Annotated in this window: 40 protein-coding genes and 1 tRNA gene (1 of these 41 running past the window's edge); 19 read left to right on the top strand and 22 right to left on the bottom strand. The window is 62.7% G+C overall.

The window, feature by feature from the left end:
* Window positions 1-679, top strand: the 3' portion of a protein-coding gene (locus tag DIC66_RS18010; RefSeq protein ID WP_117179481.1) for an SAM-dependent methyltransferase. It extends 116 nt beyond the left edge of the window; only the last 679 of its 795 coding nucleotides appear in the window; the start codon falls outside the window, past its left edge; its stop codon occupies window positions 677-679.
* Between the two features lie 99 nt (window positions 680-778).
* On the opposite strand, the gene DIC66_RS18000 is transcribed toward DIC66_RS18010, so the two are convergent.
* Genes DIC66_RS18000 through DIC66_RS17985 form a run of 4 tightly spaced genes read right to left on the bottom strand, consistent with a single transcriptional unit; the run spans window position 779 to window position 3,927 of the window.
* On the bottom strand, window positions 779-1,801 hold the full coding sequence (locus tag DIC66_RS18000) for a S49 family peptidase (protein WP_117179480.1): 1,023 nt from the start codon (window positions 1,799-1,801) through the stop codon (window positions 779-781).
* 1 nt (window position 1,802) lies between these two features.
* Window positions 1,803-2,204 carry a Rieske (2Fe-2S) protein gene (locus DIC66_RS17995; RefSeq protein ID WP_117179479.1) on the bottom strand — a complete coding sequence of 134 codons (402 nt, stop codon included), beginning with the start codon at window positions 2,202-2,204 and terminating at the stop codon, window positions 1,803-1,805.
* Window positions 2,197-2,874 (bottom strand): HAD family hydrolase, encoded by a 678-nt coding sequence (locus DIC66_RS17990; RefSeq protein WP_117179478.1) that lies wholly within the window; start codon window positions 2,872-2,874, stop codon window positions 2,197-2,199. The genes DIC66_RS17995 and DIC66_RS17990 overlap by 8 nt, the downstream gene beginning before the upstream one ends.
* A 9-nt stretch (window positions 2,875-2,883) precedes the next feature.
* Window positions 2,884-3,927, bottom strand: coding sequence for an RluA family pseudouridine synthase (locus DIC66_RS17985; protein ID WP_233505981.1), 1,044 nt, complete (start codon window positions 3,925-3,927; stop codon window positions 2,884-2,886).
* Between the two features lie 554 nt (window positions 3,928-4,481).
* Here DIC66_RS17985 and DIC66_RS17980 point away from each other — a divergent pair.
* On the top strand, window positions 4,482-7,658 hold the full coding sequence (locus tag DIC66_RS17980) for an Rne/Rng family ribonuclease (protein WP_117179476.1): 3,177 nt from the start codon (window positions 4,482-4,484) through the stop codon (window positions 7,656-7,658).
* 63 nt (window positions 7,659-7,721) lie between these two features.
* On the top strand, window positions 7,722-8,399 hold the full coding sequence (locus tag DIC66_RS17975; protein ID WP_117179475.1) for a 2'-5' RNA ligase family protein: 678 nt from the start codon (window positions 7,722-7,724) through the stop codon (window positions 8,397-8,399).
* 25 nt (window positions 8,400-8,424) lie between these two features.
* On the opposite strand, the gene DIC66_RS17970 is transcribed toward DIC66_RS17975, so the two are convergent.
* The 5 genes from DIC66_RS17970 to hemC all read right to left on the bottom strand — a co-directional run bounded on the left by DIC66_RS17970 (window position 8,425) and on the right by hemC (window position 13,723).
* The gene (locus DIC66_RS17970; protein ID WP_233505980.1) at window positions 8,425-9,435 is read right to left on the bottom strand and encodes a GGDEF domain-containing protein; all 1,011 of its coding nucleotides are present in this window, start codon (window positions 9,433-9,435) and stop codon (window positions 8,425-8,427) included.
* A gap of 158 nt (window positions 9,436-9,593) precedes the next feature.
* Window positions 9,594-10,883, bottom strand: coding sequence for a heme biosynthesis protein HemY (locus tag DIC66_RS17965; RefSeq protein WP_117179473.1), 1,290 nt, complete (start codon window positions 10,881-10,883; stop codon window positions 9,594-9,596).
* Window position 10,884: 1 nt separating this feature from the next.
* Entirely contained in the window at window positions 10,885-11,991 is a 1,107-nt protein-coding gene (locus tag DIC66_RS17960; protein ID WP_117179472.1) for a uroporphyrinogen-III C-methyltransferase, read from the bottom strand.
* A complete protein-coding gene (locus tag DIC66_RS17955; protein ID WP_117179471.1) occupies window positions 11,988-12,794 on the bottom strand; it encodes a uroporphyrinogen-III synthase in 807 nt (268 codons plus the stop codon). The genes DIC66_RS17960 and DIC66_RS17955 overlap by 4 nt, the downstream gene beginning before the upstream one ends.
* Complete coding sequence (hemC, locus tag DIC66_RS17950; RefSeq protein WP_117179470.1) at window positions 12,794-13,723, bottom strand: hydroxymethylbilane synthase; 930 nt, start codon at window positions 13,721-13,723, stop codon at window positions 12,794-12,796. Before hemC ends, DIC66_RS17955 begins: the two co-directional genes overlap by 1 nt.
* Before the next feature lie 36 nt (window positions 13,724-13,759).
* Here hemC and ppc point away from each other — a divergent pair, with 36 nt between their 5' ends.
* A complete protein-coding gene (ppc, locus tag DIC66_RS17945; protein ID WP_420820505.1) occupies window positions 13,760-16,636 on the top strand; it encodes a phosphoenolpyruvate carboxylase in 2,877 nt (958 codons plus the stop codon).
* A gap of 157 nt (window positions 16,637-16,793) precedes the next feature.
* On the opposite strand, the gene DIC66_RS17940 is transcribed toward ppc, so the two are convergent.
* The 3 genes from DIC66_RS17940 to DIC66_RS17930 form a co-directional block, all read right to left on the bottom strand.
* Window positions 16,794-17,612 (bottom strand): class I SAM-dependent methyltransferase, encoded by an 819-nt coding sequence (locus DIC66_RS17940; RefSeq protein ID WP_117179468.1) that lies wholly within the window; start codon window positions 17,610-17,612, stop codon window positions 16,794-16,796.
* A 379-nt stretch (window positions 17,613-17,991) separates the two neighbouring features.
* A complete protein-coding gene (locus DIC66_RS17935; protein ID WP_199534793.1) occupies window positions 17,992-18,750 on the bottom strand; it encodes a LytR/AlgR family response regulator transcription factor in 759 nt (252 codons plus the stop codon).
* Window positions 18,747-19,784, bottom strand: coding sequence for a sensor histidine kinase (locus DIC66_RS17930; RefSeq protein ID WP_117179467.1), 1,038 nt, complete (start codon window positions 19,782-19,784; stop codon window positions 18,747-18,749). Before DIC66_RS17930 ends, DIC66_RS17935 begins: the two co-directional genes overlap by 4 nt.
* Before the next feature lie 54 nt (window positions 19,785-19,838).
* Here DIC66_RS17930 and argH point away from each other — a divergent pair, with 54 nt between their 5' ends.
* On the top strand, window positions 19,839-21,260 hold the full coding sequence (gene argH / locus DIC66_RS17925; protein ID WP_117179466.1) for an argininosuccinate lyase: 1,422 nt from the start codon (window positions 19,839-19,841) through the stop codon (window positions 21,258-21,260).
* 7 nt (window positions 21,261-21,267) lie between these two features.
* Here the strand turns inward: argH and DIC66_RS23650 are convergent, their stop codons facing one another.
* Window positions 21,268-22,854: a methyl-accepting chemotaxis protein gene (locus DIC66_RS23650; RefSeq protein WP_117179465.1), complete on the bottom strand. Its 1,587-nt coding sequence runs from the start codon at window positions 22,852-22,854 to the stop codon at window positions 21,268-21,270.
* Window positions 22,855-23,074: 220 nt separating this feature from the next.
* Here DIC66_RS23650 and dctP point away from each other — a divergent pair, with 220 nt between their 5' ends.
* The 5 genes from dctP (at window position 23,075) to DIC66_RS17895 (ending at window position 36,956) form a co-directional block, all read left to right on the top strand.
* Window positions 23,075-24,136, top strand: coding sequence for a TRAP transporter substrate-binding protein DctP (gene dctP / locus DIC66_RS17915; protein WP_117179464.1), 1,062 nt, complete (start codon window positions 23,075-23,077; stop codon window positions 24,134-24,136).
* Window positions 24,133-27,189: a putative bifunctional diguanylate cyclase/phosphodiesterase gene (locus tag DIC66_RS17910; RefSeq protein WP_233505979.1), complete on the top strand. Its 3,057-nt coding sequence runs from the start codon at window positions 24,133-24,135 to the stop codon at window positions 27,187-27,189. Before dctP ends, DIC66_RS17910 begins: the two co-directional genes overlap by 4 nt.
* A 21-nt stretch (window positions 27,190-27,210) precedes the next feature.
* Complete coding sequence (locus tag DIC66_RS17905; RefSeq protein ID WP_117179463.1) at window positions 27,211-33,288, top strand: alpha-2-macroglobulin family protein; 6,078 nt, start codon at window positions 27,211-27,213, stop codon at window positions 33,286-33,288.
* A gap of 131 nt (window positions 33,289-33,419) precedes the next feature.
* The gene (gene pbpC / locus DIC66_RS17900) at window positions 33,420-35,672 is read left to right on the top strand and encodes a penicillin-binding protein 1C (RefSeq protein ID WP_233505978.1); all 2,253 of its coding nucleotides are present in this window, start codon (window positions 33,420-33,422) and stop codon (window positions 35,670-35,672) included.
* 126 nt (window positions 35,673-35,798) lie between these two features.
* Window positions 35,799-36,956 carry an alpha-hydroxy acid oxidase gene (locus DIC66_RS17895; protein ID WP_117179462.1) on the top strand — a complete coding sequence of 386 codons (1,158 nt, stop codon included), beginning with the start codon at window positions 35,799-35,801 and terminating at the stop codon, window positions 36,954-36,956.
* Window positions 36,957-37,024: 68 nt separating this feature from the next.
* On the opposite strand, the gene DIC66_RS17890 is transcribed toward DIC66_RS17895, so the two are convergent.
* Window positions 37,025-37,411 (bottom strand): RidA family protein, encoded by a 387-nt coding sequence (locus DIC66_RS17890; RefSeq protein ID WP_117179461.1) that lies wholly within the window; start codon window positions 37,409-37,411, stop codon window positions 37,025-37,027.
* 146 nt (window positions 37,412-37,557) lie between these two features.
* Here DIC66_RS17890 and DIC66_RS17885 point away from each other — a divergent pair, with 146 nt between their 5' ends.
* Window positions 37,558-37,896: a type II toxin-antitoxin system HicB family antitoxin gene (locus DIC66_RS17885; protein ID WP_117179460.1), complete on the top strand. Its 339-nt coding sequence runs from the start codon at window positions 37,558-37,560 to the stop codon at window positions 37,894-37,896.
* 110 nt (window positions 37,897-38,006) lie between these two features.
* On the opposite strand, the gene DIC66_RS17880 is transcribed toward DIC66_RS17885, so the two are convergent.
* Window positions 38,007-38,615 (bottom strand): GyrI-like domain-containing protein, encoded by a 609-nt coding sequence (locus DIC66_RS17880; protein WP_117179459.1) that lies wholly within the window; start codon window positions 38,613-38,615, stop codon window positions 38,007-38,009.
* Window positions 38,616-38,765: 150 nt separating this feature from the next.
* Between DIC66_RS17880 and dinB the strand changes: the two genes are divergently transcribed.
* Window positions 38,766-39,980, top strand: a complete 1,215-nt coding sequence (dinB, locus tag DIC66_RS17875; RefSeq protein ID WP_117179511.1) for a DNA polymerase IV — start codon at window positions 38,766-38,768, stop codon at window positions 39,978-39,980.
* Here dinB and DIC66_RS17870 read toward each other — a convergent pair.
* Complete coding sequence (locus tag DIC66_RS17870) at window positions 39,977-40,855, bottom strand: LysR substrate-binding domain-containing protein (RefSeq protein ID WP_117179458.1); 879 nt, start codon at window positions 40,853-40,855, stop codon at window positions 39,977-39,979. The genes dinB and DIC66_RS17870 overlap by 4 nt on opposite strands.
* 144 nt (window positions 40,856-40,999) lie before the next feature.
* Between DIC66_RS17870 and tmpA the strand changes: the two genes are divergently transcribed.
* Both tmpA and DIC66_RS17860 read left to right on the top strand, forming a co-directional pair.
* The gene (gene tmpA / locus DIC66_RS17865; protein ID WP_199534792.1) at window positions 41,000-42,118 is read left to right on the top strand and encodes a 2-trimethylaminoethylphosphonate dioxygenase; all 1,119 of its coding nucleotides are present in this window, start codon (window positions 41,000-41,002) and stop codon (window positions 42,116-42,118) included.
* A 45-nt stretch (window positions 42,119-42,163) separates the two neighbouring features.
* Window positions 42,164-42,727 (top strand): HD domain-containing protein, encoded by a 564-nt coding sequence (locus tag DIC66_RS17860; RefSeq protein ID WP_117179507.1) that lies wholly within the window; start codon window positions 42,164-42,166, stop codon window positions 42,725-42,727.
* Here DIC66_RS17860 and DIC66_RS17855 read toward each other — a convergent pair.
* From DIC66_RS17855 to DIC66_RS17840, 4 genes are all read right to left on the bottom strand, one after another.
* Window positions 42,724-43,974, bottom strand: a complete 1,251-nt coding sequence (locus DIC66_RS17855) for a methyltransferase (RefSeq protein WP_117179457.1) — start codon at window positions 43,972-43,974, stop codon at window positions 42,724-42,726. The two genes, DIC66_RS17860 and DIC66_RS17855, sit on opposite strands and share 4 nt — an antisense overlap.
* An 18-nt stretch (window positions 43,975-43,992) precedes the next feature.
* A complete protein-coding gene (gene queF / locus DIC66_RS17850) occupies window positions 43,993-44,865 on the bottom strand; it encodes an NADPH-dependent 7-cyano-7-deazaguanine reductase QueF (protein WP_117179456.1) in 873 nt (290 codons plus the stop codon).
* 25 nt (window positions 44,866-44,890) lie between these two features.
* The gene (yaaA, locus tag DIC66_RS17845) at window positions 44,891-45,661 is read right to left on the bottom strand and encodes a peroxide stress protein YaaA (protein ID WP_117179455.1); all 771 of its coding nucleotides are present in this window, start codon (window positions 45,659-45,661) and stop codon (window positions 44,891-44,893) included.
* Between the two features lie 272 nt (window positions 45,662-45,933).
* Window positions 45,934-46,305 carry a cystatin domain-containing protein gene (locus DIC66_RS17840; RefSeq protein WP_117179454.1) on the bottom strand — a complete coding sequence of 124 codons (372 nt, stop codon included), beginning with the start codon at window positions 46,303-46,305 and terminating at the stop codon, window positions 45,934-45,936.
* A gap of 260 nt (window positions 46,306-46,565) precedes the next feature.
* Here DIC66_RS17840 and DIC66_RS17835 point away from each other — a divergent pair, with 260 nt between their 5' ends.
* Entirely contained in the window at window positions 46,566-49,481 is a 2,916-nt protein-coding gene (locus DIC66_RS17835) for a valine--tRNA ligase (protein WP_420820504.1), read from the top strand.
* 48 nt (window positions 49,482-49,529) lie between these two features.
* Here DIC66_RS17835 and DIC66_RS17830 read toward each other — a convergent pair whose 3' ends face one another.
* Together DIC66_RS17830 and cysM are read right to left on the bottom strand one after the other, a co-directional pair.
* A complete protein-coding gene (locus DIC66_RS17830) occupies window positions 49,530-49,757 on the bottom strand; it encodes a sulfurtransferase TusA family protein (RefSeq protein ID WP_117179452.1) in 228 nt (75 codons plus the stop codon).
* A gap of 53 nt (window positions 49,758-49,810) precedes the next feature.
* Window positions 49,811-50,713, bottom strand: coding sequence for a cysteine synthase CysM (cysM, locus tag DIC66_RS17825; protein WP_117179451.1), 903 nt, complete (start codon window positions 50,711-50,713; stop codon window positions 49,811-49,813).
* Window positions 50,714-50,753: 40 nt separating this feature from the next.
* Between cysM and DIC66_RS17820 the strand changes: the two genes are divergently transcribed.
* The 4 genes from DIC66_RS17820 to dsr1 all read left to right on the top strand — a co-directional run bounded on the left by DIC66_RS17820 (window position 50,754) and on the right by dsr1 (window position 56,805).
* Window positions 50,754-50,838 (top strand) — tRNA-Leu (locus DIC66_RS17820).
* 181 nt (window positions 50,839-51,019) lie between these two features.
* The gene (locus DIC66_RS17815) at window positions 51,020-52,240 is read left to right on the top strand and encodes a tyrosine-type recombinase/integrase (protein ID WP_117179506.1); all 1,221 of its coding nucleotides are present in this window, start codon (window positions 51,020-51,022) and stop codon (window positions 52,238-52,240) included.
* A 288-nt stretch (window positions 52,241-52,528) separates the two neighbouring features.
* A complete protein-coding gene (locus tag DIC66_RS23645) occupies window positions 52,529-52,861 on the top strand; it encodes a helix-turn-helix transcriptional regulator (protein ID WP_338052515.1) in 333 nt (110 codons plus the stop codon).
* A gap of 146 nt (window positions 52,862-53,007) precedes the next feature.
* The gene (gene dsr1 / locus DIC66_RS17805; RefSeq protein WP_117179450.1) at window positions 53,008-56,805 is read left to right on the top strand and encodes an anti-phage defense-associated sirtuin Dsr1; all 3,798 of its coding nucleotides are present in this window, start codon (window positions 53,008-53,010) and stop codon (window positions 56,803-56,805) included.
* Window positions 56,806-57,671 lie beyond the last annotated feature (866 nt).

Here is a 57,671-nt window from a genome sequence, read left to right as displayed (position 1 = left end):
GCCGCGCGCCACGCTGGAGATTGCCGCAGGCATCAGCCACTGGGTGTGTGAGAACGCCAAGTCCACCCGCGCCTACCTCAAGCGCATTGGCGAGACTTTTCCCTTGAGCCTGCCCATACAGTCACAGCAATTGCAGGAACTCCCGCGTGAGGTGCACAAAAAAGGTGACCACACGGGCGGCTTTGATGCGCGCTACCTGTTGCAACCGGCACTTCAGGGTCACGCCATGGGCCTCATCAGCGAGGCGGGCATGCCAGCAGTGGCGGACCCTGGCTCATCGGTGGTACGCGCCGCCCATGATCTGGGCATTGCCGTTGTGCCGCTGGTAGGTCCGGTGTCGCTGCTGCTGGCGTTGGCGGCCAGCGGCCTGAATGGGCAAAGCTTTGCCTTCGTCGGCTATGTGCCAGCCGCACCGGCAGAACGGGCACAAAAGATCCGGGAACTGGAGTCGCTGGCGCTCAAAACCGGGCAGACGCAAATCTTTATTGAGACACCCTACCGCAACACGGCGCTCCTGCAAACCCTGCTGCAAAGCCTGCAGCACAACACGCGCCTGGCCACGGCCAGCGGGCTCACGCTCAGCAACGCACAGTGCCACAGCGACGTGGTGAAAAACTGGAAGCACAAACCCTGGGCGCTGGACAACAGCACGCCCACGGTCTTTTCTATAGGACGCTAGGGCATAGCCCCCACGCTTGCCACTGCGTGTGCTGCGCTGCCCCCCGCGGGGGCTAACCCGCCTTGGGGCGGCCCGGCGGCGGGTTGACGGCGCCTACGCTCAGCGTAGGCTTGGAGCCGTCTTCAAAGCCCGCACCGAGGCTTCGCCCATGGACGCGCCAAAGCGCTTGACCAGGCGCTCGGCCACGTTCTCGCGGTGGGTGTAGTCCACCAACTCTTCGGCCTTGATGACTTCGCGCGCCACATAGTCCAGGCTGGCAAGCTGGTCGGCCAGGCCCATCTCGACCGCCTGCTGGCCGGTCCAGAACAGGCCGCTGAAGGTCTCGGGGGTTTCCTTCAGGCGCGCACCGCGTCCGGTCTTCACCGCACCAATGAACTGCTGGTGAATCTGGTCCAGCATGGTTTGGGCAAATGCGCGCTGCTGCTCGGTTTGCGGGCTGAATGGGTCCAGAAAGCCTTTGTTTTCTCCGGCCGTCATCAAACGCCGCTCCACGCCGAGCTTGTCCATCAGGCCGGTAAAGCCAAAGCCGTCCATCAGCACGCCAATACTGCCCACGATGCTGGCCTTGTCCACATAAATCTTGTCGGCGGCCACGGCAATGTAGTAGGCAGCGGAGGCGCAAGTCTCTTCCACCACGGCATACACCGGCTTGTTGTGCTTGGCTTTGAGGCGGTGGATTTCATCGTTGATGATGCCGGCCTGCACCGGGCTGCCGCCAGGCGAGTTAATCAGCAGGACCACGCCTTTGGTGCCTTCGTCTTCAAAGGCGCTGCGCATGGAGGACACCACCAGCTCGGCACTGGCTTCGCCACCGGCTGCGATCTCGCCCTTGATTTCAATGACTGCGGTGTGCGGCTTGGACACATCGGCCGGCGCGCCGCCGCGCTCCCAGCCAAACAAGACCATGGCCATGATGAAGACCAGCCAGGCAATGCGGATGCCATTGCGCCAACGGCGCGCCTGGCGCTGCTCGATCAGGGTGGCCATGGCCAGGCGCTCCAGGGTGGCGCGCTCCCAGCTGGCCGCCGTGTTGGGCATGGGGCCCTCCTTTTGCCCGGCTTGCGAAGACGGCTTTTCAAAAGGATCTTGTGGGGTGTCAGAGGGCAGTTGGGGATCAGTCATGTCAGAAGTTCACGGGTTGCATTTGATGGGCAGTATGCCAGTGCACTACACCGTCAAACTCGGAAGTCTCAATCTTGATGAGTCCGCCGCGGCAGGGGCCACCCCTGCAGGCGCCCGTCCTGGGGCTGTAGGTGGCGCCGTGGGTGGCACAGATCAGCCAGTGGCCGGTCAGATCAAAAAAGCGGTTGGGCTGGTAGTCCATTTCCATGGGCACATGGGAGCAGCGGTTCAGATAGGCGTACACCGTGTTGTCATAACGGATGGCAAAGGCCATGCAGGTCTTGCCACAATACACCACATCAAAGGGTGCGGCCTCGCCGCTGTTGACCAGCACATCCGAATTGCACAGGGCAATGGCCTGCGGCTCAAACCCGTCTTTCGGCGGAACCCAAAGTTCAGCCATGGGTCAGCAGCCATTGCTGCAGTTCTGCCACCGAATGGGCCACAAACCGCGGCTGCAGTGCCACAAACGCCGCGTGGTCATGCGCGCCGTAGCTCACGCCCACACTGGGGCAACCGGCGTTCAGGGCCATCTGCAAATCGTGGGTGGTGTCGCCAATCATCAGCAGGCGCTCGGGTGCCACACCGAATTCGGCCATCAGCTCCTGCAGCATCAGCGGGTGGGGTTTGCCGGCCGTCTCATCCGCGGTGCGGGAGGCGTTGAAGAGGCCCTGCAGTTCCTCGCGGGCCAGAGTTTCGTCCAGACCGCGGCGGCTTTTGCCTGTGGCCACGGCCAGAAAGTGCTGGCGGCTCTTGAGCGCATGCAGCAGGGGCAGCACGCCTTCAAACAGGCTGATGTCGTGCTGGTGCAGGGTGTAGTGGTGCTTGTAGCGCTCGCCCAGCAGCGGGTATTTGTCTTTGGGCACATCGGGCGCCGCATGGGCCAGGGCTGCCATCAGGCCCATGCCGATGACATAGGACGCATCGGTGTCATTGGGCACGGTGCCGCCCACATCGCGCACCGCCTCCTGGATGCAGCGGGTGATGATGGCGGTGGAGTCGAACAGCGTGCCGTCCCAGTCGAAGGCAATCAGGTCGAATTGGCGCGTGGGCGCGGCCGTCAGTCTGGACATGGGGTGGGGCTACTCGGCGGTGGGGGGCAAGGCATGCTGCAAAAAGGCAGCAAGTTCGGCCGGCAATTCTGCCTGCAATTCCATGCGCTTGCCGGTGCCGGGGTGATTGCACTGGAAGCGCCAGGCATGCAAAAACATGCGCTTGAGGCCGCCTGCACCCGCCACCCGGGCCAGCTCCTTGTTGACATCGAAATTGCCGTACTTGTCATCCCCCACGATGGGCATGCCTTCAGAGGCCAGGTGCACGCGGATCTGGTGGGTGCGCCCGGTTTTGAGTGTGACCTCCAACAGCGAAACCGGCGGCACGGCATCCGGCGCCGAGGTGCCGCGCAGCTTGACCATGGTGAGCGAGGGCATGCCGTCCGGATCGTCCCGGGCCACCACCTTGACGCGCCGCTCGCCACCTTCGGCCTGACCGTCCTTGCCCGGCAGCACATATTTATGGAGCGGTTTGCTCAAGACCTTGAGGCTCTCGGGCCACAGGCCCAGCACCATGGCCAGATAGATCTTGCCGGTTTCGCGCTCTCGGAACTGGTCCTGCAGTTTCTTGAGGGCGCTGCGCCGTTTGGCCACGATCAGGATGCCCGAGGTCTCGCGGTCCAGGCGGTGCGCCAGCTCCAGATACGGGGCGCGCGGCCTGGCCATGCGCAGCTGCTCGATCACGCCAAAACTCACGCCCGAGCCGCCATGCACGGCCACACCAGCGGGTTTGTTGATGGCCAGGAAGAAATCGTCCTCAAACAAAATGGGGAAGTCCTTGGCCGGCGCAAAGCCGCCTGTGGAGCTGGCGGCACTGCCGCCCTGCCCGCTGCTGGCCGCCTTTTCAGCCAGCGCTGCCATGGCCTGTGCCTTTTCATCCGCACGCTCGGACACGCGCACCGGCGGCAGGCGCACCAAGTCACCGGCGGCAATGCGGGTGTCGGCCGACACGCGGCCCTTGTTGATGCGCACTTCGCCGCTGCGGATGATGCGGTAGACATGGGTCTTGGGCACACCCTTGAGCTGGCGCATCAGGAAGTTGTCCAGACGCTGGCCTGCAGAATCTTCGTCCACAGTAAGTGTTTGTGATTGGGGAACGGTGGAAGTCAGATTGGCCCCTATAATGTGTTTCACTAGCGACGCGCTGTAAGTGGTTGATTTAGCTGGAGTTTAGTCCACACCCCATTTTCCGCTGCGCTGGAAGGTCGATGCCACCGCCTTGGTCAGCCTGTAAATCACCCGCCACCTGCGTGTGATGGCAGTCTGCAAAGCGGCCAAGCCGACGAATTGAAACCCTGATACGGAATACCCCAAGTTTGCCAACCCACGGTTGGCAAACGGATAAAAACGAGATGTTTGTGTTGTGGAGACTATTCAACATGTGCCTACAGAGCGTTAGCGCCCTGTCCATGGCCGTGCGTCCACCCGCAGCCCGCCTTGATTCGGTGCCGTGTGCCTCTGAACAGAGAGCACATGCACAAACTTCCCCCCTCGTTCCCATCCACGTGCCTACGCTTCGACACCTCGTGTAGTTCGAAGTTCTCCGGCAATTCCTCCTCACTTCAGTTCGTCAGCAAGGCACCGTTAGCCCATCCTGGGCATGTACAAACTGAAGAAGGACGCACTCCATGAAACGGATGCTGATCAACGCTACGCAGGCTGAAGAACGCCGCCTGGCCATTGTCGACGGACAAAAACTCCTCGACTACGAAATCGAAATCGAAGGGCGCGAACAGCGCAAGGGCAATATCTACAAGGCCGTGGTTACCCGCGTCGAGCCTTCGTTGGAAGCCTGCTTTGTGGACTACGGTGAAGACCGCCACGGCTTTCTGCCCTTCAAGGAAATCTCCAAACAGTTCTTCCAGCAAGGCGTCTCCGCCGGCAATGCCCGCATACAGGACGCCATCCGCGAAGGCCAGGAACTGCTGGTGCAGGTGGAAAAAGAAGAGCGTGGAAACAAGGGCGCGGCCCTCACCACCTTCGTCTCGCTGGCCGGCCGCTATGTGGTCTTGATGCCTAACAACCCGCGCGGCGGTGGTGTGAGCCGCCGCATCGAAGGCGAAGACCGTGCCGACCTGAAGGAAGCCCTCGACCAGCTCGAGTACCCCAATGGCATGAGCATCATTGCCCGCACCGCCGGCATTGGCCGCAGCGCGCCCGAACTGCAGTGGGACCTGAACTACCTGCTCAAACTCTGGAGCGCCATCGACGGCGCCGCCAAGGGTGGCAAGGGCGCCTACCTGATTTACCAGGAATCCAGCCTGGTGATCCGCGCCATCCGCGACTACTTCAACCACGACATCGGCGACATCCTGATCGACACCGACGACGTGTACGAGCAGGCCCAGCAGTTCATGGCACACGTCATGCCCGAGCATGCCGCCCGCGTGAAGCGCTACCGCGATGACGCGCCCCTGTTCAGCCGCTTCCAGATCGAACACCAGATCGAATCGGCCTATGCCCGCACCGTGCAACTGCCTTCGGGTGGCGCCATCGTGATCGACCACACCGAAGCATTGGTGAGCGTGGACGTGAACTCGGCCCGCGCCATCAAGGGCGGCGACATCGAAGAAACCGCCACCCGCACCAACCTGGAAGCCGCTGACGAAGTGGCCCGCCAGATGCGTCTGCGCGACTTGGGTGGCCTGATCGTGATCGACTTTATCGACATGGAAGAGTCCCGCAACCGCCGCGAAGTGGAAAACCGCTTGCGCGACGCCCTGCGCCAGGACCGTGCCCGTGTGCAGTTCGGCACCATCAGCAAATTCGGCCTGATGGAAATGAGCCGCCAGCGTCTGCGCCCCGCGCTCAGCGAAGGTGCATCCATCCCCTGCCCACGTTGCGGCGGCTCCGGCCACATCCGTGACACCGAGAGCTCGGCCCTGCAAATTCTGCGCATCATCCAGGAAGAGTCCCTCAAGGACAACACAGCCTCCGTCTTGTGCCAGGTGCCGGTGGACGTGGCCTCCTTTCTGCTCAACGAGAAGCGCACCGAGATCGCCAAGATCGAACTCAAGCAGCGCATCAACGTGCTCATGGTTCCCAACAAGAACCTGGAAACGCCCAACTACAAGCTCGAGCGTCTGAAGCACGACGACCCGCGTCTGGACAACATCGAAGCCAGCTACAAGATGGCTGACGAGATGGAAGACGCCACCAGCGTGACCCGCCGCTCGCAAGAGCCCACCAACAAGCAAGTGCCCATCATCAAGGGCGTGCTGCCGGATGCGCCCGCCCCCGTGGCAGTGCCTAAGCCCGAAGTGGCCAAGGTGGCACCGGTCGCTGCTGTTGCACCCAAGCCCGTGGTGGCGCCTGCCCCCGTGGCACCGGCCAGCACCGGCTTCTTTGGCTGGATCAAAAACCTGCTGGGTGGCGAAGCGCCCGCACCCGTGGTTGCCAAGCCGGTAGTGGCCGCACCCGCTGCCAAGACCGAAGAAAAGCGCGATGCACGCCCACCCCGCGAAGGTGGACGTGAAGGCGGACGTGGTGGCCGTGGCGGACGCGATGGTGGCCGTGATGGCAACCGCGGTCCGCGCGGTGAAGGCCGTGGCGATCGTCCCGAAGGCCAGCGCACCGAAGGCCAACGCCCCGACGCGCGCCCTGAAGGCGAGCGTACCGAGCGCGGTGAGCGTGGCGGCCGTGGTGGACGCGGTGGCCGTGGCGGCGAGCGCACGGAACGCGGTGAGCGCGGCGAGCGTGGTAACGGCCAGCAGCGCGAGCGCTTTGATGCCGAAGGCAAGCCCATGGCCCCTGAAGCCGTTGGCATCGATGCCGGCAACGCAAACCTGAACCCTGAAAACGGCAACCGCGAAGCCCGCCCCGAGCGCGCACCCCGCACCGAGCGTGGTGACCGTGGCGGCGAGCGTGGTGAGCGCGGCAACCGCCCTCCCCGCGCCGAGCGCGTAGAAGGTGCTGAGGGCGAAGCCCGCCCCACCGAGCGCGACGAGAACCGTACGGATGCCGGTGCCGAAGGCCAGGAAGGCCAGCGCGGCGAAGGCCGTGGTGGCCGTGGCCGTGGTGGCCGTGGCCGCGGCGGTGACCGTGGTCCGCGTCCTGAAGGCGTAAACGCCCAAGGCGAAGGCCAGTCGCAGCAGCCCATGTTTGTGCCCGAAGATGCACAGGCAACTGCAGCACCTGGTGCCGAAGGCAATGAGCCCCGCAACGGCAATGGCAATGGCAATGGCAACAATGGCGAGCCGCGCGAAAAGCGCTCGCGTGACCGCTATGGCCGTGACCGTGGCCCGCGTGGTGACCGCCCCCAGCGCCATGAGTTCACCGAAAACGGTGTAGCGGAACTGCCGCCCGTCGATGCAGCGCCTTTTGCCGCAGAAGCTCCTGTTCAGATTCGCCAGGAAGTCGCTGTTGCTGCTCCGGTAGTGGCCACTGAAGCGCCTGCAAGCGCTCCGGTTTCTGCCGCTGTGGTGGCTGCAGTCGCAGCCCCCGCACCTGCCGTGGAACCCGTGGCAGCACCCGTGCGTGCAGAGCCTGTGCGTGCCCCGGCACGTACAGAAGCCCCGGCGCCTGCAGCAGCGGCCTCGGCCAGCATGCCCAAGGTGACCAGCTATGCCCTGCCCCAGGACGACCTGGTGCAAGTGGCACAGGGCTCCGGCCTGCAATGGGTCAACACCAACGCCGACAGCGTAGCCAAAGTGCAGGCGGCCATCGCTGCCGAAGCCCAGGTGGTACACGTGCCACGCGAGCGCCCCGCTGCCGTGAACGTGGAAGCCGGCCCTCTGGTGCTGGTGGAAACCAAGCGTGACCTGCGCAACATGACGCTGCCGTTCGAAGAGACCAACCCGTCCTGAGCGCCATCCACAGCGTCAACACGCTGAGGTAAAAAAAGGGCACCGCGAGGTGCCCTTTTTTGTATGAACACCGAGTACACCCTTCGCAACCAACGCCGTGATTTTCCCGAGTGGCATCTGGGGCGGCCGCACTATGCGCTGTGGGCGCTGCTGGTGGATACCGAAGCAGTGCGCCAGCGCGTGCAAGCCGCGCAAACGCACCTGGCTGACCGTTTGCTGGACGGCTACTGCCGCCAGGCGCATGTCACGGTGGCGCTGTGCGGCTTTCCCAGCGCCGCGCCACAGCATGCCGATGACTTTGGTGCCCAAGCCCTGGGACGGCAGCTGGCAGCCTTGCGCCAGGCAGGCAGATCTTCTTTTGAAATCGGAATCGGTGGCTTGGCCAGCTTCAGCTCGGTGCCCTACCTGAGTGTGCAGGAGGACGCAGGTCACCTTGGCCAGTTGCGCTCCAGCCTGGCTGGCAGTGGCTTGCACTCAGCCGCGGAAGACTACATTCCCCACGTCACCGTGGGCCTGTATGCGGACGCCTGGCCTATGGCAACTGTGCAAACGCAGTTGGACAGCTTTGCGCACAGCGGGCACTTGCGTCTGACAGTGAGCCGGCTTTGCCTTCTGTCCTACGTCGCCAAGGACATTGGCGGGCCGTTGCAGACGCTGGCCGAATACGATTTTCAGAGCGGCGCGCTGCACTGGAGCGAAGCCAGCGCTGGCCTGCCAGAGTGCTTCAGGGCGATTGGCTGAGAACCAGAGGCAGTGCGCGGGCGCCTTAAAACAGGTCCACGTCGCCCACGTTGACCAGATCACCCAGCAGGCCTTTGCGCACCAGTTCGCCATAGCTGGCAACCTGGTTGCCACCCTGGTGCTGACCATAGTCCACCGCGCGCTCGGCGCGCTCCAGTGCGGTACTGGGCGAGTCATCGGCCGTGATGCGGGTAAAGCCACCACAGGCGGTGATGTGCCCCGCCTGCGGGAAGTTGAACTTGTCCATGTTGGTGCGAAAGCGCTCAAAGGCCGCCAGCACCAGCCCCTCATCAGGGCAATGCATCAGCACCGCAAACTGTTCGCCACCCAGCCGGTAAATGCGGTCATAGGTGCGGAAAGTGTTGTTCAGGATGCGTGCCACCAGCAGCAGCACTTCTTCGGCAATCAGGTGGCCGCTTTTCTCGCCAATGGCGTTGAAGTGGTCCACGCTGACCGTACCCAGCCAGTAGTTGGGTGGCACGCGGTGGCGCCGCTCCTGACCCACTACCGGTTTGGAGTCCAATGGGGCATAGGCCGAGGAGCCTGCGCCCTCATCCAGCTCTTCCAGCACGGCGCTGTAAAACGTGTCATCCAGTGACTTGCGGTTGAACAGGCCCGTCAGGCCGTCACGGTCGCTGTAGGCCAGCAGGTGGTACATATTGCGGTAGACATGCAGCAGCACATCGACGGTACCCTGCTCAGCCTCGGTCAGTCCCTTGGGGGCATGGATTTCCAGTACGCCATCATCATCGGTACGAGAGCTCTCGAACAGGGGGGCGTAGCTGATGCGCGGGCCGGCATCACCTTGCAGCGCCACTTCCACACGGCTGCGTGTCTGAATGCAGCGCAGCCGGTCTTTTTCGTCTTCGAGTTTGGGCAGGCTGGAAAAGTCCACATGCAGCGGGTCTGCCACCATGCCACCCCCTTTGGCATCGAGCCGGGCCACCTGCAACCAGCGGTTGCTGCCCTCCTCGCTTACGACCCTTGCAATAACCACACGCTGCAAGGGCAGCAGGTCGATCAGGGCTTTGGACATGGTGAGTTCCAGAAGGTCCCGCTCGCGGTGGTCGGTGAGTTTTATCAGGTGTTGAATCAAGGTTCCCATCACCGAATAATAGCCCCGAAGCGGTGGCCCGTCACCCGGACAGACACCTAGATTTCACCGCATGTTGACGCCGGGCAAGGCCCGCTGCTTCAGCGCTTGGCAGCTTCAGCCAGCGCCTGCCGATAGGCTTCGGTTGCACCCGCTGCATCCTGCCGCTGCTCGGCCATCACGGCCAGTGCGCGCCAGGCATCCCGCTTGAGACCGGCATCCTGCAGCAGGGCCAACGACTGCTTGAGCATTTGCTGGGCCTTGCCCCACAGGCCCAGACGCATGCACACCACACCTGCCAGGTACTGCAAGGCTGCGTCACGAGGATTGCCCATTTGTGCCGACTCAATGCGCGCCAGCCACTGGGCCTCAGGCGCCTGTCCCGCAGAGCCAAAGCCGGACTCCAGGGTGCGCACCAGTCGCACCTTCTGCGCCAGGTTCAGTGCGTCCGGTTGCTGCTGCAGCATGTTCCACACGGGAAGCAGCCACTGGCGCGAAGTGGCCGCATCGCCCTCCTGGTCCAACAAACGCTGGGCCGCCTGCATGGCCACATCCGGCATCTCGCGCTCAGCGTGCTCGAGGTCATCCCACGCGCGTTGCAGCTGCACGGGGTCATGGGCGCTGTTGAGATGTTCTATGGCCAGGCCGCGCGCAATGCTCTTGCCCGCCACTTCGGAAAACGCACGGTGCTTGGTCAGCAGGCGCGCCATCTCCAGTGCCTGCAGGGGCCGGGAGGCCATGCGCGCCGCCTTGAAGCGCAGGCGCAGGGCCACGGTGCGGCGCGAGGCGCCCTGGGGCATCAGGTCCAGCCACTCCATGGACTTGGCGGCATCACGGTCGTCGAGCGCCCAGCGCGCGGCACGCAACTGAACGCCGTCGCGCATCTCTTGGGCCTCGCGCGCCTGCGCATGGTCCAGCGCCAAACGGAAATGCCTTTCGCGCAGGCTACGGTCCTGCAGGGAATGCGCGCTTTCGGCGGCCAGCAGGTGGGCCAGGGTACGCAGCCGCCCGGCATAGGCGAGCGCCTCGCCGCTGGCCGCCACCGACTCTTCGAGTGAAACCACCAGTTCAGCCGACTTGCGTGCACGGATGTAGCGCCCACCCATGAGATGCGAGAACGTATCCAGCAAGGCGGACTGGATGGCGCGTTCGCGTTGCTGCAAACGCCAGCGCCGGGCCTGCTTGGGAATGCCGAAAAAAGCAGATAGCGTGCGCAGCGCCAGGTGCAGCGTTACAAACACCAGCGCCAGCGCCAGCAGGAACAGGTTCAGGGACACATCCACCCTGTGCGGAGGCCAGAAAAGCGTTACGGTGCCGGGGTCATTGCCGGCAAACAGCGCGGCGGTAACCGCCACCGCAAACAAGCCCATCAACCACAGTGCGGCACGCATCTCAGCGCCCCGCCGCTGCGGTGGACAACGCGGCCAGGGTGTCGTCGATACGCGGGATGTCCAGCGTGCGCATCTGCGACTGCACCTGTTGCAGCAGGGCCGCTGCCGTCTGCGTCTTGCGCGAGCCGGCATCAAAGTAACGCCCCATGGACAGGGCCGCAGTACCCAGGTCTCCGCGGGCAGACTCGATCTGGCGCGACAGCAAGCCCAGGCGCGCATTGAGCAGGCGCAGCTTGAGGTTTTCACGCAGGAAGAACGACTGCTCCGGGCTGAGCAGCGCAGCATCCGGGTCTTCAATTTTGCTCACGCGCACCAGGCTGCGCAGCTCGCTTTGCACCTGCAGGCCCAGGCGGGCCCACCAGGACAGCAGTGATTCATCGGCTGCGCGCTTGCTGCTCTCGGCGGCCTTGGGGCGCGCGGCATTGGCGGCGGTGCCCGCAGCGGAATTGCCCACCGCATTGGCAATCGGCATTTCGTCAGCCAGCGTCACCAGCTCATCGAGCTTGACCAGCAACGAAGGCGTATCCGACAGGGCCGTGGCCTTGATGCGGGCCACATCGCGGGCGATGGCGCGTTGCAGCTGGGTCAGGCGGGGCTGGGCGGCTCGCATCACCCGCAGGTCCGCACTCTTGAGAGCGGCCAGCAAAGGCTCCACGCTGCCGGTAAGCTGTGACTGCTGCTGCGCCAGGCGCAATGCCGAGTCAATGTCCACCACCAGGTTTTCATCGCGCGAGCGTGACAGGCTTTGCATCAGCTCTTCCAGTTGGGCGCGCTGCAAGGCCACTTCGGCCAGCTTGGCATCTGTCACGGCCAGCTTGGCTGCGGTCTCCATGGCCAACTCCTGCGACTGCTTGGCCATGGCGCGGGCTTCACCCGCTTGCACGCTGGTATCGGAGCTTTGCCGCGCCAGTTGCTGTTGCATGCCACTTACCTTCTGCCACACCAGCACACTGCCCACCAAGCCGGCCAGGGCCAGCAAAGCCACTGCCAGCAGCCAGCGCTGGGCGGCGTAGCGCTCGGCCACTGGCGCGTTGCCGGCCGTTGCGGGTGCAGCCTGCGCAGGCTCGGCGTTGTCGATATTGGGGGGGATGGCCGGTTCGGTACTCATGCCAGCGATTCTATCGACGCGATCAGATCAGCCATGGCCGGGCGTGACTCACACACCACAGCAAAACCGGCAGCGCGCGCCGCCTCTGCAATGCGCGGGTGCGTGGCAACGGCGCGGGCCTGATGCCAGCACAGCCCCGGGGCCATGCTGCGCAAATTGTTTACTGCCTCGGAACTGCTGAACAACCAGAGGCTGCCGTCGCTGGAGGCCACTTGCAGCAGGGCCCGGGCACTGGCCTGAACCAGCGGCGCACGGCGCGCATAGGCCACCAGGAACTCCACCACAGCGCCCTTTTCCGCCAGCCGTGCGGCCAGCCAATCGCGCCCCAGACCCTGGGCGGGTTCGGCCTCGTCGCCGTTCTCGGCATCGGAGTTGCCGCGCACAATCAGCACGCGCCAGCCAGGCTGCACCTGGGCATGCACCACGGCCCACAAGGCTTCGGAATCAAACTGGTGCGCGGTGTGGTCGGGTGCATCAATGCGGCTGCCTGGCACACCGGCCTGCAGCAAGGCGGCCACGGTACCGGGGCCGGTGGCAAAGCAGCGGGGTGAGGTGAGCGTCGGCGCCTGCAGCAGGTCCAGGCCAGCAGGCTGCAGGGCAAAGAACTGCTCCACCGCGTTGGCGCTGACAAACATCAGGGCATCAAACGCCTGGACGCGCTGCCAGACTGCCAGCACGGCCTGCGGTTCGGGTGGTCCGGTAATTTCTATCAGCGGCAGGGAGACGGCATCCAGGCCTGCAGCGCGCAACGCGTTCACCCACTTGCCAGCCTGGGGCGCGGGCCGGGTGACGATGACGCGCATCAGTCGCCCGTCTTTGCGGCCCGCACAGCTGCCTGCACCCGGGCCTGGAGTTGGCGCGCTACCTCTTCACCCAAACGCACGGCGCTGGCGGTGTCAGTGACAGTGGCTTTGTCGCTTGCATGCACCAGTGGCTGCACGCCCTCCGGGTCACCCCAGGCGGCGCGCATCTCCAGCACCGTACCGTTGAACACGGCATGGGCTGCCAGCGGCATGGAGCAGCTGCCACCCATCACGCGGCTGACGGCGCGCTCGGCGCTGACCACCAGCCAGGTCTTGGTATCCATCAGGTGCGACAGGGCCTGCGTGACGTCATCGCGCCCGCTGCAGATTTCAATGCCCAGGGCGCCCTGGCCAGCCGCCGGCAGCATCTCGGTGGTTTCAAACACAGTGCGTATGCGCTCGGCCAAGCCCAGGCGCATCAGGCCGGCAGCGGCCAGCACAATGCCGTCGTACAAGCCTTCATCGAGCTTGCGCAGGCGCGTGTCCAGGTTGCCGCGCAGGGGCTCGATCTTCAGGTCCGGGCGCAGCGCACGCACCAGGGCCATGCGGCGCAGGCTCGAAGTCCCCACCACGGCGCCCTGCGGCAGGTCCTGCAGGCGGGCGTACTTGGGGGACACCCAGGCATCGCGCGGGTCTTCGCGTTCCATCACGCAGGCCAGCTCAAAGCCGGGCGGCAATTCCATGGGCACGTCCTTGAGCGAGTGCACGGCCAGGTCGGCTTTGCCGTCCTGCAGTGCGGTCTCCAGCTCCTTCACAAACAGGCCTTTGCCGCCAACCTTGCTCAAGGACCGGTCCAGGATCTGGTCGCCCAAGGTGGTCATACCCAAAAGGGTGACCTGATGGCCTTGTTGCTCCAAAAGAGCCTTAACGTGGTTTGCTTGCCACAAAGCCAGGCGGCTTTCACGGGTGGCGATGGTGAAATGTTGCACTGCGGTAACCTATCTGTAACGGGACGTTCTTTCTGAATGCTAGCATGGTCTCCCATGAAGACCACCCCCCCTCCAGCCCCCGCCGCCACGTCTGCTGCCACCTCCACCGCTCTGGCAAACAAACGTAATAAAGACAACGAACGCCCCCTGGTGGAGGACATCCGGTTTTTGGGCCGGATCCTGGGTGACGTGATACGCGAGCAGGAGGGTGTGGAGGCCTATGAGCTGATCGAGCAGATCCGCAAGCTCTCGGTGGCCTTCCGGCGCGACGCCGATCATGAAGCCGACAAGGCCCTCAAGCGCCTGCTCAAGGGCTTGAGCGGTGACCAGACGGTGAGCGTGATCCGCGCCTTCACCTATTTTTCGCACCTGGCCAACCTGGCCGAAGACCGCCACCACATCCGCCGCCGCGCCGTGCATGAGCGCGCCGGTGACACGCAGGAAGGCAGCATCGAAGTGGCCATGTCGCGCCTGCGTTGGGCCGGCATTTCGCCACGTGTGATTTCGCAGACGCTGGCGCAAAGCTATGTGGCCCCGGTGCTCACCGCCCACCCCACCGAGGTGCAGCGCAAAAGCATTCTGGATGCCGAGCGCGACATCGCCCAGTTGCTGACCGCACGCGACGACATCAAGCAACGCGCCTTCCCCTTTGAGGGCAAGAAGGACGCACTGACCCCGAAAGAGCTGGCCGCCAACGAGGCCCAGATGCGTGCCCGTGTGATGCAGCTGTGGCAGACCCGCCTGTTGCGCTACAGCAAGCTCACCGTGTCCGACGAGATCGAAAACGCCCTGAGCTATTACGAATCCACCTTCCTGCGCGAGATCCCCAAGCTCTACGCCGAGATGGAAGAGCTGTTGGGCAGCCAGCCGGTGCACACCTTCCTGCGCATGGGCCAGTGGATTGGCGGCGACCGCGACGGCAACCCCAACGTCAGCGCCCAGACCCTGGAATACGCCCTGCGCCGCCAGAGCGAAGTGGCGCTGCGCCACTACCTGACAGAAGTGCACTTCCTGGGTGGTGAGCTCTCGATTTCCGCCCTGCTCAACCGCTGCACGCCTGAGATGGAGGCGCTGGCCGAAAGCTCGCCCGACACCAATGAACACCGCAAGGACGAGCCCTACCGCCGCGCCCTCACCGGCGTTTATGCACGCCTGGCGGCCACCCTGCAGGACCTGACCGGCACCACCGCCGCGCGCCACGCCGTGGCCCCGCAAAACGCTTACAAGACTGCCGAAGAATTTGTTGCCGACCTGCGCGTGATTGAAGCCTCGCTGCAGGCCCACCACGGTGCTGCCCTCACGGCCCAGCGCCTGCACCCCCTGATACGCGCCGTGGAAGTGTTCGGCTTCCACCTGGCCACGGTGGACCTGCGCCAAAGCTCCGACAAGCACGAGGAAGTGGTGGCCGAGCTGCTGGCCACCGCCCGCGTCGAGTCGTCTTACCAGTCATTGGATGAGGCGGCCAAGCGCACGCTGCTGCTGCGCCTGCTCAACGACGCACGCCCCTTGCGCGTGCACGGCGCCAACTACTCGGCACACGCGGTGGCCGAGCTGGCGATATTTGCCATGGCCAAGGAGATGCGCTCGCGCTTTGGCCACGAGGCCATACGCCACTACATCATCAGCCACACCGAGACCGTGAGCGATTTGCTGGAAGTGTTGTTGCTGCAAAAAGAAGTGGGCCTGATGCAGGGCACGCTGGATGACAAAGGCCACAGCGACCTGATCGTGGTGCCGCTGTTCGAAACCATCGAAGACCTGCGCAATGCCGCGCCCATCATGCGCGAGTTCTACCAGTTGCCCGGTGTGGCCGAACTGGTCAAGCGCAGCGGCTGTGAGCAGGACATCATGCTGGGCTACTCCGACAGTAACAAGGACGGCGGCATCTTCACCAGCAACTGGGAGCTGTACCGCGCCGAGATTGCCCTGGTGGAACTGTTTGACGAACTGGCCAAGGACCACAAGATCAAGCTGCGCATGTTCCATGGCCGAGGCGGCACGGTGGGACGCGGCGGCGGCCCCAGCTACCAGGCCATCCTGGCCCAGCCCCCCGGCACGGTGCGCGGACAGATCCGCCTGACCGAACAGGGCGAAGTGATTGGGTCCAAATACGCCAACCCCGAGATCGGCCGGCGCAACCTCGAAACCCTGGTGGCAGCCACGCTGGAAGCCACGCTCTTACAGCCCACCAAGTCCGCCACCAAGGCCTTTCTGGATACGGCGGCCGAACTCTCGCAGCTCAGCATGGCGGCCTACCGCGCGCTGGTGTATGAGACCCCCGGCTTTACCGAGTACTTCTTCAGCTCCACGCCGCTGCGCGAAATTGCCGAGCTCAACATCGGCTCGCGCCCGGCCTCGCGCAAAGCCACGCAGGCCATTGAAGACCTGCGCGCCATTCCCTGGGGCTTCAGCTGGGGCCAGTGCCGCCTGACATTGCCGGGCTGGTTTGGCTTTGGCTCGGCGGTGAACAGCTTTATTGAAGGCGCCACCCCCGCGCAATCCAAAGAGCGCCTGGCCGTGCTGCAGAAGATGTACAAGCAGTGGCCCTTCTTCAAGACCCTGCTCTCCAACATGGACATGGTCATGGCCAAGAGCGATCTGGCCCTGGCCTCGCGCTATGCCGAACTGGTCAGCGATACCAAGCTGCGCAAGAAGATCTTCAGCGCGATTGAAGCCGAATGGCACGCCACCGCCCATGCGCTGGTGCTGATCACCGGCGAGAAGCAGCGCCTGGCCAGCAACGCCTCGCTGCAGCGCTCCATCAAGCACCGCTTCCCCTACATCGACCCCCTGCACCACCTGCAGGTGGAACTGGTGCGCCGCTACCGCGCCGGCATTGCCGACGAGCGGGTGCAGCGCGGCATTCACATCTCGATCAACGGGATTGCGGCGGGGCTGCGCAACACGGGTTGAGGTAGGGCGCCTGCTTCCTGGGCATGGTGACCGCAGACCTCGCGCAAGGTGCGTGGGGTTGAGTTGGCTGCAGAGCCACTTTGGTCGCTGCAGCTAGCTATCTGTTGAATGACCTAGACGGGCTGGAACCAGTCTTCCGTCATTTTCAAAAGGATAGCTATCTGTTGGCGACGATGATGTGGGCTTGTATCTTGCCCTCGACAGCGCCATTGCCAAATCTCTTGCTGATTTCAGCTACAGCTGCGTTTGTTGCCTCGACCAGCCTCGAAGGATCTCTCGTCTCAATTTCGCTTCTGAGCACCGTGCCCTGGCAGTAAGCGATCGCTGGGATGTTGGCTGACGTCGCACTGCTCTTTGCCGTCACAGTTGTGATTACGGGCCTTTGATCAAAGCCACCTTCGACTAAATGCTGTGCAATTACGGCGGCGTCGCTGTATCCATGAGGAGTGCGAACCATGAAACGGGGTGGATCGTCCGGGAACATCTGCTCCAGAGCAAACGTAATAACCGCTGCAAACTCGTTCTGATCGATTGTGTCCCAAACATTGAAGACAAAGGAACCTCCAGATCGAAGTACGCGCCTAGCTTCGGCGAACGCCTTTGGTTTGTCAGGAAAGAACATCGCACCGAACTGGCAGACAACCACATCAAAGCTTTCGTCCGGGAACGGCAGTTGCATCGCATCTGCTTGGCGCCACTCAACTTCGCGGCTCGTACCGACTGTGACGGCTCGGTCGATCATCGCTTGATTCAGGTCAGTCGCAACGATGCGAACTTCAGGCGCCAAGGCATTTGCGAGGTGCCTAGTCACTACACCAGTACCAGCTGCAATTTCCAGCACGCTCCCCGGCTGGAGCATCGCGACGCGGGGGGCAATGTCAGCAGCATAGGGCTCAAATATCAACGGAACCATGTAGTCGTCGTACAGCTGCGGAATTGAGCCAGTGAAGAGCCTGTCTTCATTAGTAACGACCATGGGTGCCTCCAAGAGTTGAGCTTATCGAGCCAACTGTAACGAGTTTGTCCAAACCTTTGAATGACTGCTGTCGCGGCATTGTGACCATTCAATAAAGCTCAGTGAAGCGGCAAAGAGCTGTGAAATTTTCGGAAGAGGGCCAATGCTGCGTCCCAGCGTCCGGACACAGCACCCGCATCCCGGCGAACCGGGTGCCCTGGCGCAGGCCCCCATTCGCTGTTGCCGCAAAGAAGGAAATGCAAGCGCGTACTTAACGCAGCAACCTTAACGGATCAGGAGCAGCCGCCCGCGAGCAGGGCCGAAGCAAGGATACCCGGTTCGCCAGCTACAGCCACACGCAGGCGTCCACACCTCCACAGGCACAACCAAGCCAACATCCCTATCCCCGCCCCAGCATCTCCCGCACCGCCGCCAGTTGCCGGCGCGACACAAACAGCAGCTCGCTCACCCCATCGAGGCGCAGGGCCCAGCCCTCGCCTTCTTCCGGGTCATGGTGCTTTTGCAGGGCGCGCGCCGCGTGCCTTGCAATCAGGGCGTTGCGGTGGATGCGCATGAAGCGCGCGCCGTATTTTTCTTCCAGCTCGTTGAGCGAGGTGTCCAGAATAAAGCTGCGCAAGGCAGTGCGCACGGTGATGTATTTGAGCTCGGCCTTGAAGTACACCACCTCGTCCAGCGGCAGGCGTTCAGTGCGGTTGCGGTCCTGTATCAGAAGCACTTCTTCGGGCTGTACCGCCTCCACCGTGGCCTGGGCGCTGCGTGCCTGCACATAGCGCTGGGCCTTCAGCAATGCAGCTTGCAGACGGTCCAGCCGCACCGGTTTGGTCAGGTAGTCGGTGGCGTCCAGCTCAAAGGCTTGCAGCGCGTGCTCGGCGTGCGCCGTCACAAAAATCACGGCCGGCGCGTCGCTGAGCGATTGCATGGTCTGCGCCAGCGCCAAGCCGTCGATGCCGGGCATGTGGATGTCCAACAGCACCACGTCAAAGTGTTGGTGCTGCAAAGCATGCATGGCCTCAACGGCATTCGCGGCCAGCGCAACGGCTTGCGCGCGGGGTGCCACACCATCCGCCAACAGCGTGGTCAGGCGTGTGCGCGCCAGTTCCTCGTCGTCCACCACCAGCACCCGCAAGACAGCGCTCATACCGGCACCTCCATGCGCACCTGAAAAACGCCACCGTGGGTTCCGCAGCTGAACTGGCCCTGCACGTCGTGCAACAACGACAGGCGCTCCCGCACATTGCGCAAGGCCTCGCCCATCCCGGCCGGGCCGGGGCCAGCAGGCACCGTGTTGCTGACCTTGATGACCACCACCCCGCCACGCCGCCGCGTGGAGATGACCAACTCGGCCCCGCTGGGGCTGGGCTCCACGCCGTGGCGCACCGCGTTTTCCACCAGCGGCTGCAGCAAGAGGGGTGGCAGGCGAGCACCGTCGGCAGAGGGGTCCAGATGCCATTCCACGTGCAGGCGTTCGCCAAAGCGAATCTGCTCAATGGCCAGGTAACGGCGCGCCAGGGTGATTTCTTCGGCCAGGGTGACCGACTCCCCGTGGTCTACCAGGGCATGGCGAAACAGGTCGCTCAGGTCTTCCAGCAAGCTTTCCGCCTTGGCCGGCTCGGCCCGCACCAGGGCAATGGCACTGTTGAGGGTGTTGAACAGAAAGTGCGGCCGTATGCGGCTTTGCAGGTCATTCAGGCGCGCAGCCGTCTGGGCCGGCGTGCGGCCCTTGGCCCGCAATACCAGGCCGCCAACCAGTGCCGAAGATAGCACCATGCCACTGAAGGCGCTGGCAAGCCAGGGCGGCTTGGGTACCAGCCCCGTCATGGCCAGCAAACCACAACCATAGAGTGCGGCCAGCGCACCCAGGATGACGGCCAGCAGGTATTGCCAACCGGGCTGCAGGCGCGCCAGCCAGCGCTTGCCCAGGCAGGCCAGCATCAACCACACCAGCACGGCAGGCAATGCCGCACCCGTGGCCATGGACAGGCGGCCCAGCCAGTCGAGCACAGCGTGGCTGTCAAACATCACCGCAGCCGCAATGGACACCTCCACAAACAGCACGGCGCGCAGCACCACACCGAACTGGCAGGCATCAAAAACCAGGGCGGTGGCCGGCGGCACCGGTGCGGCAGGAGGGGCCGTCTCCTGGAACGTCGATAATATTTGGGTCTCTTCCATGTTTCACCGGATTCTGACGCCTTTTGTGGCGCTGGTCCCATTCTTGCCCTGCCCATGTCCTCCAAGCCCACCTCTGCCCCGTCTGACAACCAACTCGACAACAAATCCCAAGCCTGGTCCGCGCTGTTTTCCGAACCCATGAGTGATCTGGTCAAGCGTTACACCTCCAGCGTGTTCTTCGACAAGCGCCTGTGGCTGGCCGACATCACCGGCAGCCTGGCGCATGCCGACATGCTTTGCCACCAGGGCATCATCAACGCCGCCGACCACGCGTCTATCCAAAGCGGCATGGCCACCATCCGCAGCGAAATCGAAGCAGGCCACTTTGAATGGAAGCTGGATCTGGAGGACGTGCACCTGAACATCGAGGCGCGCCTCACGCAACTCGTGGGCGATGCCGGCAAGCGCCTGCACACCGGGCGCAGCCGCAACGACCAGGTGGCCACTGATGTGCGCCTGTGGTTGCGAGGCGAGATTGACCTGATTGGCGGCCTGCTGACCGACCTGCAAAAGGCCTTGCTGGCCCTGGCCGACAAAAACGTGGACGTGATCCTGCCAGGTTTCACCCACCTGCAGGTGGCCCAACCCGTGAGCTTTGGCCACCACATGCTGGCCTATGTGGAAATGTTCAGCCGCGATGCCGAGCGCATGCAGGACGTGCGCCGGCGCGTCAATCGCCTGCCACTGGGCGCTGCCGCCCTGGCGGGAACGAGCTACCCGCTGGACCGCGAACGGGTTGCCCAAACACTGGGTATGGAAGGTGTGTGCCAGAACAGCCTGGACGCTGTGAGTGACCGCGACTTCGCCATTGAATTCACCGCCGCCGCGTCCCTGGCCATGGTGCACATCAGCCGCCTGTCGGAAGAGCTGATTTTGTGGATGAGCCAGAGCTTTGGCTTCATCGACATTGCCGACCGTTTTTGCACTGGCAGCTCCATCATGCCGCAGAAGAAAAACCCCGACGTACCAGAGCTGGCACGCGGCAAGACGGGCCGCGTGGTAGGCCATTTGATGGGGCTGATCACCCTGATGAAGGGCCAGCCCCTGGCCTACAACAAGGACAACCAGGAAGACAAAGAGCCGCTGTTCGACACCGTGGACACGCTCAAAGACACGCTGCGCATCTTTGCCGAGATGGTGGGCGGCATCACCGTCAAGCCAGAGGCGATGGAGCGCGCGGCACGCCGCGGCTACGCCACGGCCACCGATCTGGCCGACTACATGGTCAAAAAAGGCCTGGCCTTCCGCGACGCCCACGAGGTGGTGGCCCATGCGGTGAAGACGGCGATTGCCAAGGGTGTTGACCTGTCCGAGCTGTCGCTGGCCGAACTGCAGGCCTTCAACCCCCAGATCGAGGCCGATGTGTTTGAGGTCTTGAGCCTGCGCGGCTCGCTCAATGCCCGCAATATTCTGGGTGGCACGGCCCCCGCACAGGTGCGCTTGCAGATTGCGCGCCACACCGCGCGGCTGGCTTAGCCTCCACTCAAGCGCCCTGCTCCAGAGACAGGGTTGCGGGCAAGCGGAACACCGCCACCGAGGCCACCAACTCTTGTGCCTGGCGAGAGAGGCTCTGGGCAGCAGCAGCCATTTCATCCACCAGGACGGCGTTCTGGTGCGTGGCCTGGTCCATTTCAGCCACGGCCTGGCCCACCTGCTGGACACCGCTGGACTGCTCCCCGCTGGCCAGCGTGATGTCTTTCACGATGGCCGACACCTGCTGGACCGAGTGCACCACCTCCTGCATGGTGGAGCCAGCCTGATCCACCAGAACGGTGCCGCGCTGCACGCGGTCCACGCTGGCGGTGATGAGGGTCTTGATTTCCCGTGCCGCAGCCGCACTGCGGCCTGCCAGCGCCCGCACCTCGCTGGCCACCACGGCAAAGCCCTTGCCCTGCTCGCCCGCACGGGCCGCTTCCACGGCGGCATTCAGGGCCAGGATATTGGTTTGAAAGGCAATACCGTCAATCACCCCGATGATCTCGGCAATTTTTTGCGACTGCTGCTGGATATCTTTCATGGTCTGCACCACCTGGTTAACCACACCCCCTCCCTGCACCGCCACGGTGGAGGCTTGTGTGGCCAGCAAATTGGCGGCCTGCGCGTTGTCGGCGTTCTGCCGCACCCGTGTGCTGAGTTGCTCCATGGAAGCGGCCGTGGTCTGCAGGGCGCTGGCCTGGTTTTCGTTGCGCAGGCTCAGGTCGCCATTGCCATGGGCAATTTCACCGGCAGCCGCGTCCACGCGCTCCGAGCCCGTGCGCACCTGGGCCACCAGTTCGGACAGGCGGGACTGCAAGTCGCGCAGGGCCCTCAGCAGTTGGGCCAACTCATGCTCGCCCCGTATATGAATGTGCGCGGTCAGGTCCCCCGAGGCAAAGGTTTGCGCAGCATGCACCGCCTGGTGCAAGGGCCGCACGATGCTGCCCACGACCACCAACGCCACCCCCAGACTGGCTGCCATAGAACCCAGCAAAATGGCCGCCAACAGGGCGCTGGCCACCTGGATGCGGTGTTCGGCATCGCCTTGGTCCTGCTCAATCTGCCCATTGGCCAGGGCCACCGCTCCGTCTATGGCCAGGCGGTGTTGGTCATAGGCTTTTTCTGCATCCTGCAGCGCCCGGGCCGCCGCGGTGCGGTCCTGCTTTTGCAGGGCCGGGATCAGCACCTCAAACACCAGCGTGTAAAACCTTTGTGCCGGCGCATCCGCCTGCCTGAGCAGTTTGTCTTCCAGTGCGGCGCCAATGTTGCTGGCCTGCCATTTGGCATGCGCGGCGTTGTACTCCTGGCGCAGGCGCAGCAGGGTCTGGGTGAGGGCCTCGCGGCTTTGGGGGTCGGTGGCGTTGCCGATCTGCAGAACCGTCACATACGACTCGATGATGTAGGCCGGCGGCGGCAGGATGTCGGCCACCAGATCCTTGTTTTTGACGATGCGCTGGAACAGCGGACCGTTGACCTGGAGCTCGTTCAAGGTCTTGAAGGACCAGAGCCCGAAGGTGGCAAAACCGGCCACAAAGATGCCCAGCAAAATGACAAAACGCTTGCGAATGCCCAGCCCGTCGAAGAATGAAACCATGACTCCTCCCTGTAGTGCCTGACGGGTTCTAACGCTTTTGGCGTCTTTAGTGAACACTCAAACATGCATTTGGCAGCGCAGTCCGTTTGTGCTGCTGCGAATCGACCCGGTCATGGCACTGCAGGTTGATGGCAGTCAATGGACGGACGGCCGCGATGGGCCATAGTCGGCGGGCTTGCATCATGGATGTGGGCACCCAAAAGGTTTCAACCAGGCATCCATGACCCGCACAGGCGCAACAGCCCACACCATCACAACCCCGCGGCTTGGGCGGCGGGCATGGCTGTTTGGCGTGGCCAGTCTGCTGTGCCTGGGCGACGCGCATCCGGTGGCGGCGCAGCCTCTGGTCTTTCGCATATCCACTGAAAACACGCCCACCCACTTCCAGACCCTGGTGGTGCAGCGTTTTGCCGACACACTGGCCGGCAAAACCCGGGGCAAGCTGGCGGTGGAGTTTCACCACAGCGCACAGCTGTTTCGTGACCAGGATGTGATCCGGGCACTCAGCGACGGCAAGGTGGACATGGCAGTGCCCGGCAACTGGCAATTGGACCGCTATGACCCGTATGTCAGCGCCCTCATGCTGCCCGTGCTGATGGGGCGCAGTGCGGCCGAACACCACCGCTTTCGCGATGGCCGGGCTGGCCAACTGATCTCGCAGCATCTGGCTGAATCGATCAACGTGGTGGTGCCGGGCCGCTGGATCGACCTCGGCTTTGCCCATGTGTTCACCACCGGCAAGGCCATTGCTGGCTACCAGGACATGGCAGGCATGCGCACCCGCATCGCAGGCGGTGCGGCGATTGCCGCCCAGGTCTCTGCCGTAGGCGCCGTACCGACGGTTGTGCCCTGGCCCGACCTGCCCAATGTGTTGCAGCAGGGCCGCATAGATGGCCTGCTGACCACCCATGAAACCGTTGCCAGCGCCAGGCTGTGGGACATGGGCGTGCAACATGCCACGGAAAACATGTCCTACTTTGCGCAGTACATCCCGGTGGTGTCGCGCAGCTGCTGGGAGCGGCTCAGCCCGGACCTGCGCCTGGCGGTGCAGCAGAGTTGGGAGTCGGTGGTGGACGATGCCCGTGCCCAGTCCAGCAGCGCCCAGCAGGAAGCCAGGCGCACCCTGCAAGCCCATGGTGTGCGCGTGATGGATCTGAGCCCGCAAGCCCTGCAAGCCTGGCGCCAGGAACTCATGAAAGGGCAAGCGGCCCTGGCCAGGTCTTTGGGCATTCCGGACACCTTGCTGGCTGAGGCCGAGCGGCAATTTGGACGGGCTCCATGAGCCATACCCACCTGGCAGTCCACGCAGACCTGCGCCCTTCAGCAACACCCGCGCGCAGTGTGATGGTGTTCGTGCTGGGCCTGGCAATCACCACCATTGGCGCACTGGCCTGGAAGGAAATCGACAGCTGGCACAGCGCCCAGCACGCTGTGCGCAGTGAATTGCAGTTGCAAAGCCTGTCGCTGAGCTCGGTGTTTGAAACCGCGTTTGAATCGGCCGAGCAAACCCTGAATGGCGTGGCCTACCGGCTGGAATACAACCAGGGCAGGCCCGCCGTCGCGCTGGATTTGCGCAGGCGCATGTTGCGCTCGCCCTCCTTGAGTGATTTGCGCTTCTACCGCTCGGACAGCCACCTGGTTGAACGTGCCAGCCTGACTCCGCTGGCTGCTGACACCCTGCCCCTGTGGGTACAACAGCAAACCAGCCAAGGCCGCCTGACCGGCTATGGCAGGGACGGCGACGACTTCGCTTTCTACCGCATGTCGCGCGCCCCCGATGGCCGTGTGCTGGGTACGGTGTACGCCACCCTCGCTGACGACTACTTCCAGACGGTGTCGTCCCAGAACCTGGTCGCCCAGGCCAGCACTGGCTGTCTGGTGGGCCCAGGCGGCGACATCCTGCTGGACCTGGGTGAGCCAGGCACGTCCTGCCGACTGGGACGCAATGCGCAACTGATCAAGCAACTGAGCGAAAAAATCGGTGGCTATGGCTCCAGCGTGCAGGAGGTGGACGGCAGCTTCATGGTAGTGCAGCAACTCAGGAACCACCCCCTGAGGGTGGTGCAGATTGCCTCAGGCGACCTGGCCCTGGACAAATGGAAAGACGGCGCACGCTACAGCCTGGCAGCCATGCTGCTGGTAGCGCTGGCTGCATTTGTATTCATGCGCTACTACCACCATGCGCTGCACATCCGCACGCGGGCCGAGCAGGCACTGCTGCAGATGCAGGCCCACATGCAGGCCAGCCACGACTTGCTGGACCGCCTGTCACAGCACGTGCCCGGGGTCATCTACCAGTACCTTGAGCGTGCGGATGGAAGCTCGGCATTTCCCTATGCCAGCCAGGGTCTGGAGGAAATGTTTGGTGTGGCACCCGCCAACTTCATGCGCGATGGCACCCCCATTTTTGAGCGCGTCTATGCCGATGACAGCGCCGCACTCACAGCCTCGTCGCAGGAGTCGACGCGTTCACTGTCCACCTGGCAGCATGAGTTCCGCATCAACGACCGCTCGGGCGCCATACGCTGGCTGTCCGGGCTGGCCAACCCTATGCGGCTGGACGATGGCAGCACACTCTGGCACGGCTTTATCAAGGACGTCACCGAACGCAAGCGTCTGGAGGCCAGGCTCACGCTGGCGGCCAGCGTGTTTACCTCGGCCAAGGAGGGGATTCTGATCACCGACGCGGCAGGCACCATCGTGGATGTGAACGAGACCTTCTGCCTCATTACAGGCTTCAGCCATGAGGAAGCACTGGGCCAGAACCCGCGCATGCTCAACTCGGGCCGCCAGCCACCCGAGTTTTATGCCCAGCTGTGGAGCAGCCTGCACGAAAAAGGCCATTGGTATGGCGAAGTCTGGAACCGCCGCAAGAGTGGCGATGTGTATGCCGAAATGCTCACCATCAGCAGTGTGCATGACGCAGCGGGTGCGATTCAAAACTATGTGGCCCTGTTCAGCGACATCACGCCGTTCAAGGAACACCAGCAGCAACTCGAACACATTGCCCATTACGACGCATTGACCGGCCTGCCCAACCGGGTCCTGCTGGCTGACCGGTTGCACCAGGCCCTGATTCAAAGCCAGCGCCGCAAGCTCTGCCTGGCCGTGGTATTTCTGGATCTGGACGGTTTCAAGGCAGTCAACGATACCCATGGCCATGCCGCCGGTGACGAGTTGCTGATTGCGCTGGCACAGCACATGCAGTCCGCCCTGCGCGAGGGCGACACGCTGGCGCGCATAGGCGGTGACGAGTTTGTTGCCATCCTGACTGACCTGGAGCATGCGCATGACTGCGAGCCCATTCTGGTGCGGCTGTTGCAGACCGCCTGCGAGCCGGTTCACCTGGGCCAGTTGGACCTGCGCGTATCGGCCAGCATGGGGGTTACGCTGTACCCGCAGGACGGCGCCGAGGTGGACCTGCTGATGCGCCAGGCTGACCAGGCCATGTACGCAGCCAAGCAGGCAGGCAAGAACCGCTACCACCTTTTCGACGTGACGCAGGACGCCGCCATACGCCAGCAACGCAACAGCCTGGAGCGCATTGAACAAGGCCTGGCACTGGGCCAGTTTGTCCTGTTCTACCAGCCCAAGGTGAATCTGCGCACCGGCACGGTGGTGGGTGCCGAGGCGTTGATCCGCTGGCACCACCCGGAGCGTGGCCTGCTGTACCCGGCCGCCTTCCTGCCGGTAATAGAGAACCATCCGGTCAGCATCAAGCTCGGAGAGTGGGTCGTGCACTCAGCGCTTGCGCAGGTCAGCCTCTGGGATGCGCAGGGTCAATCGCTGCCGGTCAGCGTCAACATCAGTGCGCTGCAGTTGCAGCAGCAGGATTTCCCCGATCGGCTGCGCAGTCTGCTGGCAGACTTCCCTGGCCTGTGGCCCGGTCTGCTGGAGCTGGAGGTGCTGGAGACCAGCGCCTTTGAAGATCTGTCACGGGTCAGCGCCATCATTGCCAAGTGCCAGGACATGGGCATAAGATTTGCGCTGGATGACTTTGGCACCGGGTATTCGTCGCTCACCTACCTCAAACATCTGCCCGTGGAAACCCTCAAGATAGACCAAAGCTTTGTGCGTGACATGCTCATTGATGCCAATGACCTGGCCATCGTGAATGGCATCATCGGTCTGGCCCGGGCGTTTGGCCGGCAGGTCGTGGCCGAAGGGGTGGAAACCACCGCGCACCGCGACTTGCTTGTCTCCATTGGCTGCGATGTGGCACAGGGCTTCGGCATCGCCAGGCCCATGCCAGCCAAGGACTTTCCGGCGTGGGTCAAGCAGTGGCAATGTCACTCCGACGCATCCAATATGCTTGCCTCCCGTACTTCCAGTTAGCCTGACCCCTACTCCTTCGCCATGACAACAACAAAAACAAAAATCATCGGCTGCCTTCTGGCACTCAGCGCCCTCAGCGCCCAGGCCTTTCAAATCACCAGCCTCTCACCGCAAGGCGAGGTAGCGCGGGTGCGCCAGGTGCTGGCCAAGTTTGACGACAGCGCCATCGCCTTTGGCGACCCCAAGGCCGAGGCGCCCCTGGCCATCAGTTGCAACGACGCACAGGCCAGCAAGGGCTCGGGCCGCTGGGTCAACGACCGCGCTTGGGCCTATGAGTTCGAGCGCGACCTGCCGCCCGGTGTGCGCTGCACCTTGCAAGTAAAAGCGGGGCTGCAGTCGGCCAAGGGAGTTGCGCTGAGTGGCCCCACCAGCTACCGCTTCACCACCGGCGGGCCTTTTGTGCAGACCCTGCGGCCGTATGAGGGCAGCAGCATCGACGAGGAACAGTTCTTTGCCCTGCGCCTATCGGGTGAGGCGTCATTGAGCAGCGTGCAGGCGCATACGTACTGCACCATGGAGGGCCTGGGTGAGCGCATTGCCGTACGCCTGCTAGAAGGCAGCGAGCGCGCTGCCCTGCTCAAGGCCCAAGGCTGGGACAAGGAGGCTACGGCCCGTCCGCTGGCCTATGTCACCCTGGCCTGCAAGCGCCGCCTCACGCCGTCCGCCAAGGTGCAACTGGTGTTTGAGCGCGGCGTGGCCACACCCGGCGGTATTGCCAACAGCGTGGAGAAGCGCTTTGCCTACCAGGTGCGCGAGCCCTTTGAGGCCAGCTTTGCCTGCGAGCGCGAGAACGCGCAAAGTGCCTGCCTGCCCATACGCCCGCTGACGCTGTCCTTCAACGCGCCCGTGCCGCGCAAGCTGCTGGAGGGCATACGCCTGGTGGGCCCCAAGGAGAGCTTCAAGCCGGTTTTCGATGCCGGCGACCAGGGTGAGGAAGCTGCGGACAATGTGCTGAACAGCATCCGCTTTGCAGCCGTGCTGCCCGAGCAGACGCAGTTCAGTATCGAACTGCCCAAGGGCTTTGCGGACGCCAGCAGCCGCACGCTGCGCAACGCGGCCAACTTTCCGCTCAAGGTGGCCACCGGTGCCATGCCGCCGCTGGCCAAATTTGCCGCCTCGCCCTTTGGCATCGTGGAGCGCTTTGCCGAACCGAATGGCGTGGCCCTGCTGCCGGTGACGCTGCGCAATGTGGAGGCTGCCTTGAACATCAAAGGCCTGAACGCGGCCACCCTGGCTCCGAAGCCTGTGGCCGACGCGCCCAAGGGCAAGGTCAGCGACTTCAAGCCCGGCACCGATGCAGAAATCATCGCCTGGTTCCACAAGGTCCAGCGCTATGAGGCCAGCAGCATTTCACGCAGCCAGGCCGCCAAGGACAGCCGCACGCCCCTGCCCAAGCCGCTGGAAAAGGCTGGCAGCGACTGGGTGCAGACGCGCATGGTCTCGCTCTTGCAAGGCCAGCCCAAGGTCACCACCCTGGACCTGCCCAAGCCTGTGGGCAATGACCCGCGCCCCTTCGAGGTGGTGGGCATTCCACTGGATGCGGGCTTTCATGTGGTGGAGATTGCCTCGCAAAAACTGGGTGCCTCGTTGCTGGATGAGCGTTATGGCAATGCCCGCACCATGTACGTTCGCACCTCGGCGCTGGTGACCAACCTGGGCGTGCACTTCAAGCTCGGGCGCGAGAACGCCCTGGCCTGGGTGACCACGCTGGACAAGGGGGCGCCGGTGGCGGGTGCGGCCGTGCGCGTGTCCGACTGCCGTGGGCGCGAAGTGGCCAGCGCCACGACAGACGCGCAAGGGGTGGCCAAACTCAGCGGCATCTCACCCATGGCGCCTGCCTGCAACACTGGCCCAGAGGGTGGCAACAGCGAGTACGACGGCGTCTACAGCCAGGCCTACTTTGTCAGCGCCCGCGCCCCGCAGCCCGCAAGCGACGGCAAAGGCGTGGTGCAGGACCTGGCCTTCACCTGGAGCGACTGGAACAAGGGGATTGAGTCCTGGCGCTTCAACCTGCCGGCCAGCACAGCGCCACAGCCCGACGAGCGCGCCCACACCATCCTGGACCGCAGCCTGTTGCGCGCGGGCGAGACGGTGTCCATGAAGCACCTGCTGCGCACCGAGACCAGCCAGGGCTTTGGCCTGCCGGACAGCTACCCCGACACCCTGGTCATCACCCACGAGGGCAGCGGCCAGCAATACAGCCAGCCGCTGGCCTGGCGCAAGACCGCCACGGGCGGCCAGAGTGCCGAAAGCAGCTTTGCCATACCGCAGGCGGCCAAGCTCGGCGTGTACGGCATCACGCTGCGCGGTGCCAGCAAAGGGGGCGACGGGCGGCAATACAGTACCGGCCAGTTCCGCGTGGAAGAGTTCCGCCTGCCGGTGTTCGAAGGCCGTGTGAGCCCTTCTGGCAAGGAACAACTGGTAGCTGTCAAAACCGTGCCGGTGGATGTGCAGGTGAACTATGTGTCGGGTGGTCCGGCTGCCAATCTGCCAGTGCGCGTGTCGGCCCTGGTGCGCACCAAATACCTGAGCTTTCCTGACTTCGAAGCCTTCAGCTTTGCCCCTCCTCGCGGCAAGAAGGACACGGTGTCCGCCGGAGATGAAGAGACCGAGGTCAGCGACACCGACAGCCGCGTGGTTGCCGACAAGCTGCCCCTCACCCTGGACAAGAACGGCGCGGGCAAGACCACGGTGGCCGACCTGCCGCTGGGCAAGCAGCCGCAGGACCTGCTGCTGGAAGCCACTTACTCCGACCCGAATGGCGAGGTACAGACCCTCCGCAGCACGCGCACGCTCTGGCCGGCAGCCGTGGTGGCGGGCATCAAGACCGAGGGCTGGGTGTCGAGTGGCAAGCAGATCAAGTTCCAGGCCCTGGCGCTGGACCTGGCTGGCCGGGCAAAGGAAGGCGTGGCGCTGGAGGTGAAGGCCACCGCGCGCATCGTCACCACCACGCGCAAGCGCATGGTTGGCGGCTTTTATACCTATGACAACAAGACCACGGTGAAAGACCTGGGAAGTGTGTGCTCGGGCAAGAGCGACTCCAGAGGCCTGCTGCTGTGTGACACCACGCTGTCCGAGCCCGGCGAGGTGGAACTGGTGGTCACGGCCAAGGACAGTGCGGGCAACAGCATACAGGCCGCGAGTTCCGTGTACGTGACCAAGCAGGGCGAGCTGTGGTTTGGTGGCGAGAACCACGACCGCATCGACCTGCTGCCCGAGAAGAAAAGCTACCAGCCGGGCGAGACCGCCACCTTCCAGGTGCGCATGCCCTTCCGCTTTGCCACCGCCCTGCTGACCGTTGAGCGTGAAGGCATTCTGGACACGCGTGTGGTGCAGCTCAATGGCCAGGACCCGACCGTGCAGGTGAAGGTGCAAGAGGGCTGGGGCCCGAATGTCTATGTGAGCGTGCTGGCCTTGCGCGGCCGCCTGCGCGAGGTGCCCTGGTACAGCTTCTTCACCTGGGGCTACAAGGCGCCGCGCGAGTGGTGGACCAGCTTCTGGTACGAGGGGCGTGAGTTTGTTGCGCCTACGGCCCTGGTGGACCTGAGCAAGCCGGCCTTCCGTTTGGGCGTGGCCGAGATCCGGGTGGGCAGCAAAGCACACCAGCTGGATGTGAGTGTGAAGGCCGACAAGGACAGCTACCCCGTGCGCGGCAAGGCGCAGGTGCAGATCCAGGTGAAGCTGCCCAATGGCCAACCCGCCGCGAACGCTGAGGTGGCCCTGGCCGCCGTGGACCAGGCCCTGCTGGAGTTGAGCCCCAACGACAGCTGGAACCTGCTGGAAGCCATGCTGCAGCGCCGCTCCTGGGGCGTGGAGACCTCGACTGCGCAAATGGAGATCATTGGCCGCAGGCACTATGGCCGCAAGGCCGTGCCCGCGGGCGGCGGCGGCGGGCACAGCGGTGCGCGTGAACTGCTGGAAACCCTGCTGCTGTGGAACCCGCGCGTGCAACTCGACGCCAATGGCCGCGCTAATGTGACCGTGCCGCTGAATGACGCGCTGACCACTTTCAAGATCGTGGCCGTGGCCGATTCGGGTGTGGGCCTGTTTGGCACCGGCTCCACGTCCATCCGCGCCACGCAGGATTTGCAGATCATCAGCGGCCTGCCGCCGCTGGTGCGCGAGGACGACCAGTTCCGCGCCCAGCTGACGCTGCGCAACACGACGAAGCAGGCAATGAAGGTGCTGGTGAGTCCGCGTGCCACCCTGCTCGATTTGCCGCCCCAGACCGTTGACATTCCCGCAGACGAGGCGCGCGAGGTAGCCTGGAACGTCACTGCACCGGCGCAACTGGCGCTCACCCGGAATGAAGCGATCCTGTGGGAGATCGAGGCCAAGGACACCGTCAGCGGTGCACGCGATGCCTTGAAGGCACGCCAACGCATCATCCCTGCCGTGCCGCTGACCGTGCAGCAGGCCACGTTGGTGCAGATCGACGGGCCCTTCAGTCTGGAGGTGAACCCACCGGCCGACGCCATTGCCAGCAACGGCACGGTGCGTGGTGGCCTGAAGCTGGCCTTGCAGCCCAAGCTGGCCGAGGGCCTGCCGGGCGTGCGCGACTGGTTTGCCAACTACCCTTTTGCCTGCCTGGAACAAAAGACCAGCAAGGCCGTGGGCCTGCGCGATGCCAAGCTGTGGCAGGGCGTTGCCGCACAAATTCCCAGCTACCTGGACAGCGACGGCCTGGCCAGCTACTTCCCGCCGCGCGACGGTGAGTCCAACCACGGCAGTGACACGCTCACCGCCTATGTGCTGGCCGCAACCCACGAGGCCGCCAGCATCAACCCGGCGTTTGCACTCAGCGACGAAGTGCGCGCACCCATGGAGCGCGGCCTGATCGCCTTTGTGGAGGGCCGCATCCAGCGCGACTTTTGGAGCCCGCGCAAAGACCTGGATGTGCGCAAACTCGCCGCCATCGAAGCCCTGTCGCGCTACGGCCGGGCCACCGGAAAAATGCTGAACAGCATCACCATCGCGCCCAACCAGTGGCCCACGCATGCGGTGATTGACTGGCTCAATATCTTGAAGCGCGTGGCCGATGTGCCCGAGCATGACAAGCGCCTGCTTGAGGCCACGCAAATCCTGCGCAGCCGCATCAGCTACCAGGGCACCAAAATGGTCTTCAGCTCCGAGCGCGATGACTACTGGTGGTGGTTGATGCAAAACGGCGACGTCAACAGCGCCCGCCTGATCCTGGCTGTGATGGACGACCCGGCCTGGAAGGACGACATGGGTCGCCTGGCCAACGGCTTTATCAGCCGCCAGCAGGGCGGCGCCTGGCACACCACCACGGCCAACCTGTGGGGTGGCATGGCGCTGGAAAAATTCTCGGCCAAGTTTGAAGCCACGCCAGTGGCAGGCAGCACCAAGGCCAGCCTGGGCACGGCCACTGCGGCGGTGGACTGGAGCAAAGTGCTGCGCGTCCTGCCCACCGACGCTTCTGGAGCTGCCAACCAGAGCACCTGGTTTGGCGCACCCGCCGCACCGGGCAACCTGCGCAACAACAGCATGTTCCTGCCCTGGGGCAAGGCAAGCGGCAAAGAGGTTGGCAAAGACGGTGGCAAGGACACTTTGAGTGTGACGCACCAGGGTACGGGCAAGCCCTGGCTCACGCTGCAGTCCCTGGCTGCCATCGAGCTCAAGGCTCCGTTCAACGCGGGCTACCAGATCAGGAAGACCATCACGCCGGTGGAGCAGGCCAACAAGGGCCTGCCCGCAGGCAGTTTTAGTCGCGGCGATGTGCTGCGCATCACGCTGGAGGTGAATGCCTCAAGCGACATGACCTGGGTGGTCATCACCGACCCGGTGCCCGCAGGCGCCACCATTCTGGGCAGCGGCCTGGGGCGCGACTCCGAAATCGCCACCCAGGGCGAGAAGGCGCAAGGAGCTGGCTGGGCAGCGTTTGAAGAGCGCAGCTTCGAGTCCTTCCGCAGCTACTACCAGTACCTGCCCAAGGGGGGGGTGAAGATGGAGTACACGGTGCGCCTCAACAACGTGGGCAGCTTCTCGCTGCCGCCCTCAAGGGTGGAGGCCATGTATGCGCCGGAGATGTTTGGCGAGTTTCCCAATGCGAAGGTGCGGGTGGAGGCGGTGAAGTAGTGGCTTACAACTGGGCTGGCCTTTTGTTCAGCAGTGTTGGCTGGCAGCGGGGCGACAGGGGGCTGCGGCCTCATGGTGCCAAACGCGCACAAATCGGCCGCACCCCCCTGCCGCCCCGCTGCGAAGGAATATTGCTGGCACTCGTTCTCACAACGATCCACGCGGCGGCAGTGGCAGCGCCCAGCTTCAACGAAGTCCAAGCCAGCTACCAGCCCTCCGACACCCTCATCCTGGACCGCCATGGCGAAGTGCTGCAGCGCGTGCGCACCGACAACACGGTGCGCCGCGGGCAGTGGATGGCTCTGCAGGACGTGTCCCCTGCCCTGCGCACGGCCCTGGTGTTGAGCGAAGACAAACGCTTTTATGAACACAGCGGCGTGGACTGGCGCGCGGTGTCGGCGGCGGCCTGGGGCAACCTGTGGAACAGCAAGACGCGCGGCGCCTCCACCATCACCATGCAGCTGGCGGGTTTGCTGGATGAGGACCTGAAGCGCGGTGCCGGTGGGCGCAGCGTGGTGCAAAAAATCGGGCAGACCGTGTCCGCCCAGTTGCTGGAGACCACTTGGCGCAAGGACCAGGTGCTGGAGGCTTATCTGAACCTTGTGCCATTTCGCGGCGAACTGGTGGGCATCGATGCGCTGAGCCAGACCCTGTTTGGCAAGGCCGCACAAGGCCTGGACAACCGCGAGGCGGCCGTTGCCGCCGCTCTGGTGCGCGCACCCAACGCCCGGCCGCAGCAGGTAGCGCAGCGGGCTTGCAGCGTGCTTCAGGCTTTGCAGGGAGTGGGCCCCGCAAGCGACTGCGAAGGACTGGACCTGTTTGCACAAGCCGCCCTGCAACGGCGCGACTATGCCGCCAGCGTGGGCTTCGCTCCGCACCTGGCGCAGCGCGTGCTGGCGGCGCAACGTGAGCAGATGCAAGCGACAACCAAGACCGACAAAAATTTTGCAGGAATGGGTGTTGGCGTTGGCAGCGCCAGCAACATCCCGCGTGGCAGCCTGCGCACCACGCTCAGCGCCCCCTTGCAGCGCTTCGCCTCGCAAACCCTGCAGCAGCAACTGCGCGAACTGCAGGCCCGCCATGTGGAGGACGGCGCGGTGCTGGTGCTGGACAACGCCAGCGGCGAGGTGCTGGCTTGGGTAGGTTCTTCGGGTGAACTCAGCCGCGCCGCCGAGGTGGATGGCGTCACGGCGCTGCGCCAGCCCGGCTCCACGCTCAAACCGTTTTTGTATGCCCAGGCGATTGCCGAACGGCGCCTCACCGCCGCCTCCTTGCTGGATGATGCGGGCACACAAATCCAGACCTCGGGCGGGCTCTACATTCCGCAGAACTACGACCACCATTTCAAGGGCTGGGTGTCGGCGCGCACGGCTCTGGGGGCATCGCTGAACGTGCCCGCAGTGCGCACGCTGGTGATGGTGTCACCGGATGCCTTCCACAAGCAGCTGACAGCTCTCGGATTCCCGCTCAAGGAGACCGGCGACTACTATGGCTACAGCCTGGCACTGGGCAGCGCCGAGGTGTCGCTGCTGCAGCTCACCAATGCGTACCGCACACTGGCCAATGGCGGTCGGTTCGGTGCCACGCGGGCCGTCTCACCCACAGCCACAACTCTGGCCGCCTCTGCAGGCGCCACCAACCGTGCCACCACAGCACAGACGCGCCCCGTGCTCGATGCCCGCGCCGCCTTCATCGTGGGCGACATCCTGTCCGACAGCAACGCCCGCGCCCGCACCTTCGGCACCGACAGCCTGCTGGCCACGCGTTTCTGGACGGCGGTGAAGACGGGCACCACCAAGGACATGCGTGACAACTGGGCCGTGGGCTACTCAGAGCGCTACACCGTGGGCGTGTGGGTGGGCAACGCCAGCGGCGCGCCCATGTGGGATGTGAGCGGCACCACGGGCGCAGCCCCCGTCTGGGCCGCGGTGATGAACTACCTGCACAAGAGCCAGCCCAGCCATCCACCCAAACCACCAGCGGGCGTGGTGCAGATGGCGGTGGATGTTGCAGGCGAAGCCCCGCGCAAGGAATGGTTTGTCGAAGGCACCCAGCAAAGCCTGTTTGGTCTGGGCACCAACCCGGACAGCACACGGCCCACGACCGCCTCAGCCACCCGTGCTGCCCGCATCACCGCCCCCGCCAACGGCACCATCATCGCCCTGGACCCGGACATACCCCCTGCGCACCAGCGCCTGAGCTTCGCGGCCGACGGCCGTGACCTGCGCTGGCAGATGGATGGCAAAATCTTCGCCCAAGGCGCCAGCGCCCAGTGGCTGCCCTGGCCCGGGCGGCATGTGGTGAAGCTGGTCAACGCCCGGGGCGAGACGCTGGACGAAATCCGGCTGGAGGTGCGTGGCGCGGGGGTGATTGGCAAGCGTTAAGGCAGGTCAATCGCAGGGAGTTCCTCGCCGTGACAAAATTAATTCAAGCCGCCACCCCCTGATTTCAATCGCCCGCCCAGGCCTCTACCCGTACCATCGCACCAGTTCCAAAATTACAAGGCTCCCATGACCGTTATCACCACCATCGAAGACCTGCGCGTTCTGGCAGAAAAGCGCGTGCCGCGCATGTTCTATGACTACGCCGACTCGGGCTCGTGGACCGAATCCACCTACAAGGCCAACGAATCGGACTTCCAGAAGATCAAGCTGCGCCAGCGTGTGGCGGTGAACATGGAAAACCGCACCACCGCCACCAAGATGGTCGGGCAGGACGCCAAGATGCCGGTCAGCATTGCGCCCGTGGGCCTGTGCGGCATGCAGAGTGCCGACGGCGAAATCAAGGCGGCCAAGGCGGCTGAGAAATTCGGCATCCCATTTACGCTGTCCACCATGAGCATTTGCTCCATCGAAGACATCGCCCAGAACACCAGCGCGCCCTTCTGGTTCCAGCTCTACATGATGCGCGACCGCGATGCCATGAAGAAGATGATCGAGCGCGCTCGCGCCGCGCGCTGCAGCGCCCTGGTGCTCACCCTCGACCTGCAGGTGATCGGCCAGCGCCACAAAGACCTGAAAAACGGCCTGACTGCACCACCCAAGCCAACAATAGCCAACATCATCAACCTGATGATGAAACCGCGCTGGTGCTTAGGGATGGCCGGCACACGCCGCCACACCTTTGGCAACCTGGTGGGCCATGTGAAGGCGGTCACCAACATGAATTCGCTGGCCTCCTGGACCAACGAGCAGTTTGACCCCACCCTGTCCTGGGCCGATGTGCAGTGGGTCAAGGAGCAGTGGGGCGGCAAGCTCATCCTCAAGGGCATACAGGACCTGGAAGACGCACACCTGGCCGTGGCCAGCGGGGCGGATGCCATTGTGGTGAGCAACCATGGCGGGCGCCAGTTGGATGGCGCGCCCAGCAGCATCTCGGCCCTGCCGGAAATTGCACAGGCCGTTGGCGACAAGATCGAGGTGTGGATGGACGGCGGCATCCGCAGCGGCCAGGACGTGCTCAAGGCCTGGGCCCTGGGTGCCCGCGGCACCATGATTGGCCGCGCCTTTGTCTACGGCCTGGGCGCCATGGGCGAGGCCGGTGTCACCAAGGCCCTGCAAATCATCCACAAGGAGCTGGACATCACCATGGCCTTTTGCGGCCACACCAACATCCAGACCGTGGGCACCAACATCCTGCTGCCAGGCACCTACGACTTCAAGCCGTAAACCGGGCCACACCCACCAACTTCCGCGCTTGTTCAGGGCCCGGGAGCACGGGAGCAGCAGGCGTCCGCTCAGGCGCCCTGCTTGAGCGCCGTGACCTCAATCTCGATCTGCATGCGCGGGTCAGCCAGACCGGCCGAGATCATCATGGCCGCGGGCCGCACCTCACCAAAGTAGCGGCGCAGCACCGGCCAGCATTGCTCAAAGTCTTCGCCCCGGGGCAGCACATAGGTCACACGCACCACGTCTTTCAGGCTGGAGCCCGCCTGAACGAGCGCCGCCTGGATGTTCTTGAGGCACTGCTCGGTTTGCTCCAGCAGGCTGTCCGAGATGGTCATGGTGGTGTAGTCAAAGCCGGTGGTACCAGAGACGAACACCCAGTCGCCCGCCACCACAGCGCGGGAATAGCCAATGTCGGCCTCAAAGCGGGAGCCGGAGCTGATCAGTTGTCGGGGCATATGAAATTATCTCCAAAGGGATGTCCTGGTATTGCAAGTGACACCCAAGAATACACTTGTGCCCACCGACCACACCCGGGCAAAGAGGCCAAACAGTATCAAGTCCGGGAAATCAAGGAGTGGCTTACGGCCACAGGAGTAACGATATGAGCAGCATGAATTACAAAGGCTACACCGCACGAATCGAGTTTGACGAGGGAGACGGTATTTTTTGGGGCAAAGTGCTGGGTTTGCCCGCCACCACCAGCATCAGTTTTGAAGGCGACACCGTTGCGAAGTTGACGCGCGATTTCCATAACGCGGTGGACTTTTACATCACAGACTGCGCCCAATCTGGCAAGGAACCGCTCAAACCTGCCAGCGGAAAACTGATGCTGCGTGTAGGCCCCGAAGTTCACAGTGCTGCGCTTATCGCAGCCCAAGCCCACGGCGTTAGCCTGAACCAATGGGCTGCCAAAGTCTTGCAGGAAGCCGCGCTGGTCTAGCTCAACAAGGCCCTTTGCAAGCCCCCCTGAAGGCACAAGCATGACGCGCTTGCTGCCGCACTGCCCAAGTGGCAAATCGGCGCGTTTGCATCACACAGGGTCCGTCTCCATCATTGCATGGGCTGGCGGACGATGGTCTTCCACTTCTCGGGTGCTGCCCGGCGGGTATCGCTCAAATAAATCTCATGGTGCTTGCCACGCAGCCGGCCCCTGGCGGCAATGAACTGGTGCACTTTTTCAATCGTCGGCCCCTCTGCGGAGAAGGGTCCTATGTGCAGGGTTTGCGCGCACGGGCCCTCGGTGAAGGCTTCAAAGCGCAGCTTGTCCAGAGCGGGCAGATCCTTCTTTTTGCGCACCTCGGCCACCGCCTGGTCCACCAAGGCTTGGGTGATGCAGGCCGGCTGCATGACCATCGCCGTCCACTTCCAGTTGGATTTGTCGCGCAGGCCAAAGTCCTTCATGTCATCGGCCCACCACAGGCCTTCCAGCGGCATCACGCCATAGTCCAGGGCCAGCGGGCCCTTCTTCACAAGGAACTTGAGGGTGTAGGACACCGAAAACAGGGCCTCCACCGCCTGCGCAAAGGACGGCGCGGTGTTGGGGTCACCCTGCCCGTCCACCATCAGGAAGTGCATGGCAGGCACATCCACCTGCACCACTTCTTTGGCAGAGGCTGCGTACAGGTGCTTCAGCTCTTTTTTAAAATCTTTCTTCTCCATTTTTGCTCTCCTGTTGTTGCGCAGTACAGGACCATGGGGGCGCTCCCTATACTGTGATTTGCGTATTCTCAATCCCTTCAAGAACTCTGTTCCGTGTCCTCCTCCACCAGCCAGCCCAAGCCCACCGTGCGCCGCATCGCCCACCTGGACATGGACGCCTTCTATGCCTCGGTGGAGCTGCTGCGCTATCCCCAGCTCAAGGGCCTGCCGGTGGTGATTGGAGGCGGGCGGCGGCGCGAAGACGACTTGCTGGGAAGGTTGCGTGCGGCGCACCCGGAGCAGGAATGGTCGGCGGAACACTTGCACCGCATTCCGCTGAGCTTCTTCCCCATCCTGTCCGGCTACACCGGGCGCGGCGTCATCACCACCGCCACCTATGCCGCGCGTCAGTTCGGCGTCGGCTCGGCCATGGGGCTGATGAAGGCGGCCAAGCTGTGCCCGCAGGCGATTTTGCTACCCGTGGACTTTGACCAGTACCGCCACTATTCACGCCGCTTCAAGAGCCTGATCACCGAGATTGCGCCGCTCATGGAAGACCGGGGTGTGGACGAGGTGTACATCGATTTCACCGATGTGCCAGGCGGCCAGCGCGAGGGAGGGCGGGTGCTGGCGCGCCTGATGCAAAAAGCCATTTTTGATGACACGGGTCTGACCTGTTCGGTGGGTGTGGCGCCCAACAAGCTGCTGGCCAAAATGGCCAGTGAGTTCAACAAGCCCAATGGCATTTCCATCGTGCACGCGGACGATCTGGAAAGCAAAATCTGGCCACTGGCCTGCCGCAAGATCAACGGCATAGGACCCAAGGCGGATGCCAAGCTCAAGAGCCACGGCATAGAGACCATAGGCGAGTTGGCTGCGCGCGACCTGCAGTGGCTGATGGACACCTTTGGCGAGCGCACCGGCGTCTGGCTGCATGCGGCATCGCACGGGCAGGACGAGCGCCCGGTGGTGACCGAGAGCGAGCCGGTGAGCATGAGCCGCGAGACCACGTTCGACACCGATCTGCATGCCGTGCGCAACCGCGCCGAGCTGGGCGCCATCTTCACCCGCCTGTGCGAACAGGTGGCGCTTGACCTGCAACGCAAGGGCTATGTGGGCAAGACCATTGGCATCAAGCTGCGCTTTGATGATTTCCAGATCGTCACGCGCGACCAGACGATTGACCATTTCACCGCCGATGCCAAAGAAATACGCCAGTTTGCCGGCCAGTGCCTCAAACGCGCGCCGCTGCAAAAGCGCTTGCGACTGCTGGGGGTACGGGTGGGCGCGCTGCTCAAAGCCGAGGACGCGCAAGCGGGTGATGCAGTGCTGGCGCGCGCGCAGGAGAGTGCGCAGGACGACGAACGCACGGGCCAGCTTTTTTAGGCTGCCATCTCGCGCAGCAGCCAGTCCTTGAACACGCGGCTGGCGTGGCGGGTGCGCGTACCCTCGGGGGCAATCAGGTAATAGGCCTCTTTGAGTGGAATGGCGAAGTCAAAAGGACACACCAGTTGGCCCGAGGCCAGCAGGTCATTGGCAATGGTTTCATGCGCCAGGGCCACGCCCAGGCCGCGCTGCGCCCAGTCCAGGCTGAGCGCCCAGGTGCTGGTCCGGTGTACTGCAGGCAAGGCTCTGCCGCCGCCCTCCGGGCAGGCCTTGAGCCAGGCGCTCCAGCTCTGCGCCGTGCCCGGCAAATCAAACAGGCGCTGCGCCAGCAGGTCATCCAGCGTGCGGATCTGCTTGGCCAGCTTGGGGGAGCAGACCGGAAAAATGGTGTCACGCGTCAGGCGCTTGCCGCTGATGCCCTCCTTCTTGCCCAGCCCAAACACAATCTGCAATGAGGCCACATTGTGCGAGCGCTCCTCCGCCCACACCGAGGTGGCCAGATTGAGGTGCACGCTGGGGTTCTCTTCCATGAACTGTCCCAAGCGGGGCGTGAGCCAGAACAGGGCGAAAGACAGGTTCACCTGCAGCTCCAGCACATCCGGGTCATTGCGCGCTTGCAGCACCGTGGTGCCTTCTTCCAGCATGGCAAAGGCAGCCTGTACCGTGGGCAAGTAGCCACGACCCTCGTCGGTGAGTTCCAGGCCGCGGGCGCGGCGCAGGAACAGGGTGCGGCCCAAGGCGCTCTCCAGACTCTTGATCTGCTGGCTGACGGCCGACTGCGTCATGCTCAGCTCTTCGGCAGCCGACGTAAAGCTCAGGGCCCGGGCCGAGGCCTCAAAGGCGCGCAGCCAGTTCAAGGGAGGAAGACGGGCCATAAGTGTGCATCCATGCACCAAAAAAGTGGTGAGGTATTAGTGAGACATTAGTTAAACTAATCTTACACCGGATGCTTTTTTCGTTTGAAAGATGGAGTCATATCAAGCAGACTGCAGGGCATCAGCAACTGCTTTTCTTCCCCCATGAAAATTCACGACATGCCAGAGATTCTTGTCCGCACCGAACCGGGCAAAGCCCGGGTACTCATGCGCGACAGCACCCATGAAACCGAACTGCCTGCCCTGTGGCTGCGCGCCCGCAGCCCCGACCCCTCACAGCGCGACGCGGTCACCGGCCAGCGCCTGATGAACCCGCACCTGTTGCCGGACGATCTGTACCTGCTGGGTGCGCGCTTTGAAAAAGACATGCTGCACCTGGCCTTCAGTGATGGCTTTGCCGGCAGCTTTGATCCCCAAGAACTTCTGCGGGGCAGCGTGCTCAGTACCGGTTTGCCAGCAACCCGCGCCTGGCGTTCCGATTTGCAACGCAAACCGCTCTATGTCTGGGCCGATTTGCAGAACGACGAAGTGCTGTACCAGGCCCTGAAGGACTTCATTGAACTGGGCTTCCTGCTGGTGAACGAAACCCCCACACAGGCCGACTCCATCCTGCACATTGCCGAGCGTTTTGGCATTGTGCGCACCACCAATTTTGGCGACTTCTTCGAGGTGTATTCGCGCCCCGAATCCAATGATCTGGCCTACCGCCCGGTAGCCCTGGGGCCGCACACCGACAACCCCTACCGCACACCGGTGCCCGGTATCCAGATCCTGCAATGCCTGCAGAACGAAACCTCAGGCGGCTTCTCCACCCTGGTCGACAGTCTGGCCGTGGCCGAGCAGGTGCGCTTGGAAGACCCCGAGGGCTTTGCCTTGCTGAGCCGCATCCCCGTGCGCTTTGAGTACCGCGACGCCACCACCCATCTGGTCTCGGTCAAACCCATGGTGGAGCTGGACGGCGAGGGTCACATGACCGGCGTGCACTACAGCCCCCGCCTGGACGACATCCCCCTGATGTCGCAGGAGGACACGGTGCGCTACCACCGCGCGCGCAAGCGCCTGGGCACCTTGTTCGAAGACCCCCAATACGAGCTGCGCTTTCGCCTGAACGCTGGCGAGATGATGATGTTCGACAACAACCGTGTACTGCACGGCCGCACCTCCTTCAACCCCGCCGAAGGTCATCGCCAGTTGCAGGGCTGCTATGTGGACCGCGACGGCCCACGCAGCCACTACCTGGTATTGCAACGTAAATTCGGCTGACTGCCACGCAGGCCAACCGACAAGCCAACCGACAAGGATGTGACCATGGAAACCGTAAACTTTACCCAGATGAAAAACGGCACACAGGAGGAGTATGTGTTCCTGCAAAAGCTGGAGCATGACTACATCCGCGCCCTGCCCGACCGGCTGTTGGTGGCGCTTGAGCGCCTGGGCGGCTCATTGCAGGGCTACAAGCTATCGCGTCTGGAGCATTCGCTGCAAAGTGCCTCGCGCGCTGAGGACGATGGCGCCGACATCGAGATGATTGTGGCCGCGCTGGTGCACGACCTGGGCGATGAGCTGGCCCCGGAAAACCATTCGCAGTTTGCCGCCGACATCCTCAAACCCTATGTGCGGGCCGAGGTGACCTGGGTGGTGGAGATGCACGGCCTGTTCCAGATGCAGTACTACGCCCACCACTACGGCAAACCGGCAGATGGCCACCTGGTCCACAAGGACCACCCCTGGTTTGATTCCTGCCAGCGCTTTGTGGAGTTGTATGACCAGGCGGCCTTTGACCCGGCCTACCCCACACGTCCCCTGAGCTACTTTGAGCCCATGCTGCGGGAAGTGTTTACACGGCCTGCGTTCGCGCAGTCCCAGGCTTAGGCGACCAGCGGTGCCGCAACCAGGCGGTACAGGGACGTTACTTCCACCGCCCGCGCCAAGTGCAGCGGGTCGGTGGCATCCCGGGCCTTGGCGTGTTGCGGCTTGGCGTCGATGCGCGCCTTCACCTGCAGGCCTGCCGACGCGATAGCCGCCAAAAGTTCAGCGCGCGTGCGCAGCCCCAGGTGCTCGGCCAGGTCGGACAGAATCAGCCAACCCTCGCCCTTCGGTCTAAGGTGCGCAGCAAGTCCCTTTAAAAAACCCAGCAGCATGGCGCTGCCCTCGTCGTACACGGCATGTTCGATGGACGAACTTGCGCGTGCGGGCAACCAGGGCGGGTTGCAGACGATGATGTCGGCCAGTCCTTGCGGGAACAGATCGGCTTGTTGCAACTGCACCTTGTCAGCCACACCCAGTTGCGCCAAATTCTCCGCAGCGCATGCCAGGGCACGCGCGTCGTTGTCGGTGGCCACCACCTGGCCCACACCGCGGCGCACCAGCACCGCAGCGAGCACACCGGTGCCGGTGCCGATGTCGAAGGCCGTCAGCGCAGCGGTGTCCTTAGGGGTGTGAGCCACGGCCACCAGCGCTATGTATTCGCCGCGCAGAGGTGAGTACACGCCGTAGTGCGGGTAGATGCGGTTGTGGGGCGCCTCGCCCAGGGCCGCAATCTCCACGCCGTTCTTGCGCCACTCATAAGCGCTCACCAGGCCCAGCAGCTCGCGCATGGAGGCCACGCTGGCGCCCTCGCCTGCCACAGGCTCACCCCAGGCCTGGGCGCAGGCTTGGCGGGCGTCAGGACTGCGGCGCAGGCTCAAGCCATAGTCCGCATCAAAAGACAGCAGCACCATGCCCAAGACACGGGCGCGCTGGGCCTGGGCCTGGCGGTGCTGGTGAAAGCCTTTGGCCGCAAGTGCTGCCGACTCTTCTGCGCTTTGCTGAGGGTCTTTGGCTTGCAGGGCCGGGGCTTTGGGCTTGCGACCGCGCTTGTCGGTGCTGGCGGACTGGTCAATGCGGCGGCCCAGGGCCTGCAGCATTTGGCGCGCATTCTGGAAGTCGCCGCGCCACAGCAGCGCCGTGCCCTCGCAGGCCATGCGGTAGGCGGTGTCAGCGCTCAAGGTGTCATCGGCCAGCACCACTTTTTTGGGTGGCAGTGCGCCGCGCTCGGAGCGCCAGCGGGCGCTGCATTCCACGCCGCCCTCTTGCCATTGAATGGTTGGATGGGCCGTGGGGGTTTGAGATAGGGTCATGGTGTGGCCGGTGGGGGCCTATTGCCGCGCATTGCGCGTGTTGACAGGCAGAGCCTGCGGATAGCTGGTGCGAAAGGGGTTGATGTCCAGGCCACCGCGCCGTGTGTAGCGCGCGTAGACCGAAAGCTTCAGGGGTTTGCAGCGGCTCCAGATGTCCATGAAGATGCGCTCCACGCACTGCTCATGGAACTCGTTGTGGTTGCGAAAGCTCACGATGTATTGCAGCAGGCCTTCGTGCCCAATGGCCGCACCGGTGTAGCTGATCTGTACGCTGCCCCAGTCGGGCTGTCCGGTCACCAGGCAATTGCTCTTGAGCAGGTTGCTCACCAGCACCTCGGTCACCGGCGACTCGTCCGCGGTATTAGCCACCAGCAGTTCCGGTGCGGGCTGGTAGCGGGTGCATTCCACATCCAGGCGATCCAGGCTCAGGCCATCCAACTCATAGATGGGCTCGCGATCAAACAGCTCAGGCGCAATCAGCTTGACGCCAATGGAAGACTGCACCACGCCGCCGCGCCATACCGCCTCACCGATGTCAGTGCGCAGGCGCGCCAGCACCTCGGATGCATCAGCAAAGCGGGTGTTGTTGAAGCTGTTGAGGTAGAGCTTGAAGGACTTGCTCTCCACAATGTTCACCGACTCGCAGGGAATGGTGAAGTGCGCCAGCGCCACCTGCGGCTTGCCGCGCAGGTTCAACCAGCTCAGCTCATAGGCAGTCCAGATGTCGGCGCCAAAAAACGGGCTGGCCGCGGGCACACCAATCTCCAGGCGTTTGGTGGCGCGGGGGATGGGGAACAGCAGACTGGCGTCGTACTGGTCCACATAGGCAGAGGGCTTGCCCAGCTGCGATTGTTCAGGCGCGTTTTCGGGGGTTTTGTGTGCGTCGGTCATGGATGGGGAGTGGATGCGGCAGGCTTCAGGCCTTGCGGCGGAACACCAGCTTCAGGGGCGTGGAGGCTTTGGCATCATAGGCGTAGCCCTCGCTGTCAAAGGCCTTGAGCTGGTCGATGTGGGTGAGCTTGTGCACCGTGGCGTAGCGCGCCATCAGGCCGCGTGCGCGCTTGGCAAAGAAGCTGATGATCTTGTACTGGCCGTTCTTGTATTCCTGGAACACGCATTCCACCACCTGCGCCTTCAGGGCCTTGGTGTCCACCGCCTTGAAGTATTCGTTGGAGGCCAGGTTGATGACCACCGGGCTGGTGTCGCTCTTGAGGCGGGTATTCAGGTACTCGGCAATGCGGCTGCCCCAGAAGGCATACAGGTTGGCGCCACCGGGGTTGGCCAGTTGCGTGCCCATTTCCAGGCGGTAGGGCTGCATCAGGTCCAGCGGGCGCAGCACGCCGTACAGTCCGCTCAGAATGCACACATGGTCCTGTGCCCAGGCCAGATCGACGGCCTCCAGGCTGCGCGCATCCAGCCCGCCATAGACATCGCCATCAAAGGCCAGCGCCGCCTGGCGGGCATTCTTTTCGGTGGCACGGCTGGACCAAGCCTGGTAACGCGCCACATTGAGTGTGCTGAGCTTGTCGCTCAGGTCCATCAGCTCGGCAATTTGCTGCGGCGAGCGGGTGCGCAGCACGTCAATCAGCACCTTGGAGTCTTTGACGAACAAGGGCGCGGTGTGGGGCTGGCCGGTGAGCGGCGTGTCGTAATCCAGGGATTTGGCGGGGGAAAGAAGGAACAGCATGGGCCCATTATCCCGAATGGGCGCCGGGCCTCCACAGGTAGGGTTTGGCACTTGGGCGGGCAGAGGGTGACACGCGGTGAGCAAGCGTGGGGGCTCCACCAATCCCGCGCCGGGCCGCCCCAAGCGGGATTCGCCCCTTGAGGGGGCAGCGCATTACACGAAGTGAAAAGCGTGGGGGCTCCAACAACCCGGCGCCGGGCCGCCCCAAGCCGGGTTAGCCCCCTGAGGGGGCAGAGAGCTACACGCAGTGAGCGAACGTGGGGGCTCTTATGTCACACCCAGTGCCAGCGTGTGAGTTCCATAGTGCCGTCGGGCTTGACCCAGACTACGGCAATCACCAAACGACGCTTGCCTTCGTTTTGCACCATCAGGTTCATGCTGTAGTTCATGCCCGCCACCACCTGTTGGCGTGCGTGCTTGATCGCCAGGAGTCTGAGTCCCTGCTGCGACTGCCTGGTCTGTTCAGAGAGCGCGAACTTGGCCGCTTTGACAATCTGCTCATCCTGCAAACCGGCAGCGCTCCAGCCACCGGCCAGGGCTTGCGTGTCCAGCTCGGCCGCATGGGCTGTTTTCAAATGGGAATTCAGGGCCAAGGCAAAGCCAATGGCAAGCGCCGCCAAGCGGACGCGTGTGATGTTTCGCACGTCAGTTACTCTTTGTAGTTTGAATTATTGGTAACCAGCAAAACCGCGTGATTCCGATGGCAGTTCGCTCAACGCATGATAAACCCCTTCGGTTGACTGGCAAATCCTTGTGGACGGATATGACACCAGCAGGGTCGGACCGGCACCCTGCAGAGCACTTGTCGTGCGTTGGGCAAGGTGAATGCAGCCATGCCCATTGCTTCCTACGAAAGCTCAATCTCCGGCCCGGTAAAATCGCCCTTCGCTCCTAAAGAATGACCATGTCTGACAACGCCACCCCCACAAGCCCCTCCCCCGCCACCAGCACCCCCGATCAACCGGGTCTGCAGTCACTGTCCAAATCGTTCGAGCCGGCAGCGCTGGAAGCCCACTGGGGACCGGAGTGGGAAAAACGCGGCTACGGCATTGCTGGCTTCCGTGGCACACAGGCCCCCAAGGCCGATGCCCCGGCCTTTGCCATCCAGCTGCCGCCGCCCAATGTGACGGGCACGCTGCACATGGGCCACGCGTTCAACCAGACCATCATGGACAGCCTGACGCGCTACCACCGCATGAGCGGCTTCAACACCGCCTGGATTCCGGGCACCGACCACGCCGGCATTGCAACGCAAATCGTGGTGGAGCGCCAGCTGGCCGACCAGAAAGTCAGCCGCCACGACCTGGGCCGCACCGACTTTGTGAAGAAGGTCTGGGAATGGAAAGAAAAGTCCGGCAACACCATCACCACACAGATGCGCCGCATGGGCGATTCGGTGGATTGGAGCCGCGAGTACTTCACCATGGACGACAAACTGTCCAAGACGGTGACCGAGACCTTTGTGCAGCTCTATAAGCAGGGCCTGATTTACCGCGGCAAACGTCTGGTGAACTGGGACCCGGTGCTGATGAGCGCGGTGAGCGATCTGGAAGTGGAGAGCGAAGAGGAAGAAGGCTCGCTCTGGCACATCCGCTATCCGCTGGCCGACGGCTCCGGTGACATCACCGTGGCCACCACCCGCCCCGAGACCATGCTGGGTGACGTGGCCGTGATGGTGCACCCCGAGGACGAGCGCTATGTGCACCTCATCGGCAGAAAAGTGAAGCTGCCGCTTTGCGACCGCGAGATCCCGGTGATTGCCGACGATTACGTGGACAAGGCATTTGGCACCGGCGTGGTAAAGGTCACCCCGGCCCACGACCAGAACGACTATGCCGTGGGCCAGCGCCACAAGCTGCCGCTGATTTGCGTGCTGACGCTGGACGCCAAGATCAACGACCAGGCCCCCGCTGTTTACCGGGGCCTGGACCGTTTTGTTGCCCGCAAACAGGTGGTGTCCGATCTGGAAGCCGGTGGCTTCCTGGTGGAAGTCAAAAAACACAAGCTCATGGTGCCGCGCTGCGCCCGCACCGGCCAGGTGATAGAGCCCATGCTGACCGACCAGTGGTTTGTCGCCATGACCAAGGTGAGCGAGCAGGACCCGACCGGCAAAAGCATCACGCAAAAAGCCATTGACGCCGTGCAAAGCGGCGACGTCACCTTCGTGCCCGAGAACTGGGTCAACACCTACAACCAGTGGATGAACAATATCCAGGACTGGTGCATCAGCCGCCAGCTCTGGTGGGGCCACCAGATTCCGGCCTGGTATGACGAGGACGGACGGGTGTATGTGGCGCGCAATGAGGCTGAGGCACAGGCACAGGCTCCGGGCAAAACCCTGCGCCGCGACGAGGATGTGTTGGACACCTGGTACTCCAGTGCCCTTGTGCCTTTCTCGACAATGGGCTGGCCCGAGAAGACAGAGGACTACGATCTGTACCTGCCCAGCTCCGTTCTGGTCACCGGCTACGACATCATCTTCTTCTGGGTGGCGCGCATGATCATGATGACAACGCACTTCACCGGCCGCGTGCCCTTCAAGCATGTCTACATCCACGGCCTGGTGCGCGACGCACAGGGCAAGAAGATGAGCAAGTCCGAGGGCAATGTGCTGGACCCGGTGGACCTGATCGACGGCATTTCGCTCGCCCCCCTGCTGGACAAGCGCACCACGGGTTTGCGCAAGCCAGAAACTGCACCCACGGTGCGCAAGAACACCGAAAAGGAATTCCCCGAGGGCATTCCCGCCTACGGAGCGGACGCCCTGCGCTTCACCTTTGCAGCCCTCGCCTCCCTGGGGCGCAGCATCAATTTTGACAGCAAGCGCTGCGAGGGTTATCGCAACTTCTGCAACAAGCTGTGGAACGCCACGCGCTTTGTGCTGATGAACTGCGAAGGCCAGGACTGCGGTCTGCTGGAGCACACCAAGGAGCAGTGTTCTGTGGGTGGCCCGGCCCACGGCTACCTGAGCTTCACTGCGGCAGACCGCTGGATCGTGTCGCTGCTGCAGAAGACCGAGGCCGAAGTCACCAAGGGCTTTGCCGAGTACCGTCTGGACAACGTGGCCAACACGATTTACCAGTTTGTGTGGGACGAGTTCTGCGACTGGTACCTGGAAATTGCCAAGGTGCAAATACAGACCGGCGACGACGCACAAAAACGCGGCACCCGCCGCACGTTGATCCGCACGCTGGAGACCATTCTGCGTCTGGCCCACCCCATCACACCCTTCATTACCGAGGAGTTGTGGCAGAAGGTGGCGCCCGTCGCTGGCCGTGGGGGCCCCTCCATCAGCATCGCTGCCTATCCGGTGGCCCAGCCCGAGCGCATTGATGAAGACGCGATTGCGCAGATCGTCAAGCTCAAGAAACTGGTGGATGCCTGCCGCAACCTGCGTGGCGAGATGAGCGTGCCGCCCTCCACCCGCTTGCCGCTGTATGTGGTGGCGCAGTCAGAGGCCGAGAACGCTTTCCTGCAAACCTCGGCGCCCATCCTGCAGGCGCTGGCCAAGCTGAGCGAAGTCAAGCTGTTTGCCGACGAGGCCTCCTGGCAGGCAGCGGCACAAGCCGCACCCGTGGCCGTGGTGGGTGATGCACGCATCTGCCTGCACATGGAAGTGGACGTGGAAGCCGAAAAGCTGCGCCTGGGCAAGGAAGTGGCGCGTCTGGAAAACGAGATCAGCAAGGCCAACGCCAAGCTGTCCAACGAGGCCTTTGTGGCCAAGGCACCACCGGCGGTGATTGATGAGTCGCGCAAACGGGTGGCGGCATTCACCGATACCCTGGGCAAGGTGCGGGACCAACTCGCCCGTTTGAAGTGATTTAGCCCCCACGGTCGCCCACTGCGTGTGGCGGCCTGGGCGGCCCGGCTACCTGCGGCGCAGGATGTGGATGAAGTCGGTTTGCAGTGTGTGCTGGTCCAGCAACTCGTTGCCGGTTTGCTTGGCAAAGGCCTGGAAATCACGCACGGAACCTGCGTCGGTGGACACCACCTTGAGCACCTGGCCGCTGTGAAGTTCTGCCAGCGCCTTCTTGGCCTTCAGGATGGGCAGCGGGCAGTTCAGGCCACGGGTGTCAATTTCTTTGTCGATCTGCATAGTTGTTCCTAGGTCTGGTGCATTGTAGGGTTGCGCCGGTCCAATGCGGCGCATCAGGCCGGAAAGACACCTGTGGACAGATAGCGGTCACCGCGGTCACAGACCACAAACACAATCGTCGCATTCTTTTCGCGTTCGGCAATCTGCTGGGCCACCCAGCAGGCACCCGCTGCCGAGATGCCGGCAAAAATACCCTCTTCCCGCGCCAGGCGTCGGCACATGTGCTCCGCGTCCGACTGGCTGACGTACACCAGCTCATCCACATTGGCCGGGTCGTAAATCTTGGGCAGGTACTCCTGCGGCCACTTGCGGATGCCGGGTATGCGCGAACCCTCGCTGGGTTGCGCGCCAATGATGCGAATGGCAGGGTTCTTTTCCTTCAGGAAGCGCGACACGCCGGTGATGGTTCCGGTGGTGCCCATGGCACTGACGAAGTGGGTGACTTTGCCCTGTGTGTCAGCCCAGATTTCAGGGCCGGTGGTCTCGTAATGCGCACGCGGGTTGTCGGCATTGGCAAACTGGTCCAGCACCGTGCCCTGGCCTTCGCGCACCATCTTGTCGGCCAGGTCGCGCGCGTACTCCATGCCACCGCTCTTGGGCGTGAGTATGAGCTCGGCACCAAAAGCCTTCATGGTTTGCACGCGCTCTATGGACAGGTCCTCCGGCATGATCAGCACCATGCGGTAGCCCTTGATCGCCGCAGCCATGGCCAGGGCGATTCCGGTGTTGCCGGACGTGGCCTCAATCAGCGTATCCCCGGGTTTGATTTCGCCGCGCTCCTGGGCGCGCGCAATCATGCTGAGTGCGGGGCGGTCCTTGACCGAACCTGCCGGGTTATTTCCCTCCAATTTGCCCAACACCACATTGCCACTTTCGGCATTGGTTTGCGCACCGATGCGCTGCAATCGCACCAACGGTGTCTTTCCGATGGTGTCTTCAATAGTCGAATAGTTCATGGCCTTAAATGTGCCATAATTTGAGTCGTTCTCTCTCCCTGCCCGGGTGGTGAAATTGGTAGACGCAGGGGACTCAAAATCCCCCGCCGCAAGGCGTGCCGGTTCGATTCCGGCCCCGGGCACCATCTGATGGTTTCAGACGGTATCAAGTAGTCTCAAAACCCGCATGTCTCCTAGGCATAGCGGGTTTTTTGTTGTCTCAGGCCATTTCAGCCCGTACCATGACATACCGACAACTTGACGGTATGTCTGACGGTATCTCGAAAAGAACCCCAGAAAAATACCGTCACCATCCAGGGGGCGAAATTGGCACTAACCGACACGTTCGTAAAGAATGCAAAACACAGCGGAAAACCATCTGGTGACAAGCATTCCGACGGTGGTGGCATGTACCTGCTGGTCAACGCGACCGGCAAGTATTGGCGGATGGACTACAGGTTTGAAGGAAAACGCAAGACGCTGGCGCTGAACACCTATCCCGAGGTATCGCTGGCCAAAGCCCGTAAACGCAGAGACGAAGCCCGCGAGCGACTGGCTGAGGGAATAGACCCAAGCGCGCACAAGAAGGTAGAGAAAGCCGTAAAGCTCGCAGCTTCAGCCCACAAGTTTGAGGCCGTAGCGCGCGAATGGCTTCAAAAGACAGATGCCGATCGAGCGGCTACCACCACCGCCAAGGTTACGAACTGGCTTGAGCATGACATTTTTCCCTACATCGGCAATCTGCAAGTCAGTGCCATTGGTCCCCGCGATGTCCTTGCGGCGCTACGGAAGATGGAAGCGCGTGGTGCCCTGGATAGCGTCCACAGGGTAAAGCAGGTGTGCGGACAAGTGTTTAGATACGCCGTGGCGTGCGGCTATGCAGAGCGTGACGTCACCCAGGACCTTAAAGGCGCACTGGCAAAGCCCCAGGCCAGTCACTTCGCAGCCATCACAGAGCCCAAGAAGGCCGGGGACTTGCTGCGCTCCATATTTGCATACGAGGGTCATCCGTGTACCGTGGCGGCCTTGAAGCTGTCGCCTATGGTATTTGTACGTCCTGGTGAACTTCGCACCGCTGAGTGGACAGAAATCGACCTGGACGCAGGCGAATGGCGCATACCCGGCAGCAAAATGAAAATGAAAGTTGACCATCTGGTGCCGTTGTCCTGCCAAGCAGTGGACATCCTGCGTGAAGTCAAGGCTATTACTGGCCATGGCAAATATGTGTTCCCCAGCGTGCGCACTGGCGAGCGCCCCATGAGTGAGAACACCATCAATTCGGCACTGAGGGGAATGGGCTATGCGCAAGATATGCATAGTGCCCACGGTTTTCGGGCAATGGCCCGCACGATCATGGATGAGGTGCTGGGCGAGCGCGTAGACCTTATCGAGCATCAACTGGCCCACGCCGTCAAAGACCCAAACGGCCGGGCTTACAACCGTACTGCACACCTTCCAGCGCGTCGGGAAATGATGCAGCGCTGGGCTGACTACCTCGACAAATTGCGTATGGGGGCAGACGTAATCCCTATCAAGGCGGCAAGCTAGGCTCCACGAGCCTTGGCAACGTTGAATATGTGAGTAGTTGCGAGGCAAGATGCCATTAGGTTCATCACCACCCGCTTGCTAGGTGGCTGATTAAAAAGACCTGTCCATGGCAGCACGCCAGTTTCAATATTGAACGCGCGACCTTACAAGCCAGCAAATCGTGGTTTTTCAGGGACTAATAGGCAATGTCACTTGCCACTATCCCGTTTCGGGTTGACTCGCAAAAAAACTCCTTTGAAATCCATCCATCAGGCGAGCACCTCTGCTCCCCTGCCCTACGGAGGATTTATGGGAATGAATTTTTTGCTCGTCACTAAGGAAGCAAGTACCGCAGTCAAACAAGATCCACTGATGATCACGCCAAGCGGCCACTCGGTTGAGGTAACCATACCCGCATCGGTTTTCGATGCACTTCCTGACAGTGCATACGTTAGAGAGTCGCAGTTGGTCCAAAGTCCCAAGAGGCCACAGTCAACTGCGCCATTGCCATTCAGTGCGCCAACTCTATGGCGCAAGGTTAAGGCGGGCAATTTCCCCAAACCCGTCAAACTGTCCGAAGGCGTGACAGCTTGGAAAGTGGGCAGTGTTCGTGCGTGGATGGCGGCGCAGGCCGCTGGGTAGACGCTGGACGATGCTGCTATATGTCCAGCAGGCGGTCTGCATCCAAGCATTAGGGACTGAAATTCGGTGACCCGAATGCGGGCGTCGTCGTAAACTGATAGGGCGTCAGTAACAATTTAAGAAACAACGCTATACGACGCCCGCCCATGCAACTCATCCGAAACGGCCCAGATATCCCCGAGCGCTTGTTGGAAGCCCATGAGGACGGGCGCGTCGTGTTCTTTTGTGGCGCGGGCATCTCCTACCCAGCGGGCCTGCCTGGATTCGGCGGGTTGGTGAAACGACTGTATTCGGCGTTAACGCCCACACCCACCGCAGTGCAACAGGCCGCTATCAAGAGCGGCCTGTTCGACACAGCTATTGGCCTACTCGAGTCGGACATCGTGAACGGCCGTGAGACCGTGCGTCGGCACTTGGCGAGCGTGCTGACCGCTACTTCAAGCGCTCCAAGTACTAGGGCAACACACGACGCACTACTCACCCTGAGCCAGAGCCGTGAAGGCAGAACTCGACTCATCACCACCAATTTCGATAGGCTGTTCGAAGAAGTGATCTCAGCGCGTGCGCTTCAGATTGAGCAATACCGTGCGCCGCTGCTGCCGGTTCCGAAGAACCGGTGGGACGGATTGGTTTACCTGCACGGGCTCCTTGACGCGAAGCCGACCCCTGGAACTCTTGATCGCTTGGTCATCTCCAGCGGCGACTTCGGCCTCGCGTACCTGACGGAGCGCTGGGCGGCGCGCTTCGTCAGTGAGCTGTTCCGCAGCTATACGGTTTGCTTCGTCGGCTACAGCATCAACGACCCCGTCCTGCGCTACATGACGGATGCGCTGGCCGCCGACCGGCTGCTAGGGGAATCGTCTCCCGAGATGTTCGCCTTCGGTAGCTTCTCAAAAGGAAAGGAGTCGGAGCGCACGAACGAGTGGAAGGCCAAGAACGTGACGCCGATCCTCTATCGAGAGCATCAAGGTCACTCCTACCTTCACAAGACCTTGCGTGCCTGGGCTGACACGTATCGCGACGGTGTTCGCGGCAAGGAGAGCATCGTCGTCGCGTCTGCCATTGGGCGGCCACTGGCAAGCACAAAGCAGGATGACTTCGTCGGGAGAGTTCTGTGGGCCCTGAGTGATCCGGGTGGACTTCCTGCCCAACGATTCGCAGACATGGATCCTGTGCCTGCGCTCGACTGGTTGGAGCCGTTAAGCAACGAGCGTTTCCTCCACGCTGACCTTGCGCGCTTCGGCGTCGTTCCTGCTGAGGTCAAGGACGACAAGCTCGCGTTCAGTTTGCTTCAGAGACCAACACCGTACTCTCTGGCTCCATTGATGAGCCTCGTCGGCAGGGGTGCGTCTGGCGCCAAGTGGGACGCAGTTATGCACCAGTTGGCGCGCTGGCTGACTCGCCACCTCGACGACTCGACGCTGTTAATTTGGATGGCAAAGCGCGGTGGTCAACTGCATGAGGAATTCGTGTGGCTGATTGAGCGAAAGCTGGAGGAACTGGACAAACTCGAACGCGATAGCGATACAACCAAGCTGCAGCGCATTCGTTTCAACGCGCCGAGTGCAGTGCCACGGCCCATGATGCGCACGCTGTGGCGTTTGCTGCTGACCGGGCGCGTGAGGTTGGCACGGGGGTCGTTCGACCTGTACCGATGGCGCGAGCACTTCACGCGAGACGGGATGACGGCCAGCCTTCGGCTGGCGCTGCGCGAAGCGTTGACGCCTTGCATTTCCATACGAGAGCCGTTCCATTGGGCCAGTGATGACGACGAAGCTGGCGAGCCCAAGCGCATCAAGGATCTTGTGGAGTGGGAGCTTGAGCTAGCAACTGATCACGTGCGTTCAGTGCTCCGTGATCTGCCGCATGACGGGCGGTGGGCCGACGCATTGCCGGGTTTGCTGGAAGACTTCACTGCACTGCTACGCGACGCGATGGACCTGAGGCGCGAACTTGGGGACGCTGAGGATCGAAGCGATCATTCCTATGTGCTTCGACCTTCAATCAGCGATCACGGGCAGAATAACGACTTCAACGACTGGACCGAACTGATCGAGTTGGCGCGGGATGCTTGGCTGGCTATGGCGGAGCGCTCCCCCGAGCAGGCAAGAATTGCCGCCGAGGCTTGGATGGCCAAGCCTTACCCGGTCTTTCACCGGCTCGCGTTCTTTGCCGCCGCCCAATCGAGGGGGATACCGACGCGGCTGGCCCTCGACTGGCTGTTGTCTGCGGACAAATGGTGGCTGTGGTCAGTTGAGACGCAACGAGAGGCGATGCGTCTGCTGGTCGCCTTGGTGCCGCTGCTCGACGCGACGATGCTCGCTGAGCTAGAACGTGCCATTCTCACTGGACCACCGCGCGAAATGGTCAGAGACGATATCGATCCTGCTGAGTGGGATCGGTTCCTGGCTCGCGAGGTATGGCTGCTCCTGGCGAAGATGGCGGCGACCGGAGTCGAGCTGGGCCATGAGGCACGGCAACGGCTGGATGCGCTTTCCGGGCAATATCCGGCATGGCAGCTCGATACCAGCGAAAGGGAGGAGTTTCCTGTCTGGTCCGAAGGCGCAGGATGGGGTGGCGACATCGATCCGTGGCGGTCGTTCACGCCGATGCCGCACAGCCGGAGTGGAGTCCTGAACTACCTGCGCGAGCACCCAGACCTTAAACCCGGCCAGCAGGACGACTGGAAGGAGCGCTGCTTGGACAGCTTTCAGGCAACGGCATACGCCCTTTGTCAACTGGCACACCAAGGCGTCTGGCCCGCCGGTCGTTGGAAGGACGCTCTGCAGGTCTGGTCGGATGAGAAGTTGCGTGACCGATCATGGCACTTGATGGCACCCGTCCTAAGCGCGGCCCCCCCTGAACTGTTTGCTGTGGTTGATCGCGGCATCGGTTGGTGGTTGCGGCAGCTCGCGAAGACATTCCAGGGCCACAACAAACTATTCTTAGAGCTCGCTCACCGGCTCCTACAACTGAGTGACGAGGACGACGGCGCAGTCGATGATCCGGTCCTTCGTGCCATAAACGACCCAATCGGCCACGTCACAGAGGCGCTGCTTAGCTGGTGGTATCGACAGTCGCTCGAAGATGGGCAGGGGTTGAATGACGACCTCAAGCCCATCTTTACCGCTCTCTGCGATACGCAGGTCAGAAAGTTCAGGCATGGCCGCGTCTTGCTCGCGGCAAATGTCATCACACTATTTCGCGTCGATGGAAATTGGACTAAGGAGCATTTGCTGCCACTTTTTGACTGGCAGCGTTCCGATTTGGAGGCACGCGCGGCGTGGGAGGGATTCCTTTGGTCCCCGCGGTTGTACCGCCCGTTGATGGAAGTGCTCAAGCCGGCATTCTTGGATACGGCGAATCACTACGCCCAGCTTGGCGATCACGGGAAGCAGTACGCAGCCATCCTAACTTTTGCAGCCCTCGATCCAGGAGATAACTTCAATCGAACCGAACTAGCACATGCGATAAGGACTTTGCCAGCACAAGGGCTGCATGAGGCGGCAGACGCGTTGGTTCTCGCTCAGGAAGCAGCAGGCGAACAGCGCGAAGAATACTGGAGAAACCGCGTGCAGCCCTTCTGGGAAAAGGTCTGGCCCAATTCCAACGATGCGGTATCGCGCGGCAACGCCGAACCACTTGCGCGCCTGTGCATTTCTGCTGGCGCCGAGTTTGCTTCTGCTGTGGCCTCGATAGGCAACTGGCTTCGAACTGTGGAGCATCCCGATTTTGTCGTTCATCGACTCAGCGAGTCAGGGTTGGCTAGGCAGTTTCCGCCGGATGCACTCCAATTTCTCGATGCCATTCTTCACGACCAGCCACGCTGGGCGCCGCGCGAACTGCGCAAATGCCTAGACGATGTCGTTCAGGTAGCACCTGACTTGCGGCAAGACCAAAGATGGCTTCGCCTAGATCAGTACGCCCGAGCGCATGGGGACTAAAGATGGCTTTTTTCTTGGCACTGTCCTCGCCATCAGACGCCTTCACCATGATCTTGAAGATTTTCCCTCTGCAAATTCTCCACAGGGGGTCGGCAAGGCACGCTGTCATTTCTGCCACTGTAGAGGGCACAAACGTGGGCAGGATGCCTATATTTTGGGCTAACGCTTTGTTAGTGTCACTCGAAACCGTTTCGAGTGACATTTGCTTTTCAGGCATCACGAACGCCCGTTTTGCCACCGGATTAGAGGCTGTCGTCATGCTCGACCTCCATCACGTCTGGAGGCGTAGAAAGCTTGAGGTCAGCAAGCAACGTGGTTGTATTAATCGAATTGTGACGCCCGATGACTGCGACCAAGGCGTACCAAGCAACTGCTAAGACTTCCGCTTCGAGGGGGAAAGAAATTTGAAAATAGTTACCCGATGACGCCCAATTCGGGTTGATTACTTTTTTGCCTCTTCGAAACTGTACTAGTCAAACGCGGACTCGTTGGACAAAGCATTTGAAGCCACATTAGCTTCTGTTTTCAGCCTTCATTGGCAGCACGAGTCCGCGTGTGAAAGCAGAAGTTAATGTGGCTTCTTGCCTTCACAGAACCAGTGAGAGTTCTATCGGCAGATGATTTGGCATGGGGTAACGCAGGAAGCCGCGAGGCCAGTAGCGCAGCACCAAATCAGGAAACGCTCTTTCTCACTCGGACGCGCATCAAGAGGATGTCAGGCGCAACTGGGGTTTTGTGTGTATGCGTCCGGCCATCCCATATTGACCGCTGACCTCGGTCATGCCTGACAGTTAGACAGCAATGTCTTGCCAGCGGTGCGGCAGTAATTCCCCGATCTGGCTGGCCCGCTGTGTTGGTAGACGTGT

This window comes from Rhodoferax lacus, from assembly GCF_003415675.1.
GTDB classification, from domain to species: domain Bacteria; phylum Pseudomonadota; class Gammaproteobacteria; order Burkholderiales; family Burkholderiaceae_C; genus Allorhodoferax; species Allorhodoferax lacus.
Note: the sequence above shows the minus strand (reverse complement) of the source record. Positions and strands in the feature narration are given on the sequence as shown.

Coding starts and splice junctions, on each gene's coding strand:
- DIC66_RS18000 (WP_117179480.1), bottom strand. CDS start 1,801: ATGACTGATCCCCAACTGCCCTCTGACACCCCACAAGATCCTTTTGAA.
- DIC66_RS17995 (WP_117179479.1), bottom strand. CDS start 2,204: ATGGCTGAACTTTGGGTTCCGCCGAAAGACGGGTTTGAGCCGCAGGCC.
- DIC66_RS17990 (WP_117179478.1), bottom strand. CDS start 2,874: ATGTCCAGACTGACGGCCGCGCCCACGCGCCAATTCGACCTGATTGCC.
- DIC66_RS17980 (WP_117179476.1), top strand. CDS start 4,482: ATGAAACGGATGCTGATCAACGCTACGCAGGCTGAAGAACGCCGCCTG.
- DIC66_RS17975 (WP_117179475.1), top strand. CDS start 7,722: ATGAACACCGAGTACACCCTTCGCAACCAACGCCGTGATTTTCCCGAG.
- DIC66_RS17970 (WP_233505980.1), bottom strand. CDS start 9,435: ATGTCCAAAGCCCTGATCGACCTGCTGCCCTTGCAGCGTGTGGTTATT.
- DIC66_RS17965 (WP_117179473.1), bottom strand. CDS start 10,883: ATGCGTGCCGCACTGTGGTTGATGGGCTTGTTTGCGGTGGCGGTTACC.
- DIC66_RS17960 (WP_117179472.1), bottom strand. CDS start 11,991: ATGAGTACCGAACCGGCCATCCCCCCCAATATCGACAACGCCGAGCCT.
- DIC66_RS17955 (WP_117179471.1), bottom strand. CDS start 12,794: ATGCGCGTCATCGTCACCCGGCCCGCGCCCCAGGCTGGCAAGTGGGTG.
- ppc (WP_420820505.1), top strand. CDS start 13,760: ATGCTAGCATGGTCTCCCATGAAGACCACCCCCCCTCCAGCCCCCGCC.
- DIC66_RS17940 (WP_117179468.1), bottom strand. CDS start 17,612: ATGGTCGTTACTAATGAAGACAGGCTCTTCACTGGCTCAATTCCGCAG.
- DIC66_RS17935 (WP_199534793.1), bottom strand. CDS start 18,750: ATGAGCGCTGTCTTGCGGGTGCTGGTGGTGGACGACGAGGAACTGGCG.
- DIC66_RS17930 (WP_117179467.1), bottom strand. CDS start 19,784: ATGGAAGAGACCCAAATATTATCGACGTTCCAGGAGACGGCCCCTCCT.
- argH (WP_117179466.1), top strand. CDS start 19,839: ATGTCCTCCAAGCCCACCTCTGCCCCGTCTGACAACCAACTCGACAAC.
- DIC66_RS23650 (WP_117179465.1), bottom strand. CDS start 22,854: ATGGTTTCATTCTTCGACGGGCTGGGCATTCGCAAGCGTTTTGTCATT.
- dctP (WP_117179464.1), top strand. CDS start 23,075: ATGACCCGCACAGGCGCAACAGCCCACACCATCACAACCCCGCGGCTT.
- DIC66_RS17910 (WP_233505979.1), top strand. CDS start 24,133: ATGAGCCATACCCACCTGGCAGTCCACGCAGACCTGCGCCCTTCAGCA.
- DIC66_RS17905 (WP_117179463.1), top strand. CDS start 27,211: ATGACAACAACAAAAACAAAAATCATCGGCTGCCTTCTGGCACTCAGC.
- DIC66_RS17895 (WP_117179462.1), top strand. CDS start 35,799: ATGACCGTTATCACCACCATCGAAGACCTGCGCGTTCTGGCAGAAAAG.
- DIC66_RS17890 (WP_117179461.1), bottom strand. CDS start 37,411: ATGCCCCGACAACTGATCAGCTCCGGCTCCCGCTTTGAGGCCGACATT.
- DIC66_RS17885 (WP_117179460.1), top strand. CDS start 37,558: ATGAGCAGCATGAATTACAAAGGCTACACCGCACGAATCGAGTTTGAC.
- DIC66_RS17880 (WP_117179459.1), bottom strand. CDS start 38,615: ATGGAGAAGAAAGATTTTAAAAAAGAGCTGAAGCACCTGTACGCAGCC.
- dinB (WP_117179511.1), top strand. CDS start 38,766: ATGGACGCCTTCTATGCCTCGGTGGAGCTGCTGCGCTATCCCCAGCTC.
- DIC66_RS17870 (WP_117179458.1), bottom strand. CDS start 40,855: ATGGCCCGTCTTCCTCCCTTGAACTGGCTGCGCGCCTTTGAGGCCTCG.
- tmpA (WP_199534792.1), top strand. CDS start 41,000: ATGAAAATTCACGACATGCCAGAGATTCTTGTCCGCACCGAACCGGGC.
- DIC66_RS17860 (WP_117179507.1), top strand. CDS start 42,164: ATGGAAACCGTAAACTTTACCCAGATGAAAAACGGCACACAGGAGGAG.
- DIC66_RS17855 (WP_117179457.1), bottom strand. CDS start 43,974: ATGACCCTATCTCAAACCCCCACGGCCCATCCAACCATTCAATGGCAA.
- queF (WP_117179456.1), bottom strand. CDS start 44,865: ATGACCGACGCACACAAAACCCCCGAAAACGCGCCTGAACAATCGCAG.
- yaaA (WP_117179455.1), bottom strand. CDS start 45,661: ATGCTGTTCCTTCTTTCCCCCGCCAAATCCCTGGATTACGACACGCCG.
- DIC66_RS17835 (WP_420820504.1), top strand. CDS start 46,566: ATGTCTGACAACGCCACCCCCACAAGCCCCTCCCCCGCCACCAGCACC.
- DIC66_RS17830 (WP_117179452.1), bottom strand. CDS start 49,757: ATGCAGATCGACAAAGAAATTGACACCCGTGGCCTGAACTGCCCGCTG.
- cysM (WP_117179451.1), bottom strand. CDS start 50,713: ATGAACTATTCGACTATTGAAGACACCATCGGAAAGACACCGTTGGTG.
- DIC66_RS23645 (WP_338052515.1), top strand. CDS start 52,529: ATGGGAATGAATTTTTTGCTCGTCACTAAGGAAGCAAGTACCGCAGTC.
- dsr1 (WP_117179450.1), top strand. CDS start 53,008: ATGCAACTCATCCGAAACGGCCCAGATATCCCCGAGCGCTTGTTGGAA.